At 72.0% G+C, this 54143-nt stretch carries 61 protein-coding genes and 3 pseudogenes (2 of these 64 only partly in view); 24 read left to right on the forward strand and 40 right to left on the reverse strand.

From position 1 onward, the window contains the following. Window positions 1–641, reverse strand: the 5' portion of a protein-coding gene (locus ACIQFX_RS22980) for a Gfo/Idh/MocA family protein (RefSeq protein WP_402466350.1). Its footprint begins 265 nt before the window's first position; the window shows 641 of its 906 coding nt (coding positions 1–641); the start codon lies at window positions 639–641; its stop codon lies off the left edge, out of view. Window positions 642–709: 68 nt separating this feature from the next. Beyond that, window positions 710–1941: pseudogene (locus ACIQFX_RS22985) on the reverse strand (FAD-dependent monooxygenase). A 102-nt stretch (window positions 1942–2043) separates the two neighbouring features. Between ACIQFX_RS22985 and ACIQFX_RS22990 the strand changes: the two are divergent. The 3 genes from ACIQFX_RS22990 (at window position 2044) to ACIQFX_RS23000 (ending at window position 4008) form a co-directional block, all read left to right on the forward strand. Beyond that, the gene (locus ACIQFX_RS22990) at window positions 2044–2673 is read left to right on the forward strand and encodes a TetR/AcrR family transcriptional regulator (RefSeq protein ID WP_402466353.1); all 630 of its coding nucleotides are present in this window, start codon (window positions 2044–2046) and stop codon (window positions 2671–2673) included. Window positions 2674–2762: 89 nt separating this feature from the next. Further along, entirely contained in the window at window positions 2763–3290 is a 528-nt protein-coding gene (locus ACIQFX_RS22995; RefSeq protein WP_402466356.1) for a DinB family protein, read from the forward strand. A 223-nt stretch (window positions 3291–3513) separates the two neighbouring features. Further along, window positions 3514–4008, forward strand: a complete 495-nt coding sequence (locus ACIQFX_RS23000) for a hypothetical protein (RefSeq protein WP_402466359.1) — start codon at window positions 3514–3516, stop codon at window positions 4006–4008. A 13-nt stretch (window positions 4009–4021) separates the two neighbouring features. Here the strand turns inward: ACIQFX_RS23000 and ACIQFX_RS23005 are convergent, their stop codons facing one another. The 8 genes from ACIQFX_RS23005 to ACIQFX_RS23040 all read right to left on the reverse strand — a co-directional run bounded on the left by ACIQFX_RS23005 (window position 4022) and on the right by ACIQFX_RS23040 (window position 10291). After that, a complete protein-coding gene (locus ACIQFX_RS23005) occupies window positions 4022–4495 on the reverse strand; it encodes a hypothetical protein (protein WP_402466362.1) in 474 nt (157 codons plus the stop codon). Between the two features lie 70 nt (window positions 4496–4565). Then, window positions 4566–5249: a uracil-DNA glycosylase gene (gene ung / locus ACIQFX_RS23010; RefSeq protein ID WP_376485561.1), complete on the reverse strand. Its 684-nt coding sequence runs from the start codon at window positions 5247–5249 to the stop codon at window positions 4566–4568. An 83-nt stretch (window positions 5250–5332) separates the two neighbouring features. After that, window positions 5333–6910, reverse strand: coding sequence for an ABC transporter substrate-binding protein (locus ACIQFX_RS23015; protein ID WP_402466364.1), 1578 nt, complete (start codon window positions 6908–6910; stop codon window positions 5333–5335). Between the two features lie 149 nt (window positions 6911–7059). Beyond that, a complete protein-coding gene (locus tag ACIQFX_RS23020) occupies window positions 7060–7827 on the reverse strand; it encodes an SDR family oxidoreductase (protein WP_402466367.1) in 768 nt (255 codons plus the stop codon). A 32-nt stretch (window positions 7828–7859) separates the two neighbouring features. Then, window positions 7860–8621: a 3-oxoacyl-ACP reductase FabG gene (gene fabG / locus ACIQFX_RS23025; protein WP_141298368.1), complete on the reverse strand. Its 762-nt coding sequence runs from the start codon at window positions 8619–8621 to the stop codon at window positions 7860–7862. Window positions 8622–8790: 169 nt separating this feature from the next. After that, a complete protein-coding gene (locus ACIQFX_RS23030; protein WP_030686313.1) occupies window positions 8791–9174 on the reverse strand; it encodes a DUF3037 domain-containing protein in 384 nt (127 codons plus the stop codon). Further along, entirely contained in the window at window positions 9171–10016 is an 846-nt protein-coding gene (locus ACIQFX_RS23035) for a HipA family kinase (RefSeq protein WP_402466371.1), read from the reverse strand. The genes ACIQFX_RS23030 and ACIQFX_RS23035 overlap by 4 nt, the downstream gene beginning before the upstream one ends. Window positions 10017–10126: 110 nt before the next feature. Further along, the gene (locus ACIQFX_RS23040) at window positions 10127–10291 is read right to left on the reverse strand and encodes an integrase (RefSeq protein ID WP_402466553.1); all 165 of its coding nucleotides are present in this window, start codon (window positions 10289–10291) and stop codon (window positions 10127–10129) included. Window positions 10292–10989: 698 nt separating this feature from the next. Here ACIQFX_RS23040 and ACIQFX_RS23045 point away from each other — a divergent pair. Together ACIQFX_RS23045 and ACIQFX_RS23050 are read left to right on the forward strand one after the other, a co-directional pair. Continuing rightward, a complete protein-coding gene (locus tag ACIQFX_RS23045; protein WP_402466374.1) occupies window positions 10990–11220 on the forward strand; it encodes a helix-turn-helix domain-containing protein in 231 nt (76 codons plus the stop codon). A gap of 276 nt (window positions 11221–11496) precedes the next feature. Beyond that, window positions 11497–12111, forward strand: a complete 615-nt coding sequence (locus ACIQFX_RS23050) for a hypothetical protein (protein WP_402466376.1) — start codon at window positions 11497–11499, stop codon at window positions 12109–12111. Window positions 12112–12141: 30 nt separating this feature from the next. Here ACIQFX_RS23050 and ACIQFX_RS23055 read toward each other — a convergent pair whose 3' ends face one another. Genes ACIQFX_RS23055 through ACIQFX_RS23070 form a run of 4 tightly spaced genes read right to left on the reverse strand, consistent with a single transcriptional unit; the run spans window position 12142 to window position 15083 of the window. Further along, window positions 12142–13632, reverse strand: a complete 1491-nt coding sequence (locus ACIQFX_RS23055; protein WP_402466379.1) for a hypothetical protein — start codon at window positions 13630–13632, stop codon at window positions 12142–12144. 2 nt (window positions 13633–13634) lie between these two features. Further along, on the reverse strand, window positions 13635–13961 hold the full coding sequence (locus tag ACIQFX_RS23060) for a helix-turn-helix domain-containing protein (RefSeq protein ID WP_402466382.1): 327 nt from the start codon (window positions 13959–13961) through the stop codon (window positions 13635–13637). Beyond that, window positions 13958–14524, reverse strand: coding sequence for a tyrosine-type recombinase/integrase (locus tag ACIQFX_RS23065; RefSeq protein ID WP_402466385.1), 567 nt, complete (start codon window positions 14522–14524; stop codon window positions 13958–13960). Before ACIQFX_RS23065 ends, ACIQFX_RS23060 begins: the two co-directional genes overlap by 4 nt. Next, window positions 14487–15083 (reverse strand): phage integrase N-terminal SAM-like domain-containing protein, encoded by a 597-nt coding sequence (locus ACIQFX_RS23070; protein ID WP_402466388.1) that lies wholly within the window; start codon window positions 15081–15083, stop codon window positions 14487–14489. Before ACIQFX_RS23070 ends, ACIQFX_RS23065 begins: the two co-directional genes overlap by 38 nt. A gap of 226 nt (window positions 15084–15309) precedes the next feature. Here ACIQFX_RS23070 and ACIQFX_RS23075 point away from each other — a divergent pair. The 3 genes and pseudogenes from ACIQFX_RS23075 to ACIQFX_RS23085 all read left to right on the forward strand — a co-directional run. After that, window positions 15310–15543: pseudogene (locus ACIQFX_RS23075) on the forward strand (winged helix-turn-helix domain-containing protein); the annotation flags it as partial. Then, window positions 15540–16070 (forward strand): transposase, encoded by a 531-nt coding sequence (locus ACIQFX_RS23080; protein ID WP_402466390.1) that lies wholly within the window; start codon window positions 15540–15542, stop codon window positions 16068–16070. The pseudogene ACIQFX_RS23075 and the gene ACIQFX_RS23080, both read left to right, overlap by 4 nt. A gap of 739 nt (window positions 16071–16809) precedes the next feature. Next, window positions 16810–17289 (forward strand): hypothetical protein, encoded by a 480-nt coding sequence (locus ACIQFX_RS23085; protein WP_402466393.1) that lies wholly within the window; start codon window positions 16810–16812, stop codon window positions 17287–17289. Window positions 17290–17310: 21 nt separating this feature from the next. Here the strand turns inward: ACIQFX_RS23085 and ACIQFX_RS23090 are convergent, their stop codons facing one another. Genes ACIQFX_RS23090 through ACIQFX_RS23100 form a run of 3 tightly spaced genes read right to left on the reverse strand, consistent with a single transcriptional unit; the run spans window position 17311 to window position 18777 of the window. Further along, window positions 17311–17601: a sulfotransferase gene (locus tag ACIQFX_RS23090; RefSeq protein WP_402466395.1), complete on the reverse strand. Its 291-nt coding sequence runs from the start codon at window positions 17599–17601 to the stop codon at window positions 17311–17313. Window positions 17602–17606: 5 nt separating this feature from the next. Further along, window positions 17607–17888: a sulfotransferase gene (locus tag ACIQFX_RS23095; protein WP_402466397.1), complete on the reverse strand. Its 282-nt coding sequence runs from the start codon at window positions 17886–17888 to the stop codon at window positions 17607–17609. Window positions 17889–17931: 43 nt separating this feature from the next. Continuing rightward, the gene (locus ACIQFX_RS23100; protein WP_402466399.1) at window positions 17932–18777 is read right to left on the reverse strand and encodes a hypothetical protein; all 846 of its coding nucleotides are present in this window, start codon (window positions 18775–18777) and stop codon (window positions 17932–17934) included. Between ACIQFX_RS23100 and ACIQFX_RS23105 the strand changes: the two genes are divergently transcribed. Then, on the forward strand, window positions 18758–19186 hold the full coding sequence (locus tag ACIQFX_RS23105; protein ID WP_402466402.1) for a hypothetical protein: 429 nt from the start codon (window positions 18758–18760) through the stop codon (window positions 19184–19186). The genes ACIQFX_RS23100 and ACIQFX_RS23105 overlap by 20 nt on opposite strands. A gap of 365 nt (window positions 19187–19551) precedes the next feature. Further along, a complete protein-coding gene (locus ACIQFX_RS23110; protein WP_402466405.1) occupies window positions 19552–21558 on the forward strand; it encodes an ATP-binding protein in 2007 nt (668 codons plus the stop codon). A gap of 233 nt (window positions 21559–21791) precedes the next feature. On the opposite strand, the gene ACIQFX_RS23115 is transcribed toward ACIQFX_RS23110, so the two are convergent. Beyond that, window positions 21792–22457: an SDR family NAD(P)-dependent oxidoreductase gene (locus ACIQFX_RS23115; protein ID WP_402466407.1), complete on the reverse strand. Its 666-nt coding sequence runs from the start codon at window positions 22455–22457 to the stop codon at window positions 21792–21794. 288 nt (window positions 22458–22745) lie between these two features. Between ACIQFX_RS23115 and ACIQFX_RS23120 the strand changes: the two genes are divergently transcribed. Next, window positions 22746–23045, forward strand: coding sequence for a VOC family protein (locus ACIQFX_RS23120; RefSeq protein WP_402466409.1), 300 nt, complete (start codon window positions 22746–22748; stop codon window positions 23043–23045). Window positions 23046–23458: 413 nt separating this feature from the next. On the opposite strand, the gene ACIQFX_RS23125 is transcribed toward ACIQFX_RS23120, so the two are convergent. The 5 genes from ACIQFX_RS23125 to ACIQFX_RS23145 form a co-directional block, all read right to left on the reverse strand. Then, window positions 23459–24391: an SDR family oxidoreductase gene (locus tag ACIQFX_RS23125; RefSeq protein WP_402466412.1), complete on the reverse strand. Its 933-nt coding sequence runs from the start codon at window positions 24389–24391 to the stop codon at window positions 23459–23461. Window positions 24392–24612: 221 nt separating this feature from the next. Continuing rightward, complete coding sequence (locus tag ACIQFX_RS23130) at window positions 24613–25083, reverse strand: hypothetical protein (protein WP_402466415.1); 471 nt, start codon at window positions 25081–25083, stop codon at window positions 24613–24615. Window positions 25084–25512: 429 nt separating this feature from the next. Then, window positions 25513–25872 (reverse strand): ArsR/SmtB family transcription factor, encoded by a 360-nt coding sequence (locus tag ACIQFX_RS23135; RefSeq protein ID WP_402466417.1) that lies wholly within the window; start codon window positions 25870–25872, stop codon window positions 25513–25515. A gap of 191 nt (window positions 25873–26063) precedes the next feature. Then, on the reverse strand, window positions 26064–26438 hold the full coding sequence (locus ACIQFX_RS23140) for a hypothetical protein (protein ID WP_402466420.1): 375 nt from the start codon (window positions 26436–26438) through the stop codon (window positions 26064–26066). 292 nt (window positions 26439–26730) lie between these two features. Continuing rightward, complete coding sequence (locus tag ACIQFX_RS23145) at window positions 26731–27195, reverse strand: hypothetical protein (RefSeq protein ID WP_402466422.1); 465 nt, start codon at window positions 27193–27195, stop codon at window positions 26731–26733. Window positions 27196–27221: 26 nt separating this feature from the next. Between ACIQFX_RS23145 and ACIQFX_RS23150 the strand changes: the two genes are divergently transcribed. Together ACIQFX_RS23150 and ACIQFX_RS23155 are read left to right on the forward strand one after the other, a co-directional pair. Beyond that, on the forward strand, window positions 27222–27812 hold the full coding sequence (locus ACIQFX_RS23150) for an exonuclease domain-containing protein (protein WP_402466425.1): 591 nt from the start codon (window positions 27222–27224) through the stop codon (window positions 27810–27812). Between the two features lie 828 nt (window positions 27813–28640). Continuing rightward, on the forward strand, window positions 28641–28775 hold the full coding sequence (locus ACIQFX_RS23155) for a hypothetical protein (RefSeq protein WP_402466427.1): 135 nt from the start codon (window positions 28641–28643) through the stop codon (window positions 28773–28775). 73 nt (window positions 28776–28848) lie between these two features. On the opposite strand, the gene ACIQFX_RS23160 is transcribed toward ACIQFX_RS23155, so the two are convergent. Then, window positions 28849–29037, reverse strand: a complete 189-nt coding sequence (locus ACIQFX_RS23160) for a hypothetical protein (protein ID WP_402466430.1) — start codon at window positions 29035–29037, stop codon at window positions 28849–28851. A 577-nt stretch (window positions 29038–29614) separates the two neighbouring features. Here ACIQFX_RS23160 and ACIQFX_RS23165 point away from each other — a divergent pair. From ACIQFX_RS23165 to ACIQFX_RS23175, 3 genes are all read left to right on the forward strand, one after another. Then, window positions 29615–30316 carry an adenosylcobinamide amidohydrolase gene (locus ACIQFX_RS23165; RefSeq protein ID WP_402466432.1) on the forward strand — a complete coding sequence of 234 codons (702 nt, stop codon included), beginning with the start codon at window positions 29615–29617 and terminating at the stop codon, window positions 30314–30316. Between the two features lie 92 nt (window positions 30317–30408). Next, window positions 30409–31419: a MerR family transcriptional regulator gene (locus ACIQFX_RS23170; protein WP_402466434.1), complete on the forward strand. Its 1011-nt coding sequence runs from the start codon at window positions 30409–30411 to the stop codon at window positions 31417–31419. A 115-nt stretch (window positions 31420–31534) separates the two neighbouring features. Continuing rightward, a complete protein-coding gene (locus tag ACIQFX_RS23175) occupies window positions 31535–32086 on the forward strand; it encodes a GNAT family N-acetyltransferase (protein WP_402466436.1) in 552 nt (183 codons plus the stop codon). Window positions 32087–32225: 139 nt separating this feature from the next. Here the strand turns inward: ACIQFX_RS23175 and ACIQFX_RS23180 are convergent, their stop codons facing one another. From ACIQFX_RS23180 to ACIQFX_RS23195, 4 genes are all read right to left on the reverse strand, one after another. Further along, window positions 32226–32873: an alpha/beta fold hydrolase gene (locus tag ACIQFX_RS23180; RefSeq protein ID WP_402466439.1), complete on the reverse strand. Its 648-nt coding sequence runs from the start codon at window positions 32871–32873 to the stop codon at window positions 32226–32228. Window positions 32874–33318: 445 nt separating this feature from the next. Further along, window positions 33319–34095, reverse strand: a complete 777-nt coding sequence (locus ACIQFX_RS23185; protein ID WP_402466442.1) for an RNA polymerase sigma factor — start codon at window positions 34093–34095, stop codon at window positions 33319–33321. A 197-nt stretch (window positions 34096–34292) separates the two neighbouring features. Then, on the reverse strand, window positions 34293–35666 hold the full coding sequence (locus ACIQFX_RS23190) for a cryptochrome/photolyase family protein (protein WP_402466444.1): 1374 nt from the start codon (window positions 35664–35666) through the stop codon (window positions 34293–34295). Window positions 35667–35869: 203 nt separating this feature from the next. Beyond that, window positions 35870–37420 (reverse strand): SDR family oxidoreductase, encoded by a 1551-nt coding sequence (locus tag ACIQFX_RS23195; protein WP_402466447.1) that lies wholly within the window; start codon window positions 37418–37420, stop codon window positions 35870–35872. Between the two features lie 122 nt (window positions 37421–37542). On the opposite strand from ACIQFX_RS23195, the gene ACIQFX_RS23200 reads away from it, so the two are divergent. Both ACIQFX_RS23200 and ACIQFX_RS23205 read left to right on the forward strand, forming a co-directional pair. After that, window positions 37543–38034 carry a MarR family winged helix-turn-helix transcriptional regulator gene (locus ACIQFX_RS23200; RefSeq protein WP_376485526.1) on the forward strand — a complete coding sequence of 164 codons (492 nt, stop codon included), beginning with the start codon at window positions 37543–37545 and terminating at the stop codon, window positions 38032–38034. A 133-nt stretch (window positions 38035–38167) separates the two neighbouring features. Further along, the gene (locus ACIQFX_RS23205) at window positions 38168–40453 is read left to right on the forward strand and encodes an MMPL family transporter (protein ID WP_402466557.1); all 2286 of its coding nucleotides are present in this window, start codon (window positions 38168–38170) and stop codon (window positions 40451–40453) included. On the opposite strand, the gene ACIQFX_RS23210 is transcribed toward ACIQFX_RS23205, so the two are convergent. From ACIQFX_RS23210 to ACIQFX_RS23235, 6 genes are all read right to left on the reverse strand, one after another. Beyond that, window positions 40377–41078 (reverse strand): DUF6230 family protein, encoded by a 702-nt coding sequence (locus ACIQFX_RS23210; protein ID WP_402466450.1) that lies wholly within the window; start codon window positions 41076–41078, stop codon window positions 40377–40379. The two genes, ACIQFX_RS23205 and ACIQFX_RS23210, sit on opposite strands and share 77 nt — an antisense overlap. Next, a complete protein-coding gene (locus ACIQFX_RS23215; protein ID WP_402466452.1) occupies window positions 41075–41689 on the reverse strand; it encodes a hypothetical protein in 615 nt (204 codons plus the stop codon). Before ACIQFX_RS23215 ends, ACIQFX_RS23210 begins: the two co-directional genes overlap by 4 nt. Further along, on the reverse strand, window positions 41686–42078 hold the full coding sequence (locus ACIQFX_RS23220; RefSeq protein WP_402466455.1) for a DUF6114 domain-containing protein: 393 nt from the start codon (window positions 42076–42078) through the stop codon (window positions 41686–41688). The genes ACIQFX_RS23215 and ACIQFX_RS23220 overlap by 4 nt, the downstream gene beginning before the upstream one ends. Further along, window positions 42072–42848, reverse strand: a complete 777-nt coding sequence (locus tag ACIQFX_RS23225) for a DUF6230 family protein (protein ID WP_402466457.1) — start codon at window positions 42846–42848, stop codon at window positions 42072–42074. Before ACIQFX_RS23225 ends, ACIQFX_RS23220 begins: the two co-directional genes overlap by 7 nt. Continuing rightward, window positions 42845–43384 carry a DUF6114 domain-containing protein gene (locus tag ACIQFX_RS23230; protein ID WP_402466460.1) on the reverse strand — a complete coding sequence of 180 codons (540 nt, stop codon included), beginning with the start codon at window positions 43382–43384 and terminating at the stop codon, window positions 42845–42847. Before ACIQFX_RS23230 ends, ACIQFX_RS23225 begins: the two co-directional genes overlap by 4 nt. 100 nt (window positions 43385–43484) lie before the next feature. After that, entirely contained in the window at window positions 43485–44165 is a 681-nt protein-coding gene (locus tag ACIQFX_RS23235; RefSeq protein WP_402466463.1) for a cholesterol esterase, read from the reverse strand. A gap of 134 nt (window positions 44166–44299) precedes the next feature. On the opposite strand from ACIQFX_RS23235, the gene ACIQFX_RS23240 reads away from it, so the two are divergent. Next, window positions 44300–44902 carry a TetR family transcriptional regulator gene (locus ACIQFX_RS23240; RefSeq protein ID WP_402466465.1) on the forward strand — a complete coding sequence of 201 codons (603 nt, stop codon included), beginning with the start codon at window positions 44300–44302 and terminating at the stop codon, window positions 44900–44902. A 51-nt stretch (window positions 44903–44953) separates the two neighbouring features. On the opposite strand, the gene lepB is transcribed toward ACIQFX_RS23240, so the two are convergent. Together lepB and ACIQFX_RS23250 are read right to left on the reverse strand one after the other, a co-directional pair. Beyond that, complete coding sequence (lepB, locus tag ACIQFX_RS23245) at window positions 44954–45562, reverse strand: signal peptidase I (RefSeq protein ID WP_402466467.1); 609 nt, start codon at window positions 45560–45562, stop codon at window positions 44954–44956. 103 nt (window positions 45563–45665) lie between these two features. Beyond that, on the reverse strand, window positions 45666–46865 hold the full coding sequence (locus ACIQFX_RS23250; protein WP_402466470.1) for an AraC family transcriptional regulator: 1200 nt from the start codon (window positions 46863–46865) through the stop codon (window positions 45666–45668). Between the two features lie 194 nt (window positions 46866–47059). Between ACIQFX_RS23250 and ACIQFX_RS23255 the strand changes: the two genes are divergently transcribed. Then, window positions 47060–47461 (forward strand): Rieske 2Fe-2S domain-containing protein, encoded by a 402-nt coding sequence (locus ACIQFX_RS23255; protein WP_402466473.1) that lies wholly within the window; start codon window positions 47060–47062, stop codon window positions 47459–47461. Here ACIQFX_RS23255 and ACIQFX_RS23260 read toward each other — a convergent pair. After that, on the reverse strand, window positions 47448–48128 hold the full coding sequence (locus ACIQFX_RS23260; protein ID WP_402466475.1) for a cysteine hydrolase: 681 nt from the start codon (window positions 48126–48128) through the stop codon (window positions 47448–47450). The genes ACIQFX_RS23255 and ACIQFX_RS23260 overlap by 14 nt on opposite strands. 76 nt (window positions 48129–48204) lie before the next feature. Between ACIQFX_RS23260 and ACIQFX_RS23265 the strand changes: the two genes are divergently transcribed. Then, complete coding sequence (locus ACIQFX_RS23265; protein ID WP_402466477.1) at window positions 48205–48672, forward strand: pyridoxamine 5'-phosphate oxidase family protein; 468 nt, start codon at window positions 48205–48207, stop codon at window positions 48670–48672. Window positions 48673–48740: 68 nt separating this feature from the next. Here the strand turns inward: ACIQFX_RS23265 and ACIQFX_RS23270 are convergent. Continuing rightward, window positions 48741–49286: pseudogene (locus ACIQFX_RS23270) on the reverse strand (hypothetical protein). A gap of 67 nt (window positions 49287–49353) precedes the next feature. After that, a complete protein-coding gene (locus ACIQFX_RS23275; RefSeq protein ID WP_402466479.1) occupies window positions 49354–50256 on the reverse strand; it encodes a LysR family transcriptional regulator in 903 nt (300 codons plus the stop codon). Window positions 50257–50329: 73 nt separating this feature from the next. Between ACIQFX_RS23275 and ACIQFX_RS23280 the strand changes: the two genes are divergently transcribed. After that, window positions 50330–51313, forward strand: coding sequence for a DMT family transporter (locus ACIQFX_RS23280; protein ID WP_402466482.1), 984 nt, complete (start codon window positions 50330–50332; stop codon window positions 51311–51313). Window positions 51314–51506: 193 nt separating this feature from the next. After that, window positions 51507–52406 (forward strand): GNAT family N-acetyltransferase, encoded by a 900-nt coding sequence (locus ACIQFX_RS23285; protein WP_402466485.1) that lies wholly within the window; start codon window positions 51507–51509, stop codon window positions 52404–52406. 87 nt (window positions 52407–52493) lie between these two features. On the opposite strand, the gene ACIQFX_RS23290 is transcribed toward ACIQFX_RS23285, so the two are convergent. Continuing rightward, the gene (locus ACIQFX_RS23290; RefSeq protein WP_402466487.1) at window positions 52494–53828 is read right to left on the reverse strand and encodes an aminotransferase class I/II-fold pyridoxal phosphate-dependent enzyme; all 1335 of its coding nucleotides are present in this window, start codon (window positions 53826–53828) and stop codon (window positions 52494–52496) included. Between the two features lie 23 nt (window positions 53829–53851). Between ACIQFX_RS23290 and ACIQFX_RS23295 the strand changes: the two genes are divergently transcribed. After that, window positions 53852–54143 carry the 5' end (the start) of a pyridoxamine 5'-phosphate oxidase family protein gene (locus ACIQFX_RS23295; RefSeq protein WP_402466490.1) on the forward strand. The gene runs 467 nt beyond the window's last position, so 292 of the gene's 759 nt are visible here — the first part of the coding sequence; the start codon lies at window positions 53852–53854; its stop codon lies beyond the right edge, outside the window.

Consider the following 54143-nt stretch of genomic DNA (forward strand, 5'->3'; position numbering starts at 1 on the left):
GAGCCGTTCATCCGGTTCATCACGCCGATGGCGGTGAAGCCGTCGCCGGAGAGCTGGAGCACGATGTGGTGGAGGAGCCCCTCGCGGAGGCGGGCGCGCACGTCGACGTGCTCGACCTCGCCCGGGAGGAGGAAGCGCAGGGTGTCGACGACGTGGATGAAGTCGTCGAGGACGAAGGTGCGGGGGTCCTCGGGCAGGCCGATCCGGTTCTTCTGCATGAGGATCAGGTCGCGCGGGTGGTCGAGGCACTGGGCGTAGCTGGGGGCGAGGCGCCGGTTGAAGCCGACGGCGAGGGAGACCGAGCGCTTCTCGGCGAGCTCCACGATCCGCTCGGAGTCGGCGTAGTCGTAGGCGAGGGGCTTGTCGACGTACGTGGGGACGCCCGCCTCCAGGAGCCGGGTGGCGATCTCGGCGTGGGCGGCCGTGGACGCGTGGACGAACGCCGCGTCGAGTCCGGCGGCGAGCAGCGAGTCGAGGTCCGCGTGGCGCCGTTCGGCGGGCAGGTGCAGGGTGTCGGCCACCCGGTCCAGGGTCGCGCGGGTGCGGGTCTGGAGGTGGAGTTCGACCCCGGGGAGCGCGGAGAGGACGGGAAGGTAGGCCTTCTGCGCGATGTCGCCGAGTCCGATGCAGCCAACCTTCACGGGGTCTCCCTTGTCGTCGTGCGTCGTCCGTCGGCCCCGGCCGTGGTCGGAGGGGCCGTTCGCGCTGGTCAGCTTACGCGGCGCCGCATCGCTTGCCCGGTGGGCCCGTTGGCCCCGACGGGCGGGTGCCAGTCGCAGACGCCGTCGAACCCGCGCAGGACGAGTCCGGGGCCGAAGCGGGAGACGGTGCGGACGAGCGCGGCGCGCAGGGCGACGGCGGGGCGGGCGGAGAGCATGGTGACGGCGCCGGTGCGGGCGGCCTTGCGGACGATGGCGGTGGTGCGCGGGAGCCGGTCGGCGGTGTAGGCGGCGAGCGCGCGGGAGGGCAGGAAGTCGGTGCCGGCGCCGGCGTGGTGGGCGAGGACGACGGCGTCCTCGACGGCCTGGTTCCCGCCCTGGCCGAGGCTCGGCATCATCGCGTGGGCGGCGTCGCCGAGGAGGGCCACGCGGCCCCGGTGGAAGGCCGGCAGGGGGTCGGGCAGGTGGTGGACGTCGTGTCGGAGGATCCGGCCGGGGTCCACGCCGGCGAGGATCTCGGGGACGGGGTGGTGCCAGTCCCCGAAGAGGCGCAGGAGTTCGGCCCGTTCGTCGTCGGGTGCGTGGGCGCCCGCCGGGGCGACGGCCATGGCGTACGCGTAGACCCTGCCGTCCTTCAGGGGCTGGCTGCCCCACAGCCGGCCGGCTCCCCAGGTCTCGTGCGGGGCGAAGGCCGGTTCGGGGGCGGAGACGACGACGCGCCAGCTGGTGCTGCCGGAGTAGCGGGGGCCGGGGTGCTCGGGGAAGAGCGCCCGGCGGGTCGCGGAGTGGATGCCGTCGGCTGCCAGGACGAGTTCGGCCGCCAGTTCGCTCCGGCCCTCGGTCCCGCCGCCGGTGACGGTGACGCGGGCGGGGGCGCGGTCGTCTCCTGGATCGGTGACGGTGGCGGTCGCACCGGTGCGGACGGCTCCGTCGGGGAGGGCGGAGGTGAGGATCTCGACGAGGGTGGCGCGGTGCAGGAGGACCAGGGGGCCGCCGAAGCGGTCCGCGGCGGCCGCGGCGTCGGTGCGGGCGAGCCAGCGGCCGTCGGGAGTCCGCATGCCGCCGTCGCCCTGCCAGGCGGCGAGGGTGCGGACGCGGTCGCCGAGGCCGATGACGTCGAGGGCGCGCTGGGCGTTGGGGGCGAGGCCGATGCCGGCGCCGACGGGGCGAGGTCGGCGGCACGTTCGAGGACGGTGACCCGCCAGCCGCGCTGGTGCAGGGCGACGGCGGCGGTGAGTCCGCCGATGCCGGCTCCGACGACGACGGCGCGGTGCTGTTCCATGGCTGCTCCTCGGATCGGGGAACTACAGGTGTAGTGAGTCCGACGGCATGACCGTACTACAGCTGTAGTTCCGCCGGTAAGGGCCGGTAGTAGGTTGTCCCCATGAGTCCAGCCGCCGCCGGCACCCCGGCCCCGGAGCCCACCGCCTCCCGCGCCGAGCGGATCGGCGACGCCGCCCTCGCCCTCCTCGTCGAGCGGGGGATGCGGGGCCTGACCCACCGCGCCGTGGACGAGCGCGCGGGACTGCCGCAGGGCTCGACCTCCAACCATGCGCGAACCCGCCAGGCCCTCCTGGAGACGGCCGTGCGACGCCAGGCCCAGCGGGAGTCGGAGGTCCTCACCCCGCACGAGATGCCGGGCCCGGACGGCGGCGGCGCCGCGCTCGTCGACGCCCTGGCGCTCGCGCTGCACCGCTACCTCACCGACCACCGCTCCCTGCTGGTCTCCCGCTACGAGCTGGCCCTGGAGGCCACCCGCCGCCCCGAACTGCGCAGCTTCTTCGACACGGCGGGCTCGGCCTTCCACACCCCGCTGGTCGCGATGATGGCGGCGGCCGGCTCGCCGGAGCCCGAACGGCACGCGCTGTCGCTGATCGCCTGGTGCGAGGGGCTGATGTTCTCCTGCGCGGCGGGCTCCTTCCACGCCGCCGTGCCGAGCCGGGCGGAACTGCGCACCGGTTTCGACGAGTTGCTCCGGGGCATGCTCACGGACCGGCCCACCGAGGCGGGCTGACGAGGCACGCGCACGACCGGCCTGGAAGCCCCCGGCACCGGCCGGGAAACCCCTGGCACCGTCCGCGATCATGGGGGACGATGCCCGGCATGACCACCGAACGCACCGAAACCGCTCCCCGCGTCGACCCGTCCACCACCTCGGGCGAGCGGGAGGCCCTGGAGCAATGGCTGGACTTCCACCGCGCCACCCTCGCGCAGAAGTGCGAGGGGCTCGACGACTCCCAGCTGCGCACCCCCTCCGCTCCCCCGTCGGACCTCAACCTCCTCGGTCTGGTGCGCCACATGGCCGAGGTCGAGCGCGGCTGGTTCCGCCGGGTCCTGGCCGGCGAGGAGGCGGCCTGGATCTACTCGACCGAGGAGGACCGCGACCGGGACATCCACGCCGCGGACGAGGACACGTACGAGGAGGCCTACGCCACCTGGCAGGGCGAGATCGCCCGGGCCCGCACCCTGGCCGCCGGCCGCGGCCTCGACGACCTCGCCCTCGGCGAGCACCGCACCGGAGAGCCCTTCAACCTCCGCTGGATCTACCTCCACATGATCGAGGAGTACGCCCGCCACAACGGCCACGCGGACCTGATCCGGGAGCGGATCGACGGCGCGACCGGCGACTGACCGGGGGACGCCCGGCCGATCGCGCGGACGCACGGGCAGCCGCACACCAGCGAGGTCCGCGCGCGGCCGGGGGGCCGGTCGCGGCCGGGGGCCGGTCGCAACCGGGCCCGCCGGTCAAGACCGGGCCCGCGAGGTCAAGGCCGGGCCCGTCACGGCACCCGTGCGGGGCATTCCCCACCGGTAGGGGTACGAAGATCGCCACCGGGGCACCAGAGTTGCGCGGGTGCATGGAACCCGAACCACAGCGAAGATCCTGGTCGGGGCGGCGGTGGCCGCCCTGACGGGCTGCGTCTCGGTGGACGCGCCGCCCACGGCGCCGGTCACCGCGCCCGCGGCGGAGACCGTACGCCCCGCCCAGGAGGTGGCACCGCAGATCGTCGAGGGCCCGGCCCTCGACGCGCTCGAAGCGGCGCTCCCCGCTCCCCCTCCGTCCGCCGCGCCCCGCACGGCACCGCCGCCCGACGAGGCCCGGAGGGCGGCGGCTCCACGTCGCTCCGAGACCGCGCACCCCGAGGCCGTACTCCCGCGGCGGGCGCGTCCGCACCTCCCGGCGGCCGGGGCGGACCTGCCGGAGTTGCCGGAGCTGCCGGAGCTGACGGCTCTGCCGGAGGGCCCCCGTGTCTCCCGCGCGGACGTGTGCGCCCTGGGCGAGCGGTACGGGGGCTGGGAGCCGAGGGGCGAGCCGTCCGGGATCTGCCACGGCGCGTACGGCCGGTGAGCCGCCGCTCGCGTCAGTTGCCCCGGAGCCGCAGCTCGAGCCGTGCGATCGCGGCCCGCACCCCGTTCCCGTAGCCGTCGTCGTCCAGGGCCTCCGCGGCCGCGCGGGCCCGGTCCAGATGGACCCGTGCGGCGTCGGGGCGCTGGAGCTTGACGTAGTCGGCGGCGAGGTTGAGGTGGAGCGAGGGGTAGAGCGCCCGCAGCGCGACGGCCGAGCCGTGGGCGGCGAGCCGCTCGCCGACGAGGCCCTCGGCCGCGCTCAGCGCCCGCAGGTCCCAGGCCAGCTCGGTGTCGGGGTCGTCCTGGGCGTCCGCCAGGTAGTGCGCGAGGGTGCACCGGTGGAGCGGGTCCCCGTCCGGGCCGATCTGCTGCCAGAGCAGTCCGAAGCGGTTCCTGGCCTCCTCGCGGTCGCCGCCGTGGAGCAGCATCAGGGCCTGCCCGATCCTGGTCATGACCCCGTCGTCCGACACCTGCTGCTGCTCGGTCACGGCGCTCTCCACCCGCTCATCCACTGGGAGGGACGACGCTAGCCGTCCCCGGCCCGGATCCGGCCGAGGCTCAGCCGAGGTCGGGGATGCGCCAGTCGATCGGCTCGTGTCCCTGGGCCGCGACGGCCGCGTCGATCTGGGTGAAGGGCTGCGATCCGAAGAACTTCTTCGCGGACAGCGGCGAGGGGTGGGCGCCCTTGACGACCACGTGCCGCTCCTCGTCGATGAGCGGCAGCTTCTTCTGCGCGTAGTTGCCCCAGAGGACGAAGACGGCGGGGTCGGGCCGCGAGGCGACGGCGGTGATCACCGCGTCGGTGAACTTCTCCCACCCCTTGCCCTTGTGCGAGTTCGCCTCGCCGGAGCGGACCGTCAGCACGGCGTTGAGCAGGAGGACGCCCTGCTGGGCCCACGGCATCAGATAGCCGTTGTCGGGGATCGGGTGGCCGAGCTCGGCCTGCATCTCCTTGTAGATGTTCCGCAGGGAGGGCGGGGTCTTCACGCCGGGCCGGACCGAGAAGCAGAGCCCGTGCCCCTGGCCCTCGCCGTGGTAGGGGTCCTGGCCGAGGATCAGGACCTTCACCTTGTCGTACGGGGTGGCGTCGAGGGCGGCGAAGACCTCGTCCTTCGGCGGGAAGACCGGCCCTGCGGCGCGCTCCTCCTCGACGAACTCGGTGAGCTGTGCGAAGTACGGCTTCTGCAGCTCGTCGCCGAGAACACCCCGCCAGGAGTCGGGCAGCATGCTGGTGTCGGTCACGGTCAACAACCTCCGGTGGACGTTCCTGTTTCTCCGTCCGAGAACCTACCGGGGGCCACTGACAGTGGCCCCCGGCGGCCTTCCTACCAGCTGGCCCTGCGGTACAGCTCCCAGAGCTGCATGACCGTCTGCGGGTCGAGCGCGCGCTCGCCGCCGCCGATGTCCTCGCCGGCCGCTATGTACAGCTTGCCCTGCCAGAGCGGCAGCAGGCGGACGTCCTGGACCATGATCTCCTGGGCCTCCACGAACTCGTCCGTGACGGTCCCGCGGTCGCTGTCGCGGCGGGACTTCGGGAGGAGCTCGTTGGTGATCCGGGGGCTCACGTACGGGGTGCCGAGGACGTTCTCCTTGCCCACGAACGGGGCGACGAAGTTGTCCGGGTCCGGGAAGTCCGGGAACCAGCCGCGGCCGAAGACCGCGTAGCGGTTCTTCTGGTAGCCCTCCTGGAACTCCTTCCAGGGCTTGCCCTGGATGGTGACCTTGAAGAGGCCGCTCTCCTCGAGCTGCCGCTTGAGCTCGGCGAACTCGGCGGCCGTCGAGGAGCCGTACCGGTCGGTGGTGTACCAGAAGGTCAGCTCGACGGGCTCGGTGATGCCGGCCTCGCGGAGGATCTTCTTGGCCTTGCTCGTGCTGGGCGAGCCGAAGCGGTCGAAGAACTTGGTGGTGTGAGCCGCGATGCCCTTGGGCACCATGGAGTACAGCGGCTCGGCGGTGCCCTGGTAGACCTTGTTCACCAGCTCGTCGCGGTCGACGAGCTGGGCGATCGCCTTGCGGACGGGGAGCTTGGCGACCACGGGGTCCTGGGCGTTGAAGACGAGGTAGCGGATGTCTGCACCGGTGGACTCGACGAGCTGGAGGCCCTTGTTCTCGGGCTTGTCGTCCTGGAGACCGATGACCTCCTCGGCGGTGAGGCCGCGGTAGGTGGCGTCGATCTCGTCCTTCCTGAGGGCGGCGACCATGGCGTCGGAGTCGTCGAAGTACCGGATCGTCGCGCCGCCGTTCTTGCGGTCGGCGAATCCCTTGTAGCTGGGGTTCTTCGTCAGCTCGGCGGACTTCCGCTCCTCGTACGAGTCGAGCACGTACGGGCCGGAGCCGGTGACCTTGCCGTCCTTGCGGAGCTTGTCGGCCGGGTACTCGGCCGGGTCCACGAGCGACATGGCGGGGGTGGCGAGGATGTACGGGAAGGTGGCGTCCGGCTTGTTGAGCCGGAAGACGACGGTGCGGTCACCGACGGTCTCGATCTTGTCGAGCGAGCCGAGCATCCCGTTGGGGCCGCCCTCCTGGTCGATCGTGCGGATGCGCTCGATCGAGTACTGGACGGCCTTGGCGTCCAGCTTGTGACCGTTGGAGAACGTCAGGCCTTCGATCAGCTTGCATTCGAAGACCCGGCTGGAGGTGTCCGAGAACTTGCAGTCGGCGGCGTCCGACTGCGGTGTCGTACTGCCCGTCGGGAAAGCCACCAGGGTTTGGAAGACATTCCGGAAGAGCTCCCAGGAATTGTCCCAGGCGGCGGCCGGATCAAGCGTGGTGGGAGAGCTCGTCGTGCCGATGACGATTCTCTGATCCCCGGCGGAATCACTGTCCGAGAAGACACTGCATCCGGACACCAGGGATATGGACACAAGGGCTGCAGCGGCCTGCAGACTGGTCCGGTTGAACACGTGCACGCTCCTCGTTCAGCCAGGGGTCGGCCGACGATACCGCAGCACCCCGTCAGGTCAATGTCTGAGCCCGACGGGGCACTTGAGGCATTCAACGTATAACCGGGGTCAATCCGGACACTAGATTCCGGAAAGTGTCCGGTTATCGGTCACCCGACCCCGGCGTTCAGGAAAATCCCGCCGTCGACGACCAGGGTCTGGCCGGTGATCCACTCCGCTTGGGGGGAGGTCAGGAAGGCGGCGGCACCCCCGATGTCCGCCGGCTCGCCGAGCCGGCCCAGCGGATAAGCGGCGGCCGCCTCCGCTTCCCGGCCCTCATAGAGGGCCTGCGCGAATTTCGTCTTCACGACGGCCGGGGCAATCGCATTGACCCGCACGAGCGGCGCGTATTCGTGCGCCAATTGCAGGGTCAGGTTGATCATCGCGGCCTTGCTCATTCCGTATGCGCCGATGAAAGGCGAGGCCGATACGCCGGCGATCGAGGCGATGTTCACGATCGCGCCGCCGTGCTCCTTCTGCCAGGCGTGCCAGCTGCGCTGGGCGAAGCCGAGCGCGGAGACCACGTTCGTCTCGAAGACCTTGCGGGCGACCCCGAGGTCCAGATCGGCGATGGGGCCGAAGACCGGGTTCGTGCCGGCGTTGTTGACCAGGAAGTCCAGTCGGCCGAAGCCGTCCATCGCCGCCTCGACGGCGGCGGCCTGGTGGGCCTCGTCGTGGGCCTTGCCGGGCACGCCGATCACCCGGTCGGAGCCGAGCCTCTCGACGGCCTCCTTGAGGGCCTCCTCGCCGCGTCCGGTGATGACGACCCGGTCGCCGCGGGCGACCAGCGCCTCGGCGACGCCGTAGCCGATGCCCCGGCTCGCGCCGGTGACGAGGGCGACCTTGCCGGAGAGCTCCGGCCTCGCGTTCTCGGTCATGTCTGCCTACTCCTCTCGCTGCTGCCGGTACGTCAGTTGAGCGGGCCGCCGGCCACGTACATGACCTGGCCGGAGACGAAGCCGGCGTCGTCGCCCGCGAAGAAGGCGATCGCGTTGGCGACGTCCTCGGGGCGGCCGACCCGCTGCACCGGGATCATCGAGGCGGCGGCGGCCTGGAAGTCCTCGAAGCCCATGCCGACGCGCTCGGCGGTCTGCGCGGTCATCTCCGTGACGATGAAGCCCGGGGCGACGGCGTTGGCGGTGATGCCGAACTTGCCGAGCTCCTTGGCGAGGGTCTTGGTGAGGCCCTGCAGACCGGCCTTGACGGCCGAGTAGTTGGCCTGGCCGCGGTTGCCGAGCGCCGACGAGGAGGAGAGCGACACGATCCGGCCGAAGCCCGCGTCCACCATGTGCTTCTGGCAGGCCTTCGACATCAGGAAGGCACCCTTGAGGTGCACGTTCATGACGAGGTCCCAGTCGGACTCGGACATCTTGAAGAGCAGGTTGTCGCGGAGCACGCCCGCGTTGTTGACGAGGATCGTCGGCGCGCCGAGCTCGGCGGCGATCCGCGCGACGGCGGCCTCCACCTGCGCGCTGTCGGAGACGTCGCAGCCGACCGCGAGGGCGGTGCCGCCGGCGGCGGTGATCTTCTCGACGGTGTCCTTGCAGGCCGCCTCGTCGAGGTCGAGTACGGCGACGGCGCGGCCCTCGGCCGCGAGGCGGAGCGCGGTGGCGGCCCCGATGCCCCGTGCGGCACCCGTGACGACGGCTACGCGCTGCTCGGTGGTGGACATGCTTGGTTCTCCTCGCCCTTGGATCGTCCCTGGTCGCGGCCGAACCGGTCGTGCGCCCTTGCGTCCCGCACATGAGCGACCGCTTAGTATCGTCCGCAGAACGAGACGCTAGAAGCCCTGGCACCCGGTGTCAACGGCCCACCGGGTGCACCAGGTCACTCCCTCCGTGCTACCGCACGAGCAGGTCGAGCAGACGTTCCACCTCGGCCTCGGGATCGGCCGTGAGCCCCGTGTGCACCGGGCCCGGCTGCACCACGGTGGAGCGCGGGGCGATCAGCCAGCGGAAACGGCGGCCCGCGTCGTCGCGCGCCGCCTGGCCCGCCGCATCGCCGCCCAGGCAGACCCCCTCGACCGCGCGCAGCGCCGCCCGGACGCCGGTCACGTCGGCCGCCGGGTCGAGCACCGTCAGCTTGGCCTCGTCCAGATGGGTGCGGGCTGCCACGAAGGACCGGGCGCGGCAGTAGACGACCACGCCCGCGTTGAAGCACTCGCCGCGCTCGACCCGCGGCACCACGCGCAGCAGCGCGTACTCGAAGACATCGCGGTCGGTCACGTGGTGCTGTCCTTCTCGGTGGAGTGCGGCCGGGGCGCGAGACGCTCGGCGAGCCAGCCGGGCGGCTGCTGGGGCCGGCTCTCGGTGCGGGGGCCGAGCGTGATCCGCTCGTGGATGGTGGCGGCGCGCGGCAGGAGCGCGTCGACGTACGCCGCCCGCACCTCGTCCGCACTCGCGAAGCCGGGCTCGTCGACCAGCCACTCGTCGGGCACGTCGGCGGCGACCTCTTCGAGGAGGTCCCGGGTGACGAGCGGCGCGAGCTCGGCCGCCGCGGCCGCCACGTCGGGCGAGAACGGCGCGAGCGCGTGGTCCGACGCGTCGTACGGCTTCGCGGCCGACGCCTGGGCGCCCGGCCAGTTGTGGTGCCAGATCATCGTGGCCCCGTGGTCGATCAGCCACAGCTCCCCGTGCCACACCAGCATGTTCGGGTTGCGCCACGACCGGTCCACGTTGTTGATCACCGCGTCGAACCAGACGACCCGGCCCGCTTCCCGCGGATCCACCTCGTACGCCAGCGGGTCGAACCCCAGCGACCCCGGCAGGAAGTCCATGCCCAGGTTCAGCCCGCCGCTCGCCTTCAGCAGCTCCTGCACCTCCTGGTCCGGCTCCGAGAGCCCGATCACCGGATCCAGCTGGATCGCGACGAGCTCCGGCACCCGCAGGCCCAGCCTGCGCGCCAGCTGCCCGCAGACGACCTCGGCGACCAGGGTCTTGCGCCCCTGGCCCGCGCCGGTGAACTTCATGACGTACGTGCCGAGATCGTCGGCCTCGACGATCCCGGGGAGCGAACCACCCTCACGCAAAGGCGTGACGTAGCGGGTCGCTACGACCTCTTCCAACACGTTCCCAGGCCACCCATCTCTTCAACCTTGCAATCCACGGAAGACTTCTCCGGAGCGTAGAGGCCGGGAACACGAGTCAACAGCGCTGGGGAGAATCTGGGGAGTTTCGGCTAGCAAGCTGATCCCCCGCGCTCCCCAAGCAGACCGTCGATGGTGCCGCGCCCCTTGCTGACGGCCTCCGGCATGAAGTGAGCATAGTAACCGAGAGTGATCGCAGGCGAGGAGTGTCCGAGCCACCGAGCCAGGGTGACGACGGACTCTCCGGCTTCCAACATGATCGAGGCGTAGGTGTGCCGAAGCACATGGAAGCCGTCCTTCGGGGCCGCCGCCCACTGCCAGGCTTTCGCCCCCCTCGGCGCGCGGCGGGATGACGCCCGCCTTGGCCAAGGCGGGCTTCCAGGTGTAGGTGTTCCATGTGTTCACCGCGACAGCATTGCCGAAGCGCGTGGTGAGCAGCAGGGAGAACTTCTTCCTCTCCCCCTCCGGCTTCCCCCACGGCAGCTCCACTTCTATCGGCGGGAACGCTTCGATGTGACGCTTGAGTTCCTCGGCTACCGAAGGGGGCAGATCCACCGTGCGGATCTTCTTCCCCTTCGGCAAGGCGAAGTACAGCCTTCCGTGAATCGCCTGTACTTGGCGCCGAATGTGCAGCAGGCCGCGCCCATAGTCGATGTCCTCGGGACTGAGCCCGAAGACCTCCCCCTGGCGGAGTCCGCACCCCAGGCCGACTACGACGGCGATCCTGTTCCGCTCGCTGATGGCGTCGCGGACGCGCAGTGGCGTGTCCATCGGCCACGCGTCGCGCCGCTCCCGTGGCGGCTTGGGCCACCGCACGGATTTCGCGTGCATAGGGTTGCGTGCGAGGCGCTTGTCGTCGACGGCCGCTTCCAGGATGGAGGAAAGCTCGGACAGGATGCCGCGCTGGTAGTCGACTGACGAGGCAGAGAGGTTCGCCCGGGGCGAGGCGAGCTCGGTGATCGCCAAGGACCTGCGGGTCAGCGTCCGCTCCGTGCAGCGATGGCGGCAGATGTGGGACGAGGGCGGCCCGCGGGCTCTGCGGTCACAGGGGCCGGCATCGCTGCCGAGGCTGAGCGAGAGGCAGTTCGCCCAGCTGGAGGCGGAGCTGGCCAAGGGGCCGGCCGCGCACGGCTGGGAGGATCAACGCTGGACGCTGTTGGTAATGACGACTATTCGTGAGGGGTGAGTAGAGACCTCCGTGAAGCGCCGGGGACCGACCCGTTCCGGCACGACCGTTGTCTCGTAGCCTGTCGACGTGACTCGCCATACACCGCCGCGACCAGTCGACGTTGAGCAGCTGTTTCCTGAGGTGGCACCACTCCGGAAGGAGACCGTGCGGCTTCACCCGAGTGTGGGTGAGCCGACGTGCGGAGACAGCTCGGTGGGAGGCCCGCTGCTGTGGCCAGCCGATGAGAGCTGGCCGCTGTGCCCTGAGCACGAGGGCTCGCCGATGGTGCCGGTCGTGCAGATCTACCGCACCAGCGTTCCTGGCATCGTCCCGTTTCCCGAAGGGTGCGATCTACTTCAAGTTCTGTGGTGCCCGCGGAAGCACAGCGGCCACCGCTGGGTCGTTCCGCATGTCCAATGGCGAGCGGCGGGCTCGGTCGGGAAGGTGCTGGAGACTCCGCCGAGCCCGGCTGAGCTGTGCGAGAACTACGTCCCGCGCCCGTGTGTGGTGCATCCCGAGCTGGTGACGGAGTACCCCTATTGGGATCTTCATGACGGCCTGTGGGACGAGTTGGAGTTCCGATTCCTAGACCTGGATCAGGAGACAGGCTGGGACTATCAGAGCCACCTCTCCACCGCGCCCGGGACGAAACTGGTTGGATACCCCGGCTGGAGCCAGGACCCAGAGTGGCCAGAATGTGCCGAATGCGGTAGTCGAATGGAACACCTGCTGACAGTGGAGAGCACGGAAGCCGACGCCGTATCCCGGCGCGCCTGGACCCCGATCGAAGAGGGGCACGCGCCCTCCGAGGGACCGGGCCTGGTGCTGGGTGATCTGGGCGGTGTGTATCTGTTCGAGTGTCACACTTGCCCTGGGCGTCCGTTCACCCACCGCTACGACTGCCCGTAATGATCGAGGGCCTCCCTGGCTGCCTACAGGTCACACATCGCCGGGGCCCGCAGGCCTGCGCAGGGATGCATAGGTCAAGTAGTCCGTTCCGGCACGTTCGGCGTAGCGCATTGCAGTCTTGGGGCTGATACCAAGAGCATCAGCAAGGACGGACGGCGGGGCCTGGCGGACCATCTGCATCCAAGCCCTTGAGCGCGTGGCCATGGCAGGGATGCCGCTCTCGCGGAGGATCGTCGCGACGGAGTAGACGTGCATCGGCCGGCCGGGCATCCGGCCGGGAAACGCCAAGGGGGAGTCCGGATTCGCCGCCGTGGTGAGGCCAGGACGCGTCGCGAGATGGAAGCGGATCACTGCGGCGGCAGGCTCCGGGACATCTGTCCAGTCCTTGCCGAGTTTGACCTGTAAGCCTTCCTGGCTTTCACGGAACTCGTCCATTCGTATAGTGACGATCTTGGAGACGGGTTGTCCGAACAGGACGAGCATGATGCCGATGGCCCTGTGGGCGGTGGGCAAGGTCTCGTGGAGAAGCAGGGCGCGAAGTGCTTCGACGTAGTTCTTCTCGCTGGCCAGCGGACCGTTGCCGTGTGGCTGCCAGGGGACTGCGATCTTGCGGACCAGCCGCTGTTTGATGGCCCAGTACAGGAAGTTGTTGGCGTGACCGCGGGTGCTGGTGCCGCCGCCGAACCAACCGTCGACATCATGCTGGGTGCATTCGTGGAGCTGTCGCCCCCGATCCGCCAGCCATTGGAGGAACTGGATGGCGAGGGTCGTGTGCTGCTTGGCGCGCAGGAACGAGTTCGCGGTCACGGGCCCTTGGCGGGAGTTGTCCCGCAGACGTCGCATGACGTGCCAGCGTGTATAGCGTTCGATGAGTTTGCGCTGTTCAGCATCGGTGATGCCGTCGAGTTTTGGTGCGAGCCAGCGGCCGTAGGCGACGAGATGTTCGTCGCGCCAGGGCAGGCACCCATGAGTGACGAGAAGGCCGCGTAGGTATTCGACTGTCCCGGACCGGGGCAGGGAGTCGAGAGCCTCGTGGCTGAGAGCGATGTCGCCGCTGGCAAGTCCCCGCAGGAGATCAGGCACGCGTCGGTTCATGTGGATCCATGCCCACCCGCTGTTCGGCCGTGGCATCCCGACGATGGCCTGCGCGAGTGGTTGAAGACCCTCGGGTATTGCCCCGCCGGGGCCGGCGAGGAGCTTGTCGATCCTGTCCGAGAGCAGACAACGCCAGCAGACGTTGTTGTCGTTGGCCAGGTTCTCCTCTCCACATCGCTTGCATTCGACTTCGATCGGCACATCGCAACACCGGACGCAGACATGACGGCCTTGCGGATCGAGGCCGGGCAGGATGCCGGTGTGGTCGCATGCGGCGCAGGTGCCCTGGCGGTTGCGGGCGGCACGGACGCAGTAGTAGCAGACGGTGCCCTCGGGCCACTGCTGGCTGGCGGGGTAGCAGAAGCCGCAGCGGACGCAGGCCGGCCAACGGCTCGGGTCAGATGTGTACTTGCGCGGTGCGGGCACTCTCAGTCCTCAATGATGCGGGCGCGTTCGGGCCGGAAGTCAGAGTTGATCTCGATGACGGCGGCCTCGCCGGCTGTGCGTTTGCGGCGGTCGGCCTCGACGTAGGGCTCGATGAGGTCGGCCGGGGAGCAGTCGAGGATGTCGCAGAGCGCGGCAAGGACCGGTAGGGACAGGCGCTCGGGCCGGTCGGTGACCAGCCGGTAGACCTGCGCGGTGGAGAGGTTGACGCCTCGTTCGCGCAGCAGCGGGATGAGCTTGGTGGTTTTCCAGATGTTGTGTGCGGCCATAATTCGCCGCAGGTGCCAGTGGTAGCCCAGCCGCCTGATCATCCGAGTCCTTCTCCAGTCGCGGCGCTGATCGCGCGGCTGATGGCGCCGTCCAGGACGTTGCGCAACGTACGGGTCCGGAAGTCCGATGACACCGATGTGTAGAGCGCGGTGGTGGAGGCGTAGGAGTGGCCGACCTGCTGTTGGACGAACAGGGGGTCGTATCCGGCCTCGATCAGGTGCGTCACGTACGAGTGGCGCAGGCAGTGCAGGGTCAGCTCCTGCGGCAGCCCGAGCGCGTCGCGGTAGGAGGCGAATCGGTCGCCCAGTGCACCCATGTCCAGGCGTGGTGATCGTTCGCTCGGCCAGAGTGCACCGCTGCCGGCGGCGGTTTCGAACAGGGCACGGTAGCCGCCGACCCACTGCTCAAGGACTTTGACCGACCACGGGAAGACCGTGAGAACGCTGCGTCGCTTGGGTGCTGAACCCTTCGATGCCTTGCCCCAACGGACGTAGATGACGCCGAGGTCACCGAACTCGGGAGCGTGCGGGTTGTGGCCCAGGTCCGCCAGGTCCAGTTTGATCACTTCACGGCGACGCAGTCCCCACGCGTAGGTGGCCTTCATCGCGGTCGCGTCCCGCATCGCTGGCAACCAGCCCTTGCGGCCCGACGTGCGAGCAGCGGCGACCTGGTCGTCGGCGTAGTCGAAGAACTGCTGGAGCTCCGCCTTGGGTCAGGGCTCGCCGCCCCGGACGGCCTTCATACTCGGACACGTGCACAGCGGTGTTCCACTCGAAGAACACCTGCGACGGATGGGTGCCAAAGAGCCGCTCGCTGACGGCCGTCCATTCGTAGCGGGGGTCGGAGACGTATTCCAGAAACAACCGGACGTGGCCGTGGTAGCCGCGGATGGTGGAGTGGGACCGTTCCCGACCGTCGCACCTGAGATGGGAGGTGTACTCCTCCACGTCGGCGGGACGCCAAGTCCACGGCCGCTCGTTGGTGAAGCGCTGGAACCGCTGGACTGCCGACAGGCGGTCCTCGATCGTTCCCTTGCTCAGATTTCGGGCCAGCTGCTGGTCCCTCCACCCTGAGAGCATGCCCTCGAAGACCTGAGACTCAGGATGCAGCAGCGGTGCACCACCCATGATGAACAGTGCCGGTGCCGCCCCGGCACGTTCCATGAAGAACCGCCCACACCAACCCCCAACACGCCGCGAGTAGGGCGAATGAATCGTTCATTAGGTGAGAACGACCGAGGTCCTGGCAGGTCACGCGAGGTCCTGCGGCGCAGTTCAAGGGGCTCCTGGACGGCTCGCCCGAGTGGCGAGCGGACGGATCCTGCCTGCTCCGGCGGCTCCTATCACAGAGGGGCGAGTTCTCGCGCCTGATGCAATTCATGTCCCTTTCGCGCGGATCAAGACGGTGATCGGCCGGCGCTTCCATCTGACCTACACCATCCAGGGCGTGCGGAAACTGCTGGTGCGCAACGGCTGGTCCTGCCAGGTCCCGGCTCGACGGGCGATCGAGCGGGATGACGACGCGGTGGCCGGGTGGGTCAAGGAGGTGTGGCCCTGCGCGGAAGACTCGCGGCGGCCTGTGGAGCCTGGCTCGTCTTCGAGGACGAAGCCGGATTCTCCATGACGCCGCCGCAGGCCAAGACCTGGTCCCAGCGCGGCCGGACCCCGGTGGTCCGGGTGCGGGGTCGTTCCCGCAGACGGGTGTCCATCGCCGCGCTGACCTGCTACAAACCCGGCCACAGGTCCCGGCTGATCTACCGTCCTCGCCGGGACGACGGCCAACGCGACGGACGCAAGAGCTTTTCCTGGCGTGACTACCGGGATCTGCTGATCGCCGCACACCGGCAGCTCGGCGGCCCGATCGTCCTCGTCTGGGACAACCTCAACGTCCACAAGGCCGCCGACCTGCGGAAGTTCGCCGAGGCCCGGGACTGGCTGACCATCTACTACCTGCCGCCCTACGCACCCGACCTCAACCCCGTCGAAGGAATCTGGTCACTGCTGCGGCGCGGCTGGCTTTCCAACGTCGCCTTCAGCACCCCCGAACACCTCGTCCAGCGCATCCGACGCGGCCTACGGCACATCCAGTACCGCAGCGACCTCATAGACGGCTGCCTCGCCGAGACCGGCCTGACCATCCGGCCCACCTGAACAACGGCACGACATCACGAGTTCAACCTCAGTAACGTCCACTCAGAGAGCGTGGAGTTCGATGTCCCCCGGTTCGTGATCCCTCAACGTGGTATTGATCGCCGTAGCGGCCGCGTGCGGGACATGGCGATGCTGGGATGCGGGGCCATGGAGAGAAGGCCGTACCCTGCGGCGGCCACGGGAACCGGGCGAGCAGCGCCAACAGGGGTGCGCGTATGGGGCGACGTACCCGGGCGCCACGTGCAGCCTGCGTAACAGGGGCATCGAATCCCAGCCGGTGAGAGTCTGATCACGCATGGAGGTGTCGTCCGATTGCGCCGTTTCGAGCGCGCTCACCCCGTTCCGTGCGCCGAGGACGCTCTGGTCCTACTCCCTTGTGCGCCGGTCCGAACGGGCTATGTACGGGCTCCATGGCCGGTGGCATGTTCGTCCGCACCTCGAATGAAATAAGTGGAGCTCATGAAGCCCGGCCGCAGCCACCGAACCGCCCGCCTCCCGCGTCGAATTCCGTACCGCTCTGGACGGCCGTCGGCGTCAGGTGCAAGGCCAAGGCGCACCGGGGGTGAGGGGAGGGAACCGCGGACGTCTCCGGTACGCACGGTGAGCTCTGGCAGAGAGAGTGCTGGTCAAGGCTGGCTGTGGCCTAACAGAATCAAAGTTTCAGGAAGGGGGCTTCTCAATGAAGCCGAACTCTGTCATCCGCCTGCTGGGGGCCTTGGCGCTCGCGGCAGGAACGCTCATGACCGGCTCACAGGCGCAGGCCGCACCGGGGGACATTCTCTGCACCGCACCAAGCAGCGATTCCTCGACGTACTCGCCGCCGCTCAGCCTCACCCCGGCCAGTACCACCGTGACCATCACCCGGGACCTGAACACCTGCACCTCGCTGAGCGTGCCGGCCATCAACTCAGCACCGGTGACGGTGCATCAGGTCACCATCCCGTCCTACTCCTGCCTCACCCTGCTCAACACCGCCGCCACCACCCTCAGCTTCACCTGGAACAACGGTGCGACGTCCGTCGTGACCGGCACCCGGACCGTGAACCTCGCCGCCGCCACGATCACCACCACTGTCACGGGCACAGTCACATCAGGGCTGTTCGCCGGCGACTCGGTCGTCTACCAGCTCGTCGGCCCCTCCACTGACGTCCTGGCCTGCACGCTCGGACTCGGGACCGTCTCGCGGATCGACAGCGTGGCCACCCTCACCATCAACTGACTCCCGCTGAGGGACTTCGGGTCATGTGCGGACACACAACCGCCAGAAGTCGGGCAGCTGGCTGACATGGGGATAGTCATCCAGCGGCTCTGCGGCCCCGAGGAACTGGGTTAGCGGGCCCCAGCCGTCAGCGGGATCGAACGACAGCAAGCGGTCCGCAGGTACTGCGGCGACGACCTCAGCGACGTGACGCCGGTACACCGCAGGGACGCATCCCTTGTCGTCCGCCCGGCCGCCGAAGACTCGTTCGCCGACGATTCGTCGTACCAGCGGGTCCCGCGCAGGCGTACCTGCGATGCCAGAGACAGCCATTGCGCTCAGGGTGCCATCCGAAGGGATTTCGTGCCCATTGCGACCGAGATGGTCGGGGCGAAGCTGGCGTACCAGGCTTCCGGTTCACGACCAGTCAGAACCACCTTGGCGACAGGGCAAAAAATCCGCGAGCTCTCGCCCGGGCGCTTCGGTGGGCCAGTCGACCGCAGCCTTAAACCCGGCGTAGACGCTCTCCCACCGAGGTGGCCTGCCTGCCTCCACGTCGACGAGGATCTGCTGCCACTGCGCCTCCCGGGCTGGTTCGTCGCGCAGGGTCCCCCGGACACCGCAGCCCGATCGCCTACGAGACAGCTTCCCAAGCAACATCAACTACTTTGACGCCAGCCGCATAACCCGTGTCCAGGATTCAGGGGCAAGGTCCCCGGGCTCGTACCCCCAGCCCTCGCCGATCCAGGAGGCCTGCGCGTTCTGGGCCGACGTCTTGCCGTCCGCGCTGGACGAGTCGTACGACAGCGCCACCTTGGGGGCGGAGCCGCCGAGTGCGGCCGGGGCCTGGATCGGGTACGAGTAGGTGAAGTTGCCCATGTTCGTACCGGCGCCCCATGCCATCGACGGGGACAGCGGCGAGGCGGCGTAGTCGCCCATAGCGCCACCGGAGGTCGGGGCCGCGGCCAGCACCATCGCCGTGGGTGCGGGGGCCGGCGCCTGGACGTACTCGCCCGCTCCGGCGGCGGCCGGGGCCAGCAGCACACCGGCCGCGGGGGCCGGGGCCGCCGGGGCCGGGGCCGCCGAGGCCGGGATCGCGACCCGGGCCGTCAGGACGCCCGTCCTCGGGTCGACGGTGGACGGGACCGGGGTCTGCTTCCGGCACGCCGCGCGGTGCGGAGTGGTGAGCGCACACGCCGGAAGCGCGACCAGCCGCGCCCGGTCGGACCAGGCCGCGCCCTGGAGGGTCTTCAGGTCCAGCGCGACCTTCACCTCGCGCTTGCGCGCCGGGGTACCGGTCCTGGCGCCGGTCCTGGCGCCGGTGGCCGTGTCGGTCAGGGTCACCACCGGGCCGGCCACGCCGAGGGCCTTGCCCTTGTCCTTGCCGGCCACCGCGACCTCGACCGGATCTGCCGGGCTGCGATCGACCCGGGCCACCTTGACCGGCAGCTTCCCGGCCTGCACGGGCTTGCCGTCGGGGAGGGCTACCGTGGCCGTCCCGATCGGCACGGCCACCGGCGGAACCGGCTGCCAGTCACCCGGCACGGGGTACGAGGGCTTCCTCGGCTTCCCCGGCTCGAGATCCTTCCCCTTCACCGACTTCTGTGCAGAAAGCGGTGTACTGGGCGGTGTCCACACCTTTCCGCGCTGGTCCCCGTCCAGCGCGCTGGTGGACGGAACGCCCGGCAATGTGACAGTCATGGAAATTGCGCCGATGGCAGAAACCCATCTGAGTCTCCGTCTGCGCGATCCACCGTCAGGCGTCTGCATACGCCAAGCCCGCACGAGCATCTCTCCAAGTGCACTTACCGAAACGCAGTCGCACACTCATGCGACTGCCGGAGGGGACCGTAGCGTGGCCGCGATCATGGTCGTGGAACAGCTCGCGCGGCCGGACCCCGCGCGTCGGATGATTTGATGAGGTGTTGCCAGGTATGGGCGCCGGACCTTGAGAACTCTTTGCCTGCGGCTTCCTGACCGTCCGGCAAAAGCCTTTGCACGGTTGCCGAATGCCGGGATGACGGAAGATCAGAAGGAATTCCGCGCCCCTTCCTGCCGGCTTCCGGCAGGAAGTGAGCACAGTAACCGAGGGTGATCGCCGGCGAGGAGTGCAGGAGCGTCCGACTACGACCCCGGGCCGCGGCCGGCCGTCTCGTCGGCGAGCTTCGCGCCGGTCCGTCGGCCGCCGGAATCGCCACCGCGACTCGAAGGGAAAGGGCCGAAAAGAACGCATCCGAAACGCCGGCGGTCCGGCGCCTGCCGGGCCTCCCCCACAATGCGGGGATGGAGAGCTGGGCACCGCCGGGGAGCGGGCCGTTCGTCGGGCGGGAGAAGGCGGTCGAGGACCTGGTGTCCCTGTTGGGCACCGAGCGCCTCGTGACGCTGACGGGGACGGGCGGCATCGGGAAGTCGCGGCTCGCCGCGCGGGTCGCCGAGGAGTACGGGCCCGACCTGTTCGCCGGCGTGCACTGGGTTCCCCTGTGGTCGCTGAGCACCCCGACGCTGCTCACCCCGCTGATCGCCGACGCCTGTGGCCTGTCGGACCATTCGCCCCACGGCCCGGTGGACACGCTGGCCGGCTGGATCGGCAACCGCCCCACCCTGCTGGTCCTGGACTCGTGCGAGCACCTCGTCGAGCCGTGCGCCGAACTGGTGCGGGCGCTCCTGGGGCGCTGCCCCGGGCTCGTGGTGCTCGCGACCAGCCGCGAACCGCTGGGCCTGGACGGTGAGGCCCTGCTGCACGTCGGTCCCCTTGCCCCCGACTCCGAGGCGATGGAGCTGTTCGTCGCCCGCGCGGCGTCCGCGGGGGTGCGGTGGACGCGCCCCGAGGAGTTCGTGGCCGCCGCCGAGGTGTGCCGCCGATTGGAGGGGGTGCCCCTGGCGCTGGAGCTGGCCGCCGCGCGCCTGCCCGGGCAGTCGGTGGGCTCGATGGCCGGGCTCCTGCGCGGCAGACTCGCCCTCGGCGAAAGCGGCGACAGCCGCGTCCGGCCCGCCCGTCACCGTGCGCTGCGGACCACCATCGGGTGGAGCCACGAGCTGTGCGCGCCCCTCGAACGCCTCCTGTGGGCCCGCATGTCGGTGTTCCGTTCCGGTGCCACGGTGGACGACGTGACCCAGGTCTGCCGCGGCGGCCCCCTGACCGACCCGGCGCTGGCCGAGGCCCTCGAAGGACTGGCCCGCAAGAGCGTCGTCACCTTGTCCGACGGCCGGGTGCACGTCTACGACACGGTGCGCGAGTACGGGGCCCTGTGGCTGGCGGAGCTCGGCGAGGCCCGCCCGACGGCCGACCGCCACGCCCTGCACTTCCGCGAACTCGCCCTGGCCGCCGAGCGCTCCTGGTGGGGACCGGAGCAGTCCGCGACGTTCACGCAGTTGAACTCCTGTTACGGCGACTTGTGCGCGGCGCTGGAACACCTCCTGGCGACCGACCCCCGGAAGGCCGCGGAACTGGCCGGCGCCGTCGGCTTCTTCTGGGCGTGTTCCGGCCATCTGCACGAGGCGTCGCACTACCTGGAGAAGTGCCTGCGGCTCGTCGCCGGCCCCCCGGCGGTCACGGCGAAGCTGTACTGGGCGCTCGGCGTGGTCCGGTGCCTCCAGGGCGCCTACGACACCGCCGCACGCCTGGCGGGGAGGGCGGACGAGGAGGCGTTCCGCGCGGCTGACACGACACTGCTCGCGGACGCCGCCTACCTGCGCGGGCTCGTGATGCTGCTGCGCGGCGAACCCCTGGACGCGCTCGCCGTCGCCGACCGCGCCCTGGCGCGAAAGGGCTGCGCGGCTCCCGCGGCGGCGCGGTGCCGCCTCGTGCGCGTGTTCGCGCTGACGGCCTCCGGATCCCTGCGTACGGGACGCGCCGAGGCCGAGGCGCTGCGGAACGACTCCGTATCGGCGGGAGAGCACTGGACCCGCTCCTACACCGAGTACCAACTGGCCGTGATAGCGCTCCAGGAGCAACGCGCGGCCGACGCCGCCTCGCACGCGCGCGCCATGCTGCGCGACAAGCGCCGGATCGGCGACGCCTTCGGCCTGGGCCTGGGCCTCGACCTGCTCGCGGTCGCCCTCGCGGCGCTGGAGCGGGGCGAGGACGCGGCGGTCGCTTACGGAGCCGGCCAGGTGTTCTGGGAGATGGTCGGGCACCCCCAGCGTGGCACCCCCGAACTGAAGCCCCTGCGGCAGCACGCCGAGCAGTCGGCGCGTCGACAGATCGGCGACGGTGCGTACGACCAGGCGTACGGCCTGGCCAGGCTCACGGACCCGTTCATGACGCTGGACACGATGCTGGCGGGGTGACGCGGAGCGGGGGCGGGAAGCCGGACTGGCAGGGGCCGGAAGCCGGACTGCCAGGGGCGGGAGGCCGGGGCCGGCAGGGGCGCGCGCCGACCGCGCCGGGGGCCGGCTCGACGTGCGGAGCCTCCGCCGCTCGGGGGGGGTACGACGGAGGCTCCGTGGAGACTTCTCCCCCGGCGCCGATCCGGATGCAGCCGATGTCGGGAAATTCGAAACCGCTTCTGCGGGCCGGTCCCTCAGGAATCACGCGCCCCTGCCGTGTCGAGCGGCCCCAGCACGTACTCCTCCACCGCCCGGGCCGGGTCCTCACCAGGCGGCATCCTCGGCGGACTGCCGGTCACCGCCCGGTCGGCGAACCCGCCGTCGAGGTGCGGCATGCGGACGTCGACGACGCGGACCCCCCGTCTGCGCTGTTCACGCCGCACCACACCGAGCCAGGCGGCGAGCGCCGTCTTCGACGCCGCGTAGTCGGCGGTCTCCAACGGCGGCTTGTCCACGACGATCCCGGTGACGACCACGACGGCCCCTGCCGCCTCCAGGACCGGCAGGGCCCCTCGTACGACGGCCATGGGTGCCAGGGCGTTGACGGTCATGAGGTGCTCGGCCGCCGCCTCGCCGACGTGCTCGGCACGGCCGAATCCCGCGACGCCGATGGCGACGACGACGGCGTCCAGTCCTCCGAGCACCTTCGACGCCCACGGCGCCAGGGCGGCACATCCGTCCAGGTCATAGGCGTCGAAGGCGCGGTACGGGCAGTCGCCCAGCCGCCGTGACCGCTCCACCAGCCGCTCGCCGTCACGACCGGCCAAGGCGAGCGAGGCACCCCGCCCGGCCGCCATCCGCGCGGCCAGACCCCCGATCATCCCCGTCGCTCCCACGACGAGCGTCCTCGCTCCGGTCATCGGCAGGACCTCCTCCGCAGGCTGAGGCGGATCGCCTCCTGATACAGACCCTTCTCCGTGAAAGCCCCTTCGGGATGCGCGCACCCGCTTCCGCGCTCCTGGAAAGACCGAGGCCCGCGGGGTGCGCTGGTGCCACGAAGAGGGCGACTGGCACGCGACCGCCCAGCACGACGTCTTCCACCGCATGATCGGCCGGCTCTACCCCTGCCTCCAGAACCGCGAACTCTTCGACGAGCTCATGGCGTTTCCTGCCCTGCCGGAGCTAAAGCGTGTATCGAAAGTGCTGCCGTGCCTGAGCTGTGTGCGCGAAGGCGGAGCGCAACTCGGTGGCGTCTGGGGGTGGAGGGCCCGGTGCTGTACTTCAACCAGGTGCCCGAGTCCAAGAAGATCAAGAACCGGATCCATCTGTGTTTGCGCCCTGAGGCATCGCGCGAGCAGGAGGTGGAACGGCCGCTCGGCCTCGGTGCCACCCTGGTCGCCGATCGCCGGAATCACGATGGGACTGGCTGGGCAGTCCTTGCCGACCCCGAAGGCAATGAATTCTGCGTTCTTCGCAGCGAGTCCGACCGAGCTGCGATGGATTCCTGACGCCCGCGCGCCAACCTGGCAGGTTTGGTGTGACCGCCCCGCCCTCATCCCCGTCGGCGGCGGCGTAGAAGACGTAGAACTTGCCGTGCCGCTGCTTCACCAAGGTGACGGTCACGTGCTCGCCGATGAGTCCCTGGGCCAGGATGCGCGCGTCGCTCTCGCTCAACAATGGAACCTCCCCTGTCGGGGCAGGCTATCCGCGCACCGAGACGCCCTTCCACGGCACTCGATGTTCGAGGACGTGACCCGTAGCGGAGGCACCGACCACGGCGGCTGACCACCAACGGCGCGCTCCGGCGACCAGCACGTCGACCAGCACGAAGCCGTCCGTCCTGGTCGGGACACCGACCGGGACACCGACCGGGACACCGACCGGGACACCGACCCGAGCGGGACACCGACCCGAGCGGGGCTCACGCCCGCTCGGGTCCGTCGCTCGCGGGAGCCGTGGGGCCGGGGGCGGTAACCGCGCGGCCGAGCTTCGCCTCCTCGATGCGGCCGCCGTGGCCGAGAAGACCGGTCTGGTCGAAGGCGTACTCGCGCATCAGGCGCGGCAGGTCCCGCCGCGACACGAATTCGACGAAGAGAGGGAAGATCGGGCGCCCGGCCTGGGCGAGCCTGAGCCACGGCGGCGCGTAGACGGACGCCGCACGACGGTCCACGCCGCGGGCGATCCAGTCCGAGACCCGGTCCACCGAGTACACGCGGCGGGCGGGAGCGGGCATGTGCCCGCGCAGCTCCCGCAGGACCGTGTGGCGGTCGACGTCGCGGACCATGTCGGTGTCGGTCCAGTGCAGGTACACCACACCCACGGCGACGCCCTGGTGGGCCACTTCGGCGCGCAGGGAACGCGCGAAGGCCTCCGCGCCGGCCTTGGACGCGCAGTACGCGCTCATCATGGGGGCCGCGCCGAACGCAGCCGTGGAGGCGACCTGGAGGAAGTACCCCCGTGTGGTCCGCAGACCTGGGAGGAAGGAGCGCGCGGTGACGGCGCTCCCGACGAGGTTGACCTCGATGACGCGCCGCCACGTCTCCGGATCGGATGTCTCGAAGGGGCCGCCCTCGGCGACGCCGGCGTTGGCGATGACGACCGAGGGGGTGCCGAGGTGCCGGGCCACGTCGTCGGAGGCGCGGCGCATGGTCTCGTCGTCGGTGACGTCGACCTCGACGACGTGACTCTCGGTGGGCAGGGTCCTGGCCACGGCTTCCAGCGTGGCGGCCTCCCTGCCGAGCAGGGCCACCTTCATCCCTCGTTCGGCGAGCCGCAGAGCCAGGCCCGCGCCCAAGCCTCGGGCGGCTCCCGTGACGACTGCGGTACGTCCCTGCATTGCCCGTGAACGGGCCATGGCTGCCTCCTCGGGGACCGGCGGATGACGTGCACAGCGACTGCCCGGCCCTCAGCCGGGCCACACGTCCGCGGCGGGCGACGTTCACCTTTCTACGAGCTCTTCTCCAGTAGCTCTTCTCCGCGCGCCGGCATCCGGATGCACGGCACCGATCCTGGCGAGCCACCATCACTCTCTCGGCCCCGCGTCCGAGCAGCGCGAACGCCGCTCGCCACCGCTGACTACGGTGTGCACCGCTCTCCGAAATCGCCCTTCGGGTCCGCCGGCGCCTCGATCACAGCAAGGTGGCGGCCCTCGGCGGTGGTCACGGCCACGATCTCCGCCCGCCGCGCCCGCGCCCGGGTCCTGCCGTACTCCGGATCTATGCCGAGCGCCCGGTCCAGGTCCGTGAGCGCGAGGTAGCCACGGCCCAGGGCGTGCTGGGCGGGGGCGCGGCTGCCGAGCGCCCAGGTGTGATCGGGATCGAGCTCCGGGGCGGCGCGGTCGTACTGGGCCACGCCCCTCCGCGTATCGACCGCACTCCCGCGGTGTCTCGCCCCGCCCACCAGCCACGGATCGTCCAGGGACAGGGCCTGCGCCCGGTCCAGGTCCACGACCTCGACCTCGACCTCGACCTCGCCGTCGGCGTCGGCGTCGGCGTCGGCGTCGCCCAGCGCGCGCCGGAGCCGCGAGCGCCTCACGAGGGCCCACACGTAATCCGGCTCCAGGGCCAGCCCGGTCGTGCCCCCCCTGAGCCCGGTCGAAGGAGCCGAGATCGTGGTGGGTCGCCGCCTGCCCCGTGTACGGCCATGACGCGCTCGGCGTCAGTTCGATCGCCCGGTCGAAGTCGGCGAACGCCTCCGTGCACTCCCCGCGTCTCCGGTGCGCCTCCCCCGGACCGACAGCGCCCCGGTGCGCTGGAGGTCGGTGAGTCCGGCCTGGCCGAGGAACATGAGGAATCCGGCGCGTCTTCGAAGCTGGACCAGCTCACGCATCGACGGTCTCGGGGCGTGCGGGAAAGCGGCCGTGCGGTGCAGCGGTCGTACGGTGCAGCCTGGCAGCAGTGCGGCAGCTCCGTCAGGCGGCCGTCGGACCCGCAGTGTGCGTCGGCGGGCACGGCCCGACGCCGACCGGCGGCCCCGTCATCGCCGGGGCGGACTCGCCTGCACCGCGGTGTCGGTGTCCCGGAGTTCGGCAAGCAACTCGCTCTGTCCGGAGAGCATTTCGGTGAGGATGCGCCGCGCGGCGCGCAGCAGGTCCGCCACGTCGCCGCCGGCGAGTGCGTAACTGACGGTCGAACCGTCACGGACGGAGACGACAATGCCGGACCGGCGGAGAACGGCGAGCTGCTGGGACAGGTTGGACGGCTCGATGTCTATCTCGTTCAGAAGCTCGCGTACGGGTACCGGGCCGTTCTGGAGCAGTTCGAGTACGCGGATCCGGGCGGGGTGTCCGAGCATGCGGAAGAACTCCGCCTTGGCCTGGTACAGCGGCACCTGCATGCGACAACACTCCCGCCCGGGTACGACGAATCCAAGGGCTACCGGCCAGACCTGCCGGTTTCTCGATGCCCAGCTCCTGTCATTCTCCTGCCTCCCGGCTCCGGCACGCCCCGGCTGATCACTTTTAGATGTGTCGAGTTGAAGAATCTTTCAACTCATGGGCGCACGAAGCCGGGAACAAGGGAGAAGGACTAGAGCTCCAGTTCCGCTTCTATGCGCTTCAGCTGGTGCCTGGCCATGGCCAGATTCGCCCTCGCCTTGTCCAGCACGAGGTACAGGAACAGACCGTTGCCCCCACGACCGCGCAGCAGCCGGATGAGGTGGTACTGGCTCCCGAGGGTGATCAGCACGTCCTCGATGTCTTCCTTGAGGTCCAGCAGCTCCATCGCGCGGACCTTCGCGCGGATCACGTCGGTGTTCCCCGCCGCGGCCACCGACAGGTCGAGGTTCTTGCCTCCACCCAGCGTCCCCAGAGCCATGCCGCTCGTGTAGTCGACGAGCGCCACCCCCAGACTCCCCTCGATCGAGGTCATCGCCTCCTTCAGAGACGTCTCCACAGTCAACATCAGTACTCGCTCTCTGTGTTCACGACCGCCCGGCCGATCTCACACCGCAGCCGGATCTGATCGCAGACGCTACCCACTGACCGCGGGGCCGTCAGGAACATCGGGAAACCGGCCGGAATCCGTCCCCGTGATCCGACATCCGACACCCGCCGTTCCCGCGGAAGCCACCCACCCGGGCGCCCTCGACGTCCTGACCAACGGGGACAGGCAGCCGATCCTCTCCACCTGGAACATCCCGTGCCGAAGAGCCGGTCTTCCTCGCGCACACAGGCGTCGATCCCCCTCCCCACCGTCAGTTCTCCTCCGGAGGCGACCCCTTCGCCGCCACGCGAGCCACCCGGGCGTTCCAGGCCCAAGGCTCCAGCGGCTCCTCCCACGTCACCTCGACGTCGAACCCATGGACGGCGCGCGTGACTGCCGCCACATTCGCGGCCGCCCGGTCCCGCGCGTCCTGCGGGTCGGCATGGACCGGCAGGTCCAGGCGCCCGCACACCAGCCCACCCTCCACGGTGCGGAAGCTGGAAACCCAACCCGTGGACGTGACCATCAGAAGAATCTCCGCCGGAACACCGAAGGACGGTCGCTGCTTCCTCACCTTCTTGCGCCTCACCACACCGCCATCCCACAGCATCAGGTGCGGGACATCGAGGCCGGGTGGGGATTCCCAGGAAGCGCGCCGGCAGAAAGACATAAAGCCCTTGCGTACAAAGGTCGTTGATGGTGGCGATGAGGCAGCCGGAAACTCGGGTGCCGCCATCGACCCACCCCCCTACCCTCACCCCCATGCACCATAAATCCGCCCTACTGAACGTCATCGACGTGGAAGCCACCTGCTGGAACGGACAACCGCCGCCCGGGTCCGTCAACGAGATCATCGAGATCGGCCTCACCGTCGTGGACGTGCCGGCCCGCCGACGCGTGTCCCGCCACCGCATCCTGGTCCGCCCGGCGCGGTCGGCGGTGAGCGACTTCTGCACCGAACTGACCGGCCTGACCCAGGCAGAGGTGGACCAGGGCGTCACCTTCGCCGAGGCATGCCGGATCCTCGCCGACGAGTACGAGGCCGGGGTACGTCCCTGGGCCAGCTGGGGCGAGTACGACCGCCGGCAGTTCGCCCGGCAGTGCCAGGCCGACGGGGTCCCCTACCCCTTCGGGTACCCGACGGACCGCACCCACACCAATGCCAAGGCCGTGTTCACCGACGCCCACGAGCTCCGCAAGAAGCCCGGCATGGCCCACGCCCTGCGCATCGCCGGCCTGCCCCTCGAAGGCCGCCACCACCGCGGCGAGGACGACGCGTGGAACATCGCGGCACTCGTCCTCGACCTCGTGACCCGCGAGACCTGGCCGACGACGACGGCCCCGCTCCCCTGAGGGCTGCCCCGCAGGGGCTCTTCCGGGACGGGCGGACCACGTACACGTCGAGCCGTACGGCGGGACGACGGGAGCCACCCGGCCTGTGCAGCGGGGCGGCTTCCCGGGTGTGGGTGTGTGCAGGGTCGGACGAGGTGGCTCATGCCGCCCCAGCCGGAACCGACCTCGTGCGAGGCGAAGTCGCCGTTTCCGGCGTACGTGCGGAGCCTGTCGTCGCTGGCGCTCACGCCGAGCAGGTCGTCGTTGAGGTCACCGGTGAAGTCGCGGTCGCCCTTGCTGCACGAGGCGGGGGTCACGCCGAGCGGGATGGCGTAAGCATTGATGCGCTGGCCGATGGAGCCCGGGATGGAACCGACGTGCTTCTGCGAGGCGCTCACCGCGACGTCGGCGACCCGGTCGCTCCAGTTGCCGTGGGTGGTCATGACCGAAAGCCGGTGAAGATGCGATGGGACAAGGCCGTGCGGCCGAGGTGCTGCGTCACCACAACACCTGACCCGGCCCTCTTCACGTAAGTCGCGTTCAACGACCGTGGCGCAGGGGACATCGACTCGCCCGCCGCCTCTAGCGATGGGGGCGAGGCGGGCGGACAAAGGTGTCGAGCGCGCGCACGGCTGCACGGATACGGGCTGGGCCGCGACTCAACCGCTCTCCCGCGCACCACCAGGACAGCTGCTCGTCCGCATCCCGCGGATGCATGCCCAGGCCATGCTCGGCGCACAGAGGCCACGCCTGCCACAGACACTCGGTGACGGTCTCCTGCGCGGCATCGGCGACGATCGCCAGCGCAGAGGCAGGGTCGTCCGCCGAGTCCGGGTACAGGTAATCGCCGTGCCACTCGCCGTTGGCCAGAGCGCGGTGACCATGCCGACGTGCTGCGCCCAGCCGTTGGCGTACTCGAAGACCACGGCGTCTCCGACCTGGGGCTGGTACGAGGACGAGGTGTGCAGGGTGCCGTCGGCCTGACCGCAGGAGCAGAAGGAGGAGGCCCGGGCGTCCGTCCCGTTGATGTTGAAGCCCGAGTTCTTCCAGGCCCACTTCACGAAGTCCGCGCGCAGGGCTCCGCCTCGGTACCGGTCGAGGTGTTGCAGCTCGTCATGAAGCTCCTGCCGCCGAGCGAGTTCGTCGAGCAGGCGTTGTCGCCGACCTGAGCCCTGGCCAGGGCGGCGGCCTCCGCGGTGGTGTCGGCGAAGACGGGTACGGCGATCAGGCTGAAGGCGCAGCCCACGGTGGCGAGAGTGACACCGGCGGCGGAGGTGGGGCCGAAGAGACCCGGTTCGCCGGCCTGCGGCCGCAGGCGCCGAGTCCCGGCGTACAGCAGTTGGTCGGCCTCGACCAGATCCGGGAGTGCCTGGCCCGCCTCACCCGTGAGACGACCACGAGGTGATGGCCTTCGCGCCCGACAGCGCCCACACGCCGGAGTCCGTCGAGGCCGCCCGCCCGCTCATCAAGGCGCTGCTGAAGCGCAGGATCCGGATGCGGACGATCTACCTCGACAGCGCCCGCAACAGCCCGCACACAGTCGAGTACGTCAACTGGCTGTCGGAGCGCGGCACGCCGCATCGCCACCGACCTGATGGAACGGCTGGGCGCACGCAGCAGGTTCGAAGCGGGAGTACGGGCGGTCCAGCACGGCCGGCTCCCGTCCCGGCCCTCCTGCCCCTTCCCTTCCGAGCGCGCACCCGGCAGTACCACGCCGCTCTTCTCCCCCACCGGGCCACGCCGCCCTGCACCGCCGCGCCGCTCCTCCCCCACCGGGCCGCGCCCGGCCCCGGCCGGTCAGGTCTCGCGCGTTAGGGTGTGGGGTGCTTCCGCGAACCCTCCTCACCAGCCGTTCCCTGGCCGACGCCGCACTCCTCGCGCACACGGAGCAGGGGCAGGAGTGGCCGCTCCTCGTCTGGGCCCCGGGGCCGGGCGTGCGGATGGTGTCGAGCGCCGTCCTCGGCGGCGGCATCGGCGAACGGGCGTGGGTCCTGAACGCCCAGGTACCTCCCGGCTACGACCGGCTCGACCCCGTGGCCCACCTCGGCGACCTGGCCTCCGGCGCGGGGCTCGCAGGTGTCGGCGTCGGCCTCATGACGGCGGCCTCGGTCGCGGACCGGCGGCACGCGGCGGACGGCGGCGCGCAGGCCGTGGTGACCGCCGGGATCGGGGTACGCGGCTGGGCCGCCGCACCGGCGGCCGGTGACGTCGCGCCCCCGCGCCCCGGGACGATCAACATCATCGTGTCGCTCCCCGTACCGCTCACGGACGCCGCCCTCGTGAACGCGGTCGCCACCGCCACCGAGGCGAAGACCCAAGCCCTCGTCGAGCTCGGAGCCGACGCCTCCGGCACCCCCACGGACGCCGTCTGCGTCGCCGCCCCCTCCCCCACCGGCCCCGACGCCGAGGTCTTCGCCGGCCCGCGCTCCCTCTGGGGCGCCCGCCTCGCCCGCGCGGTCCACCGCGCGACCCGAGCAGCCTGCGCGGACCTCCTCGCGGCCGAAAGGATCGCCCGGATCGGCTGACACCGGGGAGCGGCTCCGCCCGAACCCACAGGCCCGCCGCCCGAACCAGGCAGATCCGCCCTCGCATCGTTCGTGCGTCGTATCATGGAAAGATGTTCGATACGACGCACGGCGTCACGACCGGTGCGGTGGCACGGCGCCTCGGGGTGTCGCCGACCACCCTGCGTTCCTGGGACCGGCGCTACGGCATCGGTCCCGCGACACGCGAAGGTGGGAGGCACCGGCGATGGACTCCGGCTGATGTCGCCATGCTGGAGGAGATGTGCCGGTTGACGGCCTCGGGAGTGCCGCCCGCGGAAGCGGCGCGGGAGGCCCGGCGCGACCGGGAGGGAGGGCAGGACGGGCCACCGGTCGACGCACCCGCTCGCCGTCCCGCCCGGCAGCCCGGTTCCGGCAACGGCCTGCCGCTCGGCGACGTGCGCCGGGAGTGCAGGGGGCTGGCACGGGCCGCCGTGCGGCTGGACAGCCCGGCCCTGGACACGATGCTGCAGGACGTGGTGGCGGAGCACGGACTCGTCACCGCCTGGGAAGAGGTGATGGCGCCCACGCTGCACGCGGTGGGGCGGAAGTGGGAGTCCTCCGGGGACCGGTACGTCGAGGTGGAGCACCTGCTGTCCTGGCACGTGTCGACCGTGCTCCGGCGGACCGCGAGCCCCGGGCGCGGCCCCGTGGCCGCCGGGCCGCCGGTGCTCCTCGCGTGCGTCCCCGGCGAGCAGCACACCCTGCCGCTGGAGGCGCTGGCGGCGGGGCTGGGCGAACTCGGCCTGCCGACCCGGATGTTCGGCGCCGCCGTCCCCGCCGAGGCACTCGACGCGGCCGTACGGCGCATGGGGCCCGCGGCGGTCGTCCTGTGGTCGCAGTCGCGCTCCACGGCGCACCACGCGCTCGCCCGGCACGTCGCCGGCAGCGCGTTCGGAGTGAAAGGGGCCCGGACCTGCCCCCTCGTGGTGCTCGCCGGCCCCGGCTGGGCCGGCCGCAACACGGCGGCGGGCATGCCGCGCCCGGCCGGCCTGCGCGAGGCGCTCACGGTCCTCGCCCGCCTCTATCCGGCGCCGCAACCACAAACACAGCCAGAGCCAGAGTCCCCCTCCGACGCCGGGTGAAGCCCCCGACGGCCGCCCCTGGCTCAGCCGATCCGGCCCGGTCTCCCCGAGCCTCCCCCGCCCCCCCCCCCGGAATCCGAGTGCGTCCACTCCCTCGCCCCGGCACCATGGCCCGATGGAACACCCCCTCGTCGTCCCCGAGCTCGCCGCCGCCGGCGGCTTCACGCTGCGGCCCTGGCGGCTCACGGATCTGCCGCTCGTGCGCGAGGCGGCGGCGGACGAGTACATCCCGCTGATCACGACGGTCCCGTCGCCGTACACCGAGCCGGAGGGGATCGCGTTCGTCGAGCGGCAGTGGGGCCGGGCGACCACGGGAACGGGGTACCCGTTCGTCATCGTGGCCCCCGACGGCCGGCCCGTCGGCAACGTCGGACTGTGGTGCAGGCCGGAGCCCGATCGCGCGTCGGTGGGCTACTGGGTCGCCGCGTCGGGCCGGGGGCACGGCGCCGCACTCGCCGCGCTGCGGGCCGTCGCCGACTGGGCACGGCGGGACCGGGGGCTCACCCGGCTCGAACTGCACGTCGAACCGTGGAACACGGCCTCCGTGCGCACCGCCGAGCGCGCGGGCTTCCGGCGCGAACGGCTCGTGCGGGACGGCGTACGGATCGCGCCCGGGTACCGGGACGTGTTCCTGTACGCGCGCCAGGACGCCTGCCAGGACGGCTAGGACGGCCAGGACGGCCAGGACGGCGTGACTCCCGTCGAGTCGGCGACCGCCCCGTGCGACCCCGTGACGCCGTGCGACCCCGTGTCGGCCGAAGGCCGCGTAGGGGGCGGCGGCGGGGGCAACGTCGAGGGCGGCGGCCTCAGCCGTGGGAGAGCAGCGCGGCGGTGAGTTCGGCCGCGCGGCGGTGCCAGAGGCCGGCGCCGCGGAGCATGGCGTGGCCTCCGGTCGGCATCGGGATGCCCGCCGCGTCGGCGCCGGCCGCCCGCGCCCTGCGGACGAAGTCCCAGGACTCGCGGGCGGAGGTGACGCGGTCGGCCTCGTCGTGGAGGAGGTAGAGCCGGCGGCCGCCGAGGTGGTCGACGGGTTCGCCGGCGGGGCACCAGGGCGCGAGGGCCACGACACCGCGGACGGCAGGGTCGCCGGCGGTCCTGAGGGCGGCGCGCCCGCCCATGGAGTGCCCGACGAGGACCACGGGCACCGGGCCCGCTTCCTCGCGCAGCCGGGCGAGGGCGGCCTCGGCGTCCCGGGCGGCGTCGGCGCGGTCGCCGTTCCAGCCCCGGTGGCCGTACCGCACCTCGGCGACCAGGACGTCCCTGCCCCGGACGGCACGTGTGACCGCGGCGACGAAGGGGCGCATGCGCAGCGCGGGGAGGTTGAGCGCCGGCGGCGGCTCCGGGCCGTCCTCACGGCCTCCGTGGAGCAGCAGCACGGCAGCGGTGGGCGCCTCGGGCGCGCTGCGGACGACGAGGCTGCCCGCTTCGGCCCGGCGGGTCCGGCATCCCGTCATCGCGCGCCCGTCCCGGTCCCCCGTCGCCCGGACGGCAGGGGGTGTTCCCCGCTCGTACGGGCCGTGCAGGCCGCGTCACCGGGCCGCTGCGCCATGAGGCCTCCATCCGTCGCTTCACCGCTCCCCGCCGTGGGCGATCCCTCACACACGGGGAGTCGAGCCTGGGAGCCGCAGTCTGCCAGGTCGCACGGCCCGTCAGATACGGGACCCGGGCTACTCGCGCGACTTCGGATACGGACGGGGACCACGCGTACGCGCACGGACACGGACGGGCACCACGCGTGCGCGTACGGACACGGACGGGGGCCACGCGTACGGACACGGACAGCGGCCACGCGTACGCGTGTGGGGAGGAGGACGGGCACGCGTCGGGGTCCGAAGTCGGCACGCGCGCGCGTACGGGTGGCTCGTACCCGGACGGTGGCGGGATCCGCTCCCGGCATGCTCAGCCCTCTGCCACCAGGCCCCGGCGCATGCGTTGGAGGCCCCGGCGCGCGTGGCTCTTGACCGTGCCCAGGGGCATGCCCGTCCGGTGGGCGATCTGCACCTGGGTGAGGTCGCCGAAGAACGCGAGGGTCAGCACGTCGCGCTGGTCGCGCGGCAGGCGCGCCAGTTCGCGGGTGACGACGATCCGGTCGAGGACCCGCTCGGGGTCCCCCTGCTCGGTGCCGGCGGTCTGCACGGCCGCGCCGGCCGCGGCGACGAGGTCCAGTCGGCGCGTCCGCGCGGTGAGGGCGTCGGCGGTCTTGCGCCGGGCGATGCCGACCAGCCAGGCGGGCACGGGTCCGCGTTCGGGCCGGTACCCGGCACGTCCCCGCCAGGCGGCGAGGAACACCTGCTGGGTGACGTCCTCGGCCTCGCGCGCGTCGCCGAGGACACGGGCCGCCAGGGTGTGGATGAGCCGGCTCCACCGCTGATGGGCGAGGACGAGGCATTCCTCGTCGCCCTGGACTAGCCCCCGGCCGATCTCCTCGTCGGACAGCACGCCGACCGCGCCCCCGACCGCCTCCCCCGCGGTCCCTACCTCGTGCCCCGCGGTCCCGACCTCGCGCCCCGTCGTTCCGGCCCCGCGCCGGGCCGCGCCGTAAGCGGCCGGGGAGACGGGCGGGAACTGGGGCCCGTGGTGTGTGGGAAGAACGGTGCGGGTGGGGAGGGACGGGGAGGCGTGCGGGGGCACCGGCGGGGAGACCGGACGGGCGAGCGGGTACGTGGTCGTGGTCATGGCGGCTGCTCCTCGTCCTCCCGGAGCTCGGTGCTCCCGGCCCGCCCAGCGTCCGGCCGGGGGCGCGGGCACCTCAAGTCGCATCGTTCGTGCGTCGTATCCCCGACGGCGCAGGCCCGGCCCCGCACGGCCAGGAGGTCAGTCCCGGCCCCGCACGCGGCCAGAGGTCAGCCCCGACCCCGAGCACGGCCGGGAGGTCAGTCCCGGCCGCGCGCGTGCCGGAAGCGGGCGAGGCCGTCGGCGAGGTCGACGATCGGGTCGGGGTAGTCGTACGAGGCGCGGTCCAGGCCCTTCAGCCGCCAGGGTTCGTGGATCGAGGCGCCGGGCAGTTCGGTGAGCTCGGGGACCCAGAGGCGGACGTAGGCGCCGTCGGGGTCGTACCGCCGGCCCTGGAGGACGGGGTTGAGGACGCGATGGGGCCGGGTGTCGGTGCCCGTGCCGGCGACCCACTGCCAGTTGAGCTGGTTGTTGGCGACGTCGCCGTCCACGAGGAGGGACAGGAAGTGGCGGGCCCCCTCCCGCCAGTCGATGTAGAGGGTCTTGGAGAGGAAGGAGGCGGCGAGCAGCCGGCCACGGTTGTGCATCCAGCCCTCGTGGGCGAGTTGGCGGAGGGCCGCGTCCACCACGGGGTAGCCCGTCCGGCCCTCCCGCCACGCCTGCAGGTCGGCTTCCGCCCGCGTACCCCGCCGCCAGTGGTCGAGCCGCGGCCGGTAGTCCTCGACGGCCGTCTCGGGGCGCGCGGCGAGGACCTGCTGGTGGAAGTCCCGCCAGCAGAGCTGCCGTACGAAGGCCTCGGCACCCGCCCCGCCGCGGGCCCGTGCCCGGTGGACGGCCTCGGTCGCCGAGACCGCGCCGAAGTGGAAGTACGGGGAGAGACGCGAGGTCGCGTCGCCCGCGAGGTCGTCGTGGCCCGTCTCGTAGGCGTCGGCGTGCCGGGACATCCAGGCCCCGAGCCTCCGGCGTCCCTCCGACTCCCCTCCCGTGGCGAGGCCTTCGGACACGTCCGCCACCGAGGCGCGCTTGGGCAGCTCCTCGGAGCGCAGTCCGTCCGGCACCCGTACCGCCCGCGGGGCCGCGAGGGGGGACCTGAGCGGTTCGGCCGACCAGCGCCTGAAGTACGGGGTGAAGACGGCGTAGTGGTCCGAGCCCTGCGGGGTGACGTCGCCGGGCGGTACGACGGTGGTCACGGCGTCGTGGACGTACAGGCGGCACCCGACGGATTCCAGGGACCGCCGCAACCGCGCCTCCCGGCCGCGCGCGAACGCCGAGTGCCCCGCGGCCATGTGGACCTCGTCGGCCTCCGCCCGCCGCACCATGGCGCACACCTCGGTGACGGTGTCGCCGGCGCGGACGAGGAGCCGGCCGCCGCGCTCCTGCAGGCCGGCGTCGAGGTCGGCCAGGCAGTCCGCGAGGAAGGCGAGCCGGTTGGGCGCCGCGAACCCCGCCCGGTCCACGGCGGGGTCCCGCACGAACAGCGGCACGACCTCGTCCGCCGCGTCCGCGGCGGCACGCAGGGGCGCGTGGTCGTGCAGGCGCAGGTCGGACGTGAACAGGACGACGGAGACGGTCATGACGCCACTCCCGGGGATCGGTCACCGGGAGGGCGGGCCGCGGGGGCCGCGCGCAGCCGGTGGGTTGTGTGCTGACGTGCTGTGCGTGCTGGTGTGCTGCACTCCCCTTCCGCCCCCGGCCGTCACTCGGATGCGGCAGTACGCGACTCCCCGGCGGCGGAGGCCCGTCACCCACCGGACGGGCACGGGCCGGCGCCCGCGCCCTAATCCGCCCCCGCCGCCGCACCCGTGGCGAGGTCCTTCTCGGTGCCCTGCTCCGCGGCCTTCTCCGCAGCCTTCTCGGCGGTCCGCGCGATGTTCCTCGCCATGCCGCCGAAGACGACGGCGTGGAAGGGCGCGACGCTCCACCAGTACAACTGCCCCGCGAGGCCCCGGGGGTGGAAGAGGGCGCGCTGGCGGTAGCGGGTGCGGCCCGCGCCGTCGGGTTCGGCGCGCATCTCCAGCCAGGCCAGCCCGGGGAGGCGCATCTCGGCCCGCAGGCGGAGCAGGGTGCCCCGTTCGATCTCCTCGACCCGCCAGAAGTCGAGGGCGTCGCCGACCCGGAGCCGCTGGGCGTCGCGGCGGCCCCGGCGCAGCCCCACTCCTCCGGCGAGCCGGTCGAACCAGCCGCGTACGGCCCAGGCCAGTGGGAAGGAGTACCAGCCGTTCTCGCCGCCGATGCCCTCGATGACCTGCCACAGTTCCCGTGGTCCGGCCTCGACGGTCCGTTCCCGTTCGTCCGTGTAGAGGCTGCCGCCCGCCCAGTCGGGGTCGGTGGGCAGCGGGTCGCTGGGGGCGCCCGGCAGCGAGGCGGAGGACCAGCGGGTCGTGACGCCGGCCTCCCTGATCCGCTGGAGGGCGAGGGTGAGGGCCCGGTCGAAGGGCACGGGGGTGCCGGGCGGGTCGGGGACGTGGTCGGCGATGTCGTGCTCGGCGCACACGACCTCGACCCGCAGGGACTCGGCGAGCGGGCGGGCCAGCGCCGCGGGCACGGGGGTGACGAGTCCGATCCAGTGGCTGGAGAGGCGGGGGGTGAGCATCGGGACGGACACGATGATCCGCCGGGGCAGTCCGGCGACCCGCGCGTACCTGATCATCATCTCCCGGTAGGTGAGGACGTCGGGGCCGCCGATGTCGAACGCCCTGCTGACCTCCGGAGGCATCCGGGCGCTGCCCACCAGGTAGCGCAGCACGTCGCGCACGGCGATGGGTTGGACCCTGGTGCCGACCCAGCTCGGCGTCACCATCACGGGAAGCCGTTCGGTGAGGTACCGGAGCATCTCGAAGGAGGCGGAGCCCGATCCGATGACGACGGCGGCCCGCAGCACGGTCGTCGGGACGCCGGAGTCCAGGAGGATCCGTCCGACCTCGGCGCGCGAGCGCAGGTGCGGGGAGAGTTCCCGTTCGGGGACGCCGGCGGGCGTGAGGCCGCCGAGGTAGACGATGCGGCGCACCCCCGCCGCGCGGGCCTCCTCGGCGAAGGTCCGGGCCGCGAGCCGGTCGGTCTCCTCGAACCCGTGCCCGGCCCCCAGGGAGTGCACCAGGTAGTAGGCCACCTCCACGTCGCGGAACGCGGGGCGCAGGCTCGCCGCGTCGGTCACGTCACCCCGCACCACGTCGACCCGGTCGGCCCACGGGTGGTCCCGCAGGTTGGCGGGGGTGCGGGCGAGGCAGCGGACGCGGTGGCCGGCTCCGAGCAGCTCGGGCACCAGGCGACCACCGATGTAGCCGCCGGCGCCGGTCACCAGGCAGAGCCCTCTGGGATGCGTCGTCATGGAATGTGCTCCGTTCCGTCCCCGAGGTGGTCGCGGCGCCCCGCGCGGGGCGGTGCCATGGAGATTCTTCTCCGTCCGCGGCTCGGGCGGATGCACGGGAGCGACGTCTATAGGCTGGACGCGTGCCCAGCGAAGAAGACCGAGACGCTACCGCCGCCCCCGGGGGCGTGACGGGTGACCTGCAGAGCTTCGCCGTCGCGCTGCGCCGGACGCAGGGCGAGATCAACCGCCTGGTGCACGGTTTCGCCCAGGCGCAGGGGCTGCATCCCACGGACGTGCAGGCGCTGGCCGTGGTCCTGGACAGTCCCGAGCCGCTGACCCCGGGGCGGCTGCGGGAGCATCTCGGTCTGACGTCGGGTGCGGTGACGGCCTGCCTCGACCGGCTGGAGAAGGCCGGGCACATCCGCAGGTCGCGGGAGAGCGCGGACCGCCGGGTGGTGCACGTGCGGTACGAGGAGGGGGCGAAGGCCGCCGCCCGGCGCTACTTCATGCCGCTCGCGGAGGCCGCGGAGCGGACGCGGGAGCGGTTCGACGCCGACGAACTGGCCGTGGCCCTGCGCTTCCTGAACACCCTGAACGAGGAGCTCGGCGCCCTGCGCGTTCCGCGTCGCTGAACCGGCCGCATCCGAACGGGCACGTGCGCCCGAAGGAGTGATGTCCCGCGTACGACCGTCGGGGGGACCTCGTGGTACAAATTTTTCTCAATCATTGAGATAGTTAATGATCGAGACAAAGTTCGGAGTTCCCATGCCCCGCGCCGCGCGCCGGACCCGCCTCCTCCTACCCCTGGCACTCCTCGCCGTCTGGCTCGTCGTGGGCGGCGGGCTCGGCCCGTTCGCCGGCCGCCTCGGCGAGGTGTCCACCAACGACCAGGCCGCCTTCCTGCCCCGCAGCGCCGAGTCCACCCGGGTCGTCGAGGAGCAGAAGGCCTTCCGCTCCTCCGAGGCCGTACCCGCGATCGTGGTGTGGACGGCAGGGGACGGCGGGACGCTGGCACCCGGGTCGACGGAGCGGGCGACCCGCTCCCTCGCCGCCCTCGCCGGGCGTCCGGGCGTCGCCGGGCCGCCCTCCCCCGCGCTGGCGTCGGAGGACGGCCGGGCACTGCGGTCCGTCGTCCAACTCCGGCCCGGTCTCGGCGACGAGCTGCCGCTCACGCTCGACGCGATCCGCGCCGCGGCGGCCGCGGTGCCGGGGACGACGGTGGAGCTCGCGGGCCCCGCCGCCACCCAGGCCGACCTGTCCGGCGCGTTCGCCGGCATCGACGGACTCCTGCTCGGCGTCGCGCTGGTCGCGGTGCTGCTCATCCTGCTGGTCGTGTACCGCAGCGTCCTGCTGCCCCTGGTGATCATCCTGGGCGCGGTGTTCGCGCTGGGTCTGGCGTGCGCGCTCGTGTACGTCCTCGCCGACGCCGGCCTGGTCAGGGTCGACGGCCAGGTGCAGGGCATCCTGTCCATCCTGGTGATCGGCGCCGCGACCGACTACGCCCTGCTCGTGGCGGCCCGCTACCGCGAGGAGCTCACCGCCCCCGGCGCGGACCGCTTCGCCGCGATGGCCGAGGCGCTGCGCCGCTCCTTCGAACCCGTCGTCGCCAGCGCCGCCACCGTGGCCCTGGCCCTGATCGCCCTCCTCGTCAGCGACCTGGCCAACAACCGGGCGCTCGGCCCGGTCGGCGCGATCGGCATCGTCTGCGCGGTGCTGAGCACCCTCACCTTCCTGCCCGCGGCCCTCGTCCTCACGGGCCGGGCCGCGTACTGGCCGGCCCTCCCGAAGCCGCGCCCCACCGACACCGTCGACACCGACGCCGACACCGACACCGACACCGCCACCGCCACCGCGGACACCACTGGCACCATCGGCACCGCAGCCGACACCGACACCGGCACCACCGCCCCCTCCCCCGCCAAGGGCGGCCAGGCCGTCTGGGAGCGCGTCGCCGCCCTCGTCGACCGGGCGCCCCGCAAGGTGTGGGCGATCTCCCTCACGGGCCTGCTGGCCTGCGCCGCCTTCGCGCCCGCCCTGAACTCCCGGGGCGTGCCCCTGGACGAGATCTTCGTGAACGACGCGCCGTCCGTCACCGCGCAGGAGACCCTCGGCCGCCACTTCCCTGGCGGTGCGGGCAACCCGGCGGTGATCATCGCCGACGCCCCGGCGGCCGCCCGGGTGGTCGCCGCGGCGGAGGGTGTGGACGGTGTCGACTCGGCGTTCCCCGTGGACGCGGCGGGCCGCCCCGCGCCCGGTGCGCCGCTGGTGGTCGACGGCCGGGTGCGCATCGACGCCACGCTGACCGCCGCGTCGGACAGCGACGCGGCCAGGGAGACGCTCGCCCGGCTCCGTACGGCCGTCCACGCGGTCCCGGAGGCCCACGCGCTGGTGGGCGGCTCGACCGCGCAGCAGTACGACACCCAGCGCACGGCGGCACGGGACCGCGCGCTGATCGTGCCGGTGGTCCTGGCGATCATCCTGCTGATCCTGATGGCACTGCTGCGCTCCGTGGTGCTGCCGCTGCTCCTCGTCGCGACGGTGGCGCTCAACTTCGCCGCCACGCTGGGCGTCTCGGCGCTCGTCTTCGAGCACGTCCTCGGCTTCACCGGCACCGACGCGTCCGTGCCGCTGTACGGCTTCGTCTTCCTCGTCGCGCTCGGGGTCGACTACAACATCTTCCTGATGTCCCGGGTCCGGGAGGAGTCGCTGCGCCACGGGGTCCGCGAGGGCGTCCGGATCGGCCTGACCGCGACCGGGGGCGTGATCACCTCCGCCGGTGTCGTCCTCGCCGCGACGTTCGCCGCGCTCGGGGTGATCCCGCTGGCCTTCCTCGTGCAGATCGCGTTCATCGTCGCCTTCGGGGTCCTGCTCGACACCCTGGTGGTCCGCTCGCTCGTGGTCCCGGCGCTGGTGCGCGACCTCGGCCCGCGGGCGTGGTGGCCGGGCGCGCTCTCCCGCCCCCGCGCGGACGGGCTCACGGGGTCCCCGGAGTCCCCGTCGGCGGAGCCGGAGCAGGACATGCCACGACCCCCGGCCGGACGGAGAGCTTGAGCCTGGGCGTGGTGAGGAGGCCCGGGATCTGGAAGTCCTGCGCGGTGCCGACGATCGCGTCGAACTTGGCGTAGCGCGCCTGGATGCCGAAGCGGTGCTGCGGGCTGTCCAGCGGGTTGACGACGTACGCGCCGGTGGCGTCCTTGAGGGTCTTCACGTCGGCACCGTTGACGTTCAGGTCGACGATGCCGTCCATGTCGAGGACGCCGGTGGCGCTGCGCAGGTCGAGGACGGTGTTCTTCGTCCTGATCTCCCAGGACCCGGGGTTGTCGTCGCCGAGGGTCAGCAGCAGCGTGTACGTGGCTCCCCCGATCTGCTGCCGCTGGCTCAGGCAGAGTCCGTTGAGCATGCCGTCGGCGAAGCCCATGCGGAGCACCCGCTGGGTCCCGGTGGAGCCGTCGGGCCGCACGACGGCCTGGTCGACGACCGCGGCGCCGTACTGGGTGCCGTACAGGCTGCTGGTGGTGAAGTCGACCGGCCGGTCCTGGATCTGGAGTCCGACGGCCAGCGCTCCGCTTGCCATGGCGGAGCCGATGCCGCCGGCGGCGGCGAGCGCGGGCACGGCGACGGCCAGGGAGCGGCGCCAGTGGGTGCGCCCCTCGACGGGGCGGCGGTCGGGGCTCATGGGGTGGTCACCGTGATGGTCCCGGGGAGGTGGACGGGGTTGTCGGTGGAGTTCAGGGCGGCGTGGTCGTCGACGGTGCGGATGGCGTAGATGTCGCCGACGAAGTCCTCGGCCCCGGCGGTCAGGGGGATGAGGGAGCCGAAGAAGTCGAGCAGGCCCTGCACCCCGCAGATCTTGACGAGCACCCGGACGCAGACGTTGGTGATGTTGCCCCACATCGTGGTCGTCTCGGGCTTCCCCGCGCTGTCGTATCCGCCGAGGGAGCCCTCCTGGGGCACGTCGATGGAGACGGTGTGGCCGGCCGCCCGCTGGGTGACGTTCATGTGCGAACGGATCTTGAGCTTGGTGAAGGTGTACTGGGTCGTCGTCCGCGTCGTGCCGTCGGAGAGCCGGATCGTGACGTTCTTGTCCACGGTCATGGAGACGGCGACCATGCTGGAGATGGTGACGTGCAGGGGGTCCGGCGCGGGCAGGAAGGGCACGCCCAGCGGTTCGGGCGCCGCGGTCGGTCCCGAGGCGCTGCTGGGCTGGCCCGACCAGACGGCGGTGACGACCGCGAGCAGCAGGGCGGCCGGCACCGCGAGCGCCTTCCGCCGGGTCCGGGCCGTCACCCCTCCACCGCCTCGGGCGCCGGGCGCGGGCGCTTGGCGCCCCAGCCCACCGTCATCGAACCGCCGAGGACTCCGAGCGCCATGCCGAGGAGGAATCCGCCGAGGTTGGAGACGACCAGCGAGACGACCGCGAGGACCGCGCCGATCAGTCCGAAGGTGTACCGCTGGGCGGGCAGCGCGAGCGGGACGAGCCCGCAGAGGATCATCCCGCCGCCGACCAGGTAGCCGGCCACTCCCCCGAAGCCCGTGCTGACGATCAGCTGCAGGGAGCTGAGGGAGAACTTGAGGACGGTCCAGCCGCCCGCGACCAGCCACACGCCGCCCCAGAACGGGCGGGTGCGGCGGAAGGCGCGGAACCAGCGGTACGCGGCCTTCGCCCGGCTCAGCATGCCGTGGCCGATCCCGCGACGACCCTGATCTTCAGGTCGGGAAGGACGAGCGCCCCGGCCATCTCGGCGTCGTAGGCGGTGGCGTTCAGCCCGTGCAGCTTGATGGAGCTGCCGCCCTCGCCGCCGGCCGAGCCGAGTCCGAACCCGCCGGGCAGGGCGCCGGTCAGCGGCTTGCCGGCCACGGTGACCTGGTCGGCGGACTGGCCGATGACCGCGTTCTGGAGCGTGGTGGGTCCGTACGCCTGGAGTTCGGTCGCCTGGATGTAGAGGTTCGACGCGTCGATGTCGGTGGTGAAGGTCCCCGGCGGGGTGGCGGTCACCGTCTGGCCGCCCGTCAGGAGCAGCGAGTACGGCACCCCGGCGATCGTCTGGTGCACGATGCCGCACAGTCCGGCGAGCCCTGCGCTCGCGAAACCGACGCGGGCCATGGCCGTGTTGGTGGTCGACGTGCCGTCCGGTCGGCCCACGGCCGGGGTGTTGACGATGGCTCCGAAGCCGGTGCCCGCGACGCCGTTGGACGTCAGGGTGAAGGGCTGGCCGGTGACGCTGAAGTTGGCGGCGAGCGCGCCCTGCGCCAGCGCCGTGCCGAGCGCGCCGACGGCGATCACCGAGGGGACGAAGGCCAGCGCGCCGTGGCCCCAGCGGGTGCCCCGCCGGGTGCCGTCGGCCGCTTCGGCGAGCATCCGGGCGTTCCAGTCGGAGACGGCGCGGGGGCCGGCCGCGCGCACGCGGGCGAGGGACGGGCCGAGGCGGTCTGTCATGCGTGTCATACGGATCCGCTCCCAACGGACACGGGGGGTACGGGTGTTCCGGCGGCCGGCCCGCGGTTGCGGCGCAGCGGGCCGCCGCGCCTGCGGGTGGGCTTCTCGGGCAGCCAGGCGAACGCCATCGAGCCGCCGAGGACGGAGAGGATCATGCCGACGAACAGGCCGCCGAGGTTGGACAGCGGGAAGGAGGCGACTCCCGCGATCACGGCGATGACGCCGGCGGTGTGGCGCTGGCTCGGCAGCAGCAGGACGAGCAGGGCCATCGCCATGATGACGACGCCGCCGGCCATGCCGGCGATCCCTCCGACGCCGACCTGGAGGATCTTGCCGAGCGGCGCCATCGGCAGGAAGAAGATGACGAAGCCGCCGGTCCCGGTCCACAGGGCCGCCCAGAAGGGCCGGGTACGGCGCCAGCGGCGGAACGCGCGGCGCGCGCGGTGCGCCCCGCCCTGGTCTGTTTCCCGGGACGACTCGGCGAGCTCGGCGGGCTCGGCGGAGGCTGTCGGCCCTGCCTGTCGGGACGGCGGATCGGTGGTCATGGAGGCCTCACAACGGTGGGTCGAGGGGGGAGGCCGGAGCCCCGCGCGGTACGGGATGCGCGGGGCCCCGGCCCGTTCGGGCGGTGCGGTCGCGTCCGGGTCAGCAGGCCTTGTCGCCGTGGGTGATGCCGATCGCGAGGTCGGGCAGGGTGATCGCGCCGGAGATCGTGGCGCCGTTGGCGTCGGCGTTGAGGTTCTTGATGTCCGTGCGGCCACCGGTGGCGTCCAGGCCGAACTGGCCCGGGGTGCCGTCGTTGATGCCGGTGCCCTTGATCGCGGCGCTGTCGGCCGCGGCGCCGATGGTGTTCGGGGTGGCGTCGCTCGCGTTGAGCGTGGCCGTGGCGGCCTTGAGCGACTGGGCGTCCAGGACCAGCTTGTCGGCCTGGAGGCCGGCACCGGCGACGAGCTGGTCGCTGGTGAGCGGGGTCGCCGCGGCGGGCGAGGAGATGTTCAGCGACCACGTGCCGAGGCTGCCGATCACCGGGAGGTTGACGGACTGGACGGCGTGGACGCAGATGCCGTCGAGCCCGGCCTTGGCGATGCCGACCTCGGCGGCGCCCTTGGCCCCGCCGGCGTCGATGGTGTGCATGACGGCGCCGATGCCCTGGGGCGCGGCCACGGTCTTCGAGCTGAGGGTGAAGGGGACGCTCGTCAGCGAGAGGTTCGCGGCGAGCGCGCCCTGGACCATCGCCGTGGCCATCGCCGCGACGGCCGCGGTCGCGGGCACGGCCAGGAACGCCGATCTGCGCCAGCGGGTGACGCCTCTGGTCTCGTTCTGCATGGGATCTCCAACCTTCGTGCCGCACCGGTCGAATGACACTTCGCGGCTACCTGTTCGAGAATTGGACACTCTTGGAATGAGTGTCAACACTTTGGACAATCCTGAGGAGAATTGCGCTGGACTAGGCTTGGCCGATGCCACGGTTCAGGGAGACGGTTCGGACACTGCTGCGCGAGCGCCTGCTGGACGCCGCGTACGAGGCGGTCGCGGACCGCGGGTTCGACAAGCTGCGCATGGCACACCTGGCCGGCGCGGTCGGCGTCAGCCGCCAGACGCTGTACTCGGAGTTCCCGTCCAAGGAGGCGGTCGGCGAGGCCCTCTTCCAGCGCGAACTGGAACGCTGCCTCGTCGGCATCCAGGAGGGCCTGGACGCCCACCGGGACGACCTCCACGCGGCCGTCGAGGCGGCCGTCGGCTTCACGCTCACGCTGGCCGGCCGCAACCCGCTGATCAAGGCCATGCTGACCAGCGCGGGCGAGGACGGACTCCTCCCCTACCTCACCACCCGCTCCGCGGCGGCGTTCGAGACGGCGACGGCGATGGCCGACGCGTACGTCACGGAGGCCTGGCCGACCGTCGACCCCGTGGCCCGCGAACTGGCCGTGGACGCCGCGGTCCGACTGACCGCCAGCCACATCGTGCAGGCCGGCCCCTCCCCCGAGGCGTCGGCCCGCCGCGTCGCGGACACCGTGGTCCGGGTCGCCCTGAGCACCGGCCACGAGCAGATCCCCGGGTAGCGCCCGAGGACGGCGGCGCTGTCGATCGGCCCGGCACGATCGACAAGCCCCCTAGGGACCCGGCCCCGGATACGCCTCCAGGACCGGCCTGTTGCCGATGTCCCGGGCCGACGTGACCGGAAGGGCCCGCAGCCCGACCCTCCCCTCCACCCGGCCGATGTCACCCCAGCCGTACATCCGGGAGTCGTCCGACAGGTCGGGGTTGTCCCCCAGGTAGAAGAACGCGCCCTCGGGCACGGTCCGCATCCCGGGCCGCGCCGACCGCGTGCCGTCCGGCGCGCAGCAGGCGCCCGTACGGCGGGCCTGGGACGTCCACTGGGGTGCCACCACCCGGTACACGGGCCCCCGTCCGCCCTCCTGGAGGAGCACCTGGAACGGCTCCTCCGGCGTGGACACGACGGCGACCCGGTCACCCGGCAGCCCGATCACCCGCTTCACCAGCAGCGCGTCCTTCCCGGTGGCCCGCAGCAGCACCACGTCGAACCGGCGGGCCTCGCCCGCCGACCCCGGTGCCACGAGGATCCGGTCCCCCTGGTGGAGGGTGGGCGCCATGCTCGTGCCGTCGACCCGGACGCCGAGCGCGGTCACCGCCACGCCCGCGACGAGACTGAGCAGCACACCGGCCCCGAGGACGGCACCGGCCACCCGGCGCGGGTTCACCGGCGGCGCGTCGGGTCCGGGGGCCTCACGGCGCCGGACCGGTCGAATTCGGTCATGGCGGGACGGTAGGACGGGCCGCGGACGGCGGCTGTGACCGTACCGCTCACGGTTGTTGACCGCGACCGCGGCGCGACTGCCCGCGCCCGTCGAACCGTTCGCCCCGCCCTTCGACCACTTCGCCCCGCCCTACGAACCGTTCACCTCGCCCTACGACCACTTCGCCCCGCCCTACGAACCGTTCACCTCGCCCTACGACCCCGACGTCCGCCGCGTCCCCCCGGGGCCGCGCCTGGTACGCCCGGGGCGTCTCGCCCGTCCAGCGCCGGAACGCCCGGTGGAAGGCGCTGGGTTCGGAGAACCCGAGCTGGCGGGAGAGCCGCTCGATGGACACCCGGCCGCCGGCCAGTTCGGCGATGGCGTGATCGCGCCGCACCTGGTCGCGGAGCCGCTGGTACGTGGTCCCCTCGGCGGCCAGTTGGCGACGGAGGGTCTGCGGGCTGACGGACAGCCGGTCGGCGAGCTGCTCGGGCGTCGGCACCGGACCGGCGGGCAGCGCCCTCCCGATCAGGTGCCGCACGCGGCCCGTCGCCGTAGTGCCGTAGTCGGCGCAGACGAGCACGTCGACGGGGGCGCGGCGGAGGAAGACCTCGAGTGCCGCCGCGTCGCGGAGGACGGGCTCGTCGAGGTCCGCCCGGTCGAAGACGGCGGCGGTGCGCCCGGCGCCGAAGACCCGGGGCGCTCCGAACAGGAGGGCGTACTCCCCGGCGTGGCGGGGTTCGGGGTGGGCGAACTCGACCCTCCGCAGGCCGATGCGGCGGCGGATGAGCCAGCCGGCGAAGCGGTGCGCGACGAGCACGGTGGACTCGGCCCCGAAGTGCAGCGGGTCGTCGTAGGCGGAGACGTCGAACTCCATGCGGGCCTCGTCGGGTTCGCCGGCCTCCCCCGTCGCGGGCTCGACGAGTCGGAAGCGGGGTCCGGCGGGGAAGAGGGAGTAGAAGGCCTGGCAGCGCCGGAGCGCCTCGCGCAGGTCCCGGCTGCCGTGGACGGCGACGTGGGCCATCATCGCGAAGGTCCCCACCTTGCTGGGCGCGCCGCCGAAACCGATCAACTCGTCGTCGAGCGTGGCCCACAGCATCCTGACGAGCTGTCCGAACTGCTCGGCCGGCACGCGCGCGCGGGGTTCGTCGGCGAGGGTGGAGGGCAGTCCGGCGCGGGCGAGCAGCGGCGTCACGGCCACCCCGCGCCGCTCCGCGCCGAGGAGCACGGCCCGTACGTGGTGGGCGCTGACCGAGTGCGTCGGCATGTGTGTGGCCCCCGTCCCGGCGGTGTCGGGCCCCGGGTTCTCCGGAGCTGGACACTTTGATCGAAGGATGTCCAAGTTCCGACACTCTACTGGGAACTGTAAGGCGACCGAAGACGCCATCCTGTGAACGGGACACAGGTCACAGACGTACGGTCGTGGCCGACAGCAGTGCACCGAGGGAAGAGGGGCAGTACATGAGCGGAGTGGCACGCCGGACGGTGGTCGCGGCGGCGGGCAGCGCGGGCCTGGTGGCGGCGCTCGCCGCCTGCGGCGGCGGCTCGGACGACAAGAACACGGCAGCGGAGGGCGGCGCCACGCTCGCCCGGACCGGCGACATCCCGGTGGGCGGCGGGAAGGTGCTCGCCGACCAGGGGCTGGTGATCACCCAGCCGAAGGCCGGCGAGTTCAAGGCCTTCTCCTCGAAGTGCACCCACGCGGGCTGCGCCGTCAGCTCCGTCAAGGACGGCGCCATCGTCTGCCCGTGCCACCAGAGCCACTTCGACGTGTCGGACGGCAGCGTGAAGTCCGGCCCGGCGACCTCACCCCTGCCGCCGACGCCGATCCAGGTGGTGGGCGACGAGATCAGCCTCGGCTGACGGCGCCTCCGGTCAACCCGGGACCGCGGGGGGCCTTCCAGCAGCCCAGCACCTCGTCGGTCGTGGTGATCGTGGCGACGAGGGCGAGGGTGTGACGGATCATCGCGGGGGTGTAGTCGGCCGGCACCCCCGCGATGGCGTCCCCGGGCACGACCACCGTGTAGCCGCGGTTCACGGCGTCGAACACCGCGTTGGGCACGGCCACGTTGGCCGAGACGCCGGTGACGATCAGCGTCCGGCAGCCGAGGTTGCGGAGCAGTGCGTCGACGTCGGTGCCGGCGAGCGGCGAGAGCCCGTGCAGGCGCCGGACCACGAGGTCCTCGTCGGCGACCTCGATCGGCGCGGCGACCCGTACCGCCCTGCTGCCGCTGTGCTGCTGCACGGGCAGCCGGCCGGCGGCCCGGAACAGCCGGGCGTTGCTGTTGGCCCCCCGACCGTCGGGGCGCCGCTCCGCGACGGCGTGCATCACCTGGACGTCCGCCCGGTGCGCCGCGGCGACCAGCCGGGCGACGTTCCGCAGGGCGCCCGACCGGCGGGCGGCGGTGGCCAGTTCGGGCAGGGCGCTGTCCGGGCCGACGACCCCCTCCTGGCATTCGACGGTGAGCAGGACGACGCCGCCGTCCGGGCGGAGCCGTTCCCCGAGCCGTTCTGCCGAACTCTGACCCATGGTCTCCCCTTGCACGCGCGCGGATGGCCCTCCATGCTTTCTGACGTCTCATCAGAAATCTAGAAGGGTGCGGACGATGACCGTCGCACAGCGCCGTGGACGCCGGATCATGATGACCCCGGCCGAGCTCGACTCCTTCCTCGCCGAACAGCGCACCTGTCGGGTCGCGACCGTCTCCGCCGACGGCCGCCCGCACGTCAGCGCGCTCTGGTTCGCCTGGGACGGGACCTCGCTGTGGCTGTACTCGCTGACCCGCAGCCGCCGCTGGGCGGAACTGCGCGCCGACCCGAGGATCGCGGTCGTGGTCGACGACGGCGAGGAGTACGGCGACCTCCGCGGGGTCGAGCTCTCGGGAACGGCCGTCTTCGTCGGCGAGTCCCCGCGCACCGGCGAGCCGTGCCCCGAACTCGACGTCCCCGAACAGCTCTTCGCCGCCAAGAACTTCGGCCTCGACGCCATGCCCCACGACGGCCGCCACGCCTGGCTCCGCCTCACCCCGGACGCCGTCGCCTCCTGGGACTTCCGCAAACTCGCCGCCCCTTGACCGACCGGGCACCGGCGGGGACCAAGAGGGGCTTTCCGGATCCGGACCCGACCCCGAGTGGCGAGAACCTACTCGGATGCGCCCGCCAGCCATCTGGTGGCGCCCACGACCTCGCGCGCCATGTCGACGACGGTCCGTCCGTCGGTCGCCACTCGCACCGCGTCCAGGGGCGCCTGCTCATCCAGAATCCGCGCCTTGCGGGCGCTGCCCTCCAACTCCTGCTCCAGCTCCGATCCCAGTTCCCGACCGGTCAGCCGCTCACGAGCGGTGGCATCGGACGCGGTGAGCACCACCCGCACGATCCGGACGTCCGCACCCATGGCGCGCCGGAACATGCCCTCGTTCTCAGCCAGAACGCTCACCGTGTACGTGTAGATCAAACGGCGGTACCCGAGCTCGGTGTGGTTCGACCAGAGCGTCGTCAGATTGCGCTCGGCGATCTTCCTGCGGCACGGGTCCCCCTACGGAGCGGGATGGGCCTGCCCCATGAAGTCACCTTCGATCACACAATGAGCAACCATCGCAGCACGCAGCCGCGCCGGGACCTCCCATCCCACCGTCGTCTTGCCGACGCCGGCGCGCCCTCCGATGAGCAATACCTCTGCATGATCCATAACTGCAGCCTGCCACCGCGCAGTCGAACCACGCGAACCGAACGTGCGCGGATCGGGGAGACAGGACCTAGCTCCCCAGAGGCTCCGCCGCCGCCCGCAGCGCCGCGACGACCGCCCGTACGGAGGGCCGGCGGCCCGCGTCGGCGCGCCAGGTCGCGTAGATGTGCCGCCGCACCTGCTGCCGTACGGGCACGAAGACGACCCCGTCCGGAACCGGGCGACCGAGCCGGGGGGTGACGCACACGCCGAGCCCGGCGGCGACGAGGGCCAGCTGGGTGTGGTGCTCCCCCGCGAGGTGTCCGATGCGCGGCTCGATGCCCTGCGAGCGCAGGGTGAACATCAGCCAGTCGTGGCAGAACTCCCCCTCGGGCCAGGACACCCACTCCTCGTCGGCGAAGTCCTCCAGGTCCACGGCCTCGCGGCCGGCCAGCGGATGCCCGGCGGGCAGGGCGACGTCGGCGGCGTCGTCGAGGAGGTGGGCACGCTCCAGTCCACCGGGCACGGGCGCCCGCTTGTTGCTCCAGTCCAGGACGAGGGCGAGGTCCGCGTCGCCGCGCAGCACCGCGCGCACGCCCTGCTCGGGTTCCAGCTCCGTCGTGCGGACCCGGAGCTCGGGGTGCCCTTCGCGCAGGGCGGCGAGGGTGGCGGGGAAGAGCCCCCGGGCCGCCGTGGGGAAGGCCGCGGCGCGGACCTCGCCGACCACCTGCCCCCGCTGGGCCTCGATGTCGGCCTGGGCCATCTGGACCTGGGACAGGATGCGGGCGGCGTGCTCGGCGAGCAGCAGTCCGGCGTCCGTGAGCCGCACGCCACGGCCGTTCTTGGCGAGCAGCTGCTGGCCGACCTCGCGCTCCAGCTTGGACAGCTGCTGGGAGACGGCCGAGGTCGTGACGTGCAGTCCGTCGGCCGCGCCGCTGACCGAACCGTGCCGGGCGACGGCGTCGAGGGTGCGCAGGCGCTCCAGGTTCAACATGTAAGCGATCCTAAGGGAACGGGTCGAGGAATTCTCGCTTGTCCTAAGAGGTGGGGCCCGTCACCCTGACTGCATGAGCTCCGCAGCCCCGGCCACCGCCCGCACCTCACGCCTGCTCGACTGGCGCGTCCGCTTCGGCGCGCTCGCGCTGATCTGGGGCTTCAGCTTCCTCTTCATCAAGGTCGGCACGGAGGGCTTCGCCCCGTTCCAGGTGACCTTCGGCCGGCTGCTCTTCGGTACGGCGGTCCTCGCCGTCGCGCTCGTCGTGAAGCGCGACCGGCTGCCCCGGGGCGCCCGCACCTGGGGTCACCTCACCGTCGCGGCCCTGCTCCTCAACGCCCTGCCGTTCTCCCTCTTCGCGTACGCCGAGCTGACCATCCCCTCGACGCTCGCGGGCATCTGCAACGCGACGACGCCGCTCTGGGGCATGCTCCTCTCCCTCGTCGCCCTCTCCGAGGACCGCCCGACCCGGGTCCGGGCCGCCGGCCTGGGCATCGGCTTCATGGGGGTCCTCACCGTGCTCGGCGCCTGGCAGGGCTTCTCCGGCATCGACGTGACGGGCACCGCCCTCGCCCTCCTCGCCTCCTTCAGCTACGCCGTGGGCTGGATCTACGTCCGCCGCACCCTCGCCGGCACCGGCGCCTCCCATCTCTCCCTCGCCACCTCCCAGGTGGGCGTCGCCACCCTGCAACTGGCCGCGATCACCCCCCTCTTCACTTCCCTCCCGAAGTCCGTCGAGGTCCTCCCCCTGCTCGCGGTCATCGCCCTCGGCGCCCTCGGCACCGGCTACGCGATGCTCCTCCAGTACGGCGTCGTCGCCGAGGTCGGCCCGACCACGGCCTCCATGGTCACGTACTTCATTCCCGTCATCGCGACCACGGCCGGCGTCGCCCTCCTCGACGAGCACCTCACCTGGAACACCCCCCTCGGCGCCCTCGTCGTCCTCGCCGGCGCCGCCCTCACCCAGACCCGCACCTCCTCCCGCACCCCGTCCACTCCCCCCACCCCTGCCTCCCCCACCCCCACTCCGGCCCGCCATCCGGCCGGCCGCCCCTGACGGCGGAAATCCGTGGACGGACCCAGGGAAGATCACGTAACGTCGGGCTTCACGCCCTGAGAAGAACGGAAGGAGGCGAGTGCCGTGCGGTTCACACCTTTCCAGCGCTCCCTGCTCCGCTGCCCCGGCGTGTTTCGTGTTTCGTGAGTTCTGACCGGGAGCGCTCCAAGCAGCCTTCATCCCGGAGGAATCCATGACCGATCCGGTCATCCGTGCGCTCTCCGCGAGCGACGCCCATCTCTTCGACGCACTCCCCGACCCCCTCGGCGCCCGTGAAGGCCATCGGCGCACCCGGTTCCGCCCCGACTGGAAGCGCGTCGCCCTGCGCGACGGCGAGGTCGTCGCACGCGGCGCCTGGTGGGGCGGCCCCGACGACGCGGAGCCCGTCAACATCAACTGGTTCGACGTGGCCGAGGGCGCGGAGGACGCCGGGGCCGAACTCCTGCGCTCCGCCCCCTGGCAGGTCGAACTCGAGATCAACCTGCCCGGCGGCTGGCGGGACGAGAGCGATCTGCGCGCGGCCGCCGAGGCGCGCTTCACCGCCGCGCGTGCCGCGGGGTACGAACTCCTCGTGGAGCGCTTCCTGTACCGCTGGACCCCGGACCGGGGTCTGCCCGAGCGGCCCGGGCGCCTGCGGTTCAGCGCCGAACCCGACGACGCCGTGTTCTTCGACGCGCTGCGCCGCATCCACTCCGCCACCCTGGACGTCCACGCGCTCAGGGCCGTCGAGGAGGGCGGCGTCGACCGGGCCGCCCAGGAGGAACTCGACTTCTTCCACTGGTGCCCCTCCCCGCGGGAGTGGTGGCAGGTCGCGCACACGCCGGAGGGCGATCTGGCCGGCATCCACATCCCGGCCCACAATCCTTCCGGCCCGACCATCGGCTTCATCGGGGTCGTCCCGGAACAGCGCGGTCGCGGATACGCCTACGACCTCCTCGCGGAGTGCACCCACTTCCTCGTCGAGCAGGGCGCGGAGTTCGTCAGCGCGGCGACGGACCGGACCAACGCCCCCATGGCAGCGAACTTCGCCAAGGCCGGCTTCCCCGTCACGCGTGAGCGCATCAACTTCCACCCGACGGGCGGCGCGTCCTAGCGAGGAGTAGCACGCGGTGAGCGGTCCGGTCCGAGGACAGGCCCGGACCGCCTCACCCGTAGGGTCCGAGGACAGGCCCGGACCGCCTCACCCGTAGCTCCTCACCGGCCCCACCCGTACCACCCGCGCCACCGCTTCCCCCAGTACCTCGACGTCCCCCGCCGCGAGCCCCGACACCGTCACCCGCACCCCCGCCCCCGCGTTCATCCGGAACCGCGCTCCGGGCGCGACCGCCCATCCCTCGCCCACGAGACCCGCGACGGCGGCCGTCTCGTCGGCGACCGGCACCCAGACGTTCATGCCGCTGCGCCCGTGGGCGACGACGCCGCGGCGGGCGAGGGCGCGGACGAGGCCGTCCCGTCGCTCGCCGTAGGAGCGGGCGACGAGGGCGGGGTCGACGGCGCCGGCGGCCCACAGGTGGGCGACGGTCCGCTGGAGGAGCCGGCTGACCCAGCCGGGGCCGAGCTGCTGTCGGCCGAGCACGCGGTCGACGGTCTCGGCGTCGCCGGTGAAGGCGGCGATGCGCAGGTCGGGGCCGTAGGCCTTGGCGACCGAGCGGACGAGGACCCAGTGGCCGGTGACGCCGGCGAGCGGGTGGAGCGGCTGGGCGACGATGCCGTGCCCGTGGTCGTCCTCGACGAGCAGGACGTCCGGGTGTGCGCCGAGCACGCGGCGCAGGGCCCGCGCCCGGTCCGCGGTGACGCACGCGCCGGTGGGGTTCTGGGCCCGGTCGGTGACGATCACGGCGCGGGCGCCGTCCTGGCCGATGGCGCGCTCGACCTCTTCGGGCAGGGGTCCTTCGTCGTCGACGGCGATGGGCACGGGGCGCAGTCCGAGCGCCGGCACGAGGTCGAGGAGGCTGCCCCAGCCGGGGTCCTCGACGGCGACGGCGTCGCCGGGCCTGAGGTGGGCGGAGAGGACGCGTTCGACGGCGTCGAGGGAGCCCGAGGCGACGCCGACGGGGCCGTCCGGCACGCCGTCCGCGTCGAAGGCGGCGCGCGCGAGGCGCCCGAACTCCTCGTCGACCGGAGCCTCTCCGTACAGCCCCGGGTGTTCGGCGTACCGCCGGGCGACCTCGGCGAACGCCTCGCCGAGCGGCGGCAGCAGGGCGGGGTCGGGGCTGCCGTTGCTCACGTCCCGCACCCCCGGGGGCGCGTCCGCGCGGAGGGCGCCGCGCGCGGTCGTGGCGGGTCGTGCACGGACGCGGCTGCCGCGGCGACCGTCCGTCTCGATGACGCCGCGCTCGCGCAGGGTGCGGTAGGCGGCGGCGACGGTGTTCGCGTTGACACCGAGAGTCTGGGCCAACTCCCTCATCGGTGGCAGAAGTTGGCCGGGCTCCAGGGCTCCGGCCCCGACCCCTCGCTCGACGCTGGCGGCAATGTCCGATGCGCGGCGACCTTCGATCCGATACTCTCCTAGCACAAACGAGATTATGCACTAGTGCAATGGAGTTCGCAATGACCGCCGCCGAGACGACCGAGCCCACCGCCGTCACCGACGCGAACGCGTCCACGGACAGGAACGCGGCCACGGACACGGACACGGCCGACGCGTACACGCCGACCGACCGGACCGTGCCCACCCGCTCCCGTCAGCGGGCCTCGTACGACAAGGCCCTGGTCCACTCGATACTCGACGAGGCGTACGTCTGCCACCTCGGCTTCGTGCGCGACGGAGCGCCGGTCGTCCTGCCGACGCTGTACGGCCGGGTCGGCGACCGGCTCTACGTCCACGGCT

This window comes from Streptomyces sp. NPDC093089 (assembly GCF_044754405.1).
GTDB lineage: Bacteria > Actinomycetota > Actinomycetes > Streptomycetales > Streptomycetaceae > Streptomyces.

Coding starts and splice junctions, on each gene's coding strand:
- ACIQFX_RS23090 (WP_402466395.1), bottom strand. CDS start 17,601: ATGGCTGTCTCTGGCATCGCAGGTACGCCTGCGCGGGACCCGCTGGTA.
- ACIQFX_RS23140 (WP_402466420.1), bottom strand. CDS start 26,438: ATGTTGACTGTGGAGACGTCTCTGAAGGAGGCGATGACCTCGATCGAG.
- ACIQFX_RS23225 (WP_402466457.1), bottom strand. CDS start 42,848: ATGACACGCATGACAGACCGCCTCGGCCCGTCCCTCGCCCGCGTGCGC.
- ACIQFX_RS23235 (WP_402466463.1), bottom strand. CDS start 44,165: ATGCAGAACGAGACCAGAGGCGTCACCCGCTGGCGCAGATCGGCGTTC.
- ACIQFX_RS23020 (WP_402466367.1), bottom strand. CDS start 7,827: ATGACCGAGAACGCGAGGCCGGAGCTCTCCGGCAAGGTCGCCCTCGTC.
- ACIQFX_RS23250 (WP_402466470.1), bottom strand. CDS start 46,865: ATGCCGACGCACTCGGTCAGCGCCCACCACGTACGGGCCGTGCTCCTC.
- ACIQFX_RS23060 (WP_402466382.1), bottom strand. CDS start 13,961: ATGATCAGGCGGCTGGGCTACCACTGGCACCTGCGGCGAATTATGGCC.
- ACIQFX_RS23180 (WP_402466439.1), bottom strand. CDS start 32,873: ATGACGGGATGCCGGACCCGCCGGGCCGAAGCGGGCAGCCTCGTCGTC.
- ACIQFX_RS22990 (WP_402466353.1), top strand. CDS start 2,044: ATGAGTCCAGCCGCCGCCGGCACCCCGGCCCCGGAGCCCACCGCCTCC.
- ACIQFX_RS23285 (WP_402466485.1), top strand. CDS start 51,507: ATGACCGATCCGGTCATCCGTGCGCTCTCCGCGAGCGACGCCCATCTC.
- ACIQFX_RS23125 (WP_402466412.1), bottom strand. CDS start 24,391: ATGGCCCGTTCACGGGCAATGCAGGGACGTACCGCAGTCGTCACGGGA.
- ACIQFX_RS23110 (WP_402466405.1), top strand. CDS start 19,552: ATGGAGAGCTGGGCACCGCCGGGGAGCGGGCCGTTCGTCGGGCGGGAG.
- ACIQFX_RS23080 (WP_402466390.1), top strand. CDS start 15,540: ATGACGCCGCCGCAGGCCAAGACCTGGTCCCAGCGCGGCCGGACCCCG.
- ACIQFX_RS23275 (WP_402466479.1), bottom strand. CDS start 50,256: ATGTTGAACCTGGAGCGCCTGCGCACCCTCGACGCCGTCGCCCGGCAC.
- ACIQFX_RS23150 (WP_402466425.1), top strand. CDS start 27,222: ATGCACCATAAATCCGCCCTACTGAACGTCATCGACGTGGAAGCCACC.
- ACIQFX_RS23170 (WP_402466434.1), top strand. CDS start 30,409: ATGTTCGATACGACGCACGGCGTCACGACCGGTGCGGTGGCACGGCGC.
- ACIQFX_RS23220 (WP_402466455.1), bottom strand. CDS start 42,078: ATGCTGAGCCGGGCGAAGGCCGCGTACCGCTGGTTCCGCGCCTTCCGC.
- ACIQFX_RS23145 (WP_402466422.1), bottom strand. CDS start 27,195: ATGGCGGCACCCGAGTTTCCGGCTGCCTCATCGCCACCATCAACGACC.
- ACIQFX_RS23240 (WP_402466465.1), top strand. CDS start 44,300: ATGCCACGGTTCAGGGAGACGGTTCGGACACTGCTGCGCGAGCGCCTG.
- ACIQFX_RS23085 (WP_402466393.1), top strand. CDS start 16,810: ATGACCGGCTCACAGGCGCAGGCCGCACCGGGGGACATTCTCTGCACC.
- ACIQFX_RS23065 (WP_402466385.1), bottom strand. CDS start 14,524: ATGAAGGCCACCTACGCGTGGGGACTGCGTCGCCGTGAAGTGATCAAA.
- ACIQFX_RS23195 (WP_402466447.1), bottom strand. CDS start 37,420: ATGACGACGCATCCCAGAGGGCTCTGCCTGGTGACCGGCGCCGGCGGC.
- ACIQFX_RS23190 (WP_402466444.1), bottom strand. CDS start 35,666: ATGACCGTCTCCGTCGTCCTGTTCACGTCCGACCTGCGCCTGCACGAC.
- ACIQFX_RS23185 (WP_402466442.1), bottom strand. CDS start 34,095: ATGACCACGACCACGTACCCGCTCGCCCGTCCGGTCTCCCCGCCGGTG.
- ACIQFX_RS23210 (WP_402466450.1), bottom strand. CDS start 41,078: ATGAGCCCCGACCGCCGCCCCGTCGAGGGGCGCACCCACTGGCGCCGC.
- ACIQFX_RS23135 (WP_402466417.1), bottom strand. CDS start 25,872: ATGCAGGTGCCGCTGTACCAGGCCAAGGCGGAGTTCTTCCGCATGCTC.
- ACIQFX_RS23070 (WP_402466388.1), bottom strand. CDS start 15,083: ATGGAACGTGCCGGGGCGGCACCGGCACTGTTCATCATGGGTGGTGCA.
- ACIQFX_RS23175 (WP_402466436.1), top strand. CDS start 31,535: ATGGAACACCCCCTCGTCGTCCCCGAGCTCGCCGCCGCCGGCGGCTTC.
- ACIQFX_RS23230 (WP_402466460.1), bottom strand. CDS start 43,384: ATGACCACCGATCCGCCGTCCCGACAGGCAGGGCCGACAGCCTCCGCC.
- ACIQFX_RS23260 (WP_402466475.1), bottom strand. CDS start 48,128: ATGGGTCAGAGTTCGGCAGAACGGCTCGGGGAACGGCTCCGCCCGGAC.
- fabG (WP_141298368.1), bottom strand. CDS start 8,621: ATGTCCACCACCGAGCAGCGCGTAGCCGTCGTCACGGGTGCCGCACGG.
- ACIQFX_RS23040 (WP_402466553.1), bottom strand. CDS start 10,291: ATGTTGGAAGCCGGAGAGTCCGTCGTCACCCTGGCTCGGTGGCTCGGA.
- ACIQFX_RS23255 (WP_402466473.1), top strand. CDS start 47,060: ATGAGCGGAGTGGCACGCCGGACGGTGGTCGCGGCGGCGGGCAGCGCG.
- ACIQFX_RS23280 (WP_402466482.1), top strand. CDS start 50,330: ATGAGCTCCGCAGCCCCGGCCACCGCCCGCACCTCACGCCTGCTCGAC.
- ACIQFX_RS23265 (WP_402466477.1), top strand. CDS start 48,205: ATGACCGTCGCACAGCGCCGTGGACGCCGGATCATGATGACCCCGGCC.
- ACIQFX_RS22995 (WP_402466356.1), top strand. CDS start 2,763: ATGACCACCGAACGCACCGAAACCGCTCCCCGCGTCGACCCGTCCACC.
- ACIQFX_RS23115 (WP_402466407.1), bottom strand. CDS start 22,457: ATGACCGGAGCGAGGACGCTCGTCGTGGGAGCGACGGGGATGATCGGG.
- ACIQFX_RS23205 (WP_402466557.1), top strand. CDS start 38,168: ATGCCCCGCGCCGCGCGCCGGACCCGCCTCCTCCTACCCCTGGCACTC.